Origin of the sequence: Oceanobacillus alkalisoli (assembly GCF_021556485.1) — a bacterium.
GTDB classification, from domain to species: Bacteria; Bacillota; Bacilli; order Bacillales; family Amphibacillaceae; genus Oceanobacillus; species Oceanobacillus alkalisoli.
Genome location: NZ_JAKGBW010000001.1, coordinates 171,559 through 228,480, shown reverse-complemented (window position 1 = coordinate 228,480; position 56,922 = coordinate 171,559). Strand labels below are relative to the sequence as shown.

The window sequence follows — 56,922 nt, the reverse complement described above, 5'->3', positions numbered from 1 at the left end:
AATGAAGTGTTAACAAGAGAACATGAAGTGCAGATCGCTTTGGAAACGATGGCAGGTAAGGGATCGGAAATCGGAAAGACATTTGAGGAGCTGGCACAGATAATCGACGGTGTTACGTTTAACGAAAAGCTTTCGGTTTGTATGGATACATGCCACATCCATGATGCTGGTTACGATATTGTGAATGATTTTGATGGCGTACTAAACGAATTTGATAAAATCGTTGGAGTGGACCGTATCAAGGTTGTTCATGTTAATGACAGTAAAAACCCACATGGTGCGAGAAAAGACCGCCATGAAAATATTGGTTTTGGTCATATCGGATTTGAACCCTTGCATTATATTATCAATCACCCGCAACTGAAGGAACTACCGAAGATTCTGGAAACGCCGTATGTAGGAGAAGATAAAAAGAATAAAAAAGCTCCATACAGACATGAAATTGAAATGATCAAAGATGGAAATTTCAACGCTAATCTAAAAGAAATTATCATGCAATAATAAAAAGCCGCGACCTATAAATGAAGTCGCGGCTTTTTATTATTGAAATAAATGTTCTAGTCCATAGGCTTTAATAAGCTGTTCAAATAAGCCTCTTGCCTTATGTGCGGTCTGGGGATTTGTGATTGCAGCAATCTTATCATGCGCATCATCTATTCCTTTTTTTGAAAAGATATCAATATCATTTGTTTGTATATAATGGATAATTTCGGTTGCTTCATCTTTTGTTAGGGAAAAGCCATACTGATCCGCATGATATAACATTTCCTTGACTGTTAACTGTTTCAGCTTCGTTTTCACCATTTCTTTAATAAAAAATGACATCGGTTTCCTCCTTTATTTAGTATGCCATACATAAACTATGCAAAGATCGTTCCAATCTTGCCAGTTAATAACATCATAAGTGTGCAACAGACTCCATAAACTAACGGTGAACACGATGAAAAGGAGGCAATTAAATGGATGAAAATAAACGCAACACTCAACCAGCACCAGAGCATGGTGAGGGGGAGAGACGCAGGAATCGTCATGATGAAGAATATGCCGCAGAGTTTGCAATGGATGATACCGATACACACCATAACGAAGATGTCATCAGTACGTACGGGTGGATTGGTATCGTACTATCCTTCCTTTCCTTTTTAATTTGGCCAGTATTTATGGGAGCTGCAGGTATCATCCTAGGCTTTGTTTCCCGCAGTAAGGGTGCTGATACACTTGGTAATATCGCAATTGGTATCGGTGCGCTTTCCATCATTCTGCGTATATTTATGTAGATTGGAGAGAGGTTGTTCATTCAACCTCTCTTTTATTGTCTTTATCACACATAACAGGTAAAGGCGAGGGATATACAGTCCGTAAATCCCTTAAGGAAGCCCCACTAAATGAAGTTTCCCTTTATTAAGGTTCATTGTATAATGGAAAGTAATAGAAGGAACTGGGTACAAGTGAATCTGCATCAACACCCGGATTCAACATTGCAAAGTCTTCCATAATTTGTTCGATATCCAAGTAATCGAAGGTATTGATTTCTTCTGTCACCGATAATACAGTGTCTCCTGCCTCGATTTTAATATGAGCAATATCAACATCTTTGTCATTTCTCACTTCGATTCGATTGTCTTCATTCGTTGTTTGCTGCTTGGATAAATCATCAATAACACTGATGATTAATAAGCCAACAAGTAATAATAAGGATAAACGTTTAAATGTTGACATGATTTTCTCCTTTTATCCCAGTGTAACCATCCGTAAATCTCCCACCTCAAAGCTTCAGGTCGTGTCGAGAGGGAAATAATGGATGCTAACACCCCGATTTATTCAAATGACAATCAGTGATGGAGGAAGAAAAAACCCACTGAATGAAGTTTCACTTTTAATGAAACAAAACTTAGGCTTTATCCGTAGATATATATTGAAAGGGGGAATTATAATGGCGATATTTGATTTGGAATGGATTGGTTTAGTTATTACATTTTTAGGTACGCTATTTTTAATTGGCGAAGTACTCGTGAATATGCGCGGACTCTTTGCATTGCTTGGAATAGGCTTTATTACCGTCTATTTTGGTGCTTATGCCGGTACAGAATCGGTTATACTTATGATTATTATTTATTTTGTAGGTTTAGTACTAATTATTATAGATGGTAAATTACTAAATGACGGTACACTTTCAACGATTGGTTTGGTTGCGATGCTTACGTCCGTCGGAGTGGCTGCTCCCAGTCTGGCTGCCGCCTTATTTGCCATCATTGGTGTTGTGCTTGGTGCAGGTTGTTCCTTCTTCTTCTTAAAGGTGTTTAAACGAAGAGAAATGTGGACAAAAATCGCACTTAAAGATCAACTCAGCAAAGAAGCAGGGTATAACTCAATGAACATGGAATATGAAAAATTAGTCGGTGAAGAAGGCATAACATTAAATGATTTACGACCGGTAGGAACGGTAAGGATAAAAGGGAAAGATTACAGTGCCCAGTCAGAAGGAAAATGGATTACGAAAGATACGAAAGTAACCGTTGTAAAAGTGGATGGCACAAAAATACAAGTAGAAGAAGTTATATAAAACCCATTAATAATGCTTGCCTGATAAGGTAAAGCATTATTTTTGTGTTTTTTTGACATAAAGTTGGTCAATAAGGGTAAAAACTACATTATAAGAGGTTGTTTGTAAAAACTATGTAAATTTTATTAAAAATGCTTTACAAATGCTGTTCAAAAATTAATAATAGATAAGTATGCATTCTAGATAAGAACGAAAGGGTGAAATACTTGGAAATTGATGTGCAATCCCTAATATTTGAATTCCTAGGTGGATTAGGGATATTTCTTCTCGGTATAAAATTCATGGGTGATGGACTGCAGCGTTCAGCTGGTGACAGGCTCAGGGATATCCTAGACAGGTTCACAAGTAATCCATTTCTAGGGGTATTAGCAGGTATTGTTGTCACGATTTTAATCCAAAGCAGTTCTGGTACGACTGTTCTTACAGTTGGTCTTGTCAGTGCCGGTTTTATGACATTAAGACAAGCAATTGGAGTAATAATGGGAGCGAATATCGGGACTACGGCAACTGCATTTATTATTGGGATTGATATTGGAGAATATGCATTACCAATTCTTGCTGTCGGAAGTTTCTTGATCTTCTTCTTTAATAATCAAAAAGTTAATGCAGTTGGACAGACATTCTTTGGATTTGGTGCATTATTCTTTGGATTAGATTTAATGAGCAGTGGAATGAGCCCATTACGCTCGTTAGATGCATTCCATGAATTAACGGTAAGTATGAGTGAGACACCTATTCTTGGTGTTGTGGTCGGTACTGTCTTTACGTTAATCGTGCAAAGCTCGACCGCGACAATCGGGATATTACAAGGTCTTTTTGCGCAAGGAGCAATTGATCTTAAAGCTGCTTTACCGGTATTGTTCGGGGATAATATTGGTACAACGATTACTGCGATTTTAGCGTCATTAGGTGCTTCCATTGCTGCAAAGCGGGCTGCATTGACTCATGTTATTTTTAACTTGGTAGGAGCAATTGTATTTCTAATATTCTTAGGGTTGTTCACTAGCTTTATCGCATACTTACAAGGACAACTGTCTTTAAATCCACAAATGACCATTGCGTTTGCCCACGGTTCATTTAATATAATGAATACAGTTATTCAATTCCCATTCATCGGTGGATTAGCGTGGTTAGTAACGAAATTGATTCCGGGTGAAGATACGATTATTGAATATAAACCACAGCATTTAGATCCGATTGTCATTAACAAATCTTCTTCACTTGCTTTAGAACAGGCAAAATTAGAAGTAATACGTATGGGTGAGTTTGCGCATAGAGGCCTAGAGGAGACATTAAAATATGCTCAGACATCCGAAACAAAACACTCAGAAATTGCGATGCAAGTTGAGGGTGCAATCAATAGTCTGGATCGAAAAATAACAGAGTACCTTGTCAATATATCTGCAGAATCATTGACGAAGTGGGAGAGAGATAAGCATACCCTTTTAATGGATAGTGTGCGTGATATTGAACGGATTGGTGACCACTTTGAAAACGTAATTGAGCTGATTGACTATCGAATTACGAATAAAGTTGATTTAACGGAACAGGCAATGGATGATTTAAATAAAATGTTTGATTTAACGTTATTAACGGTGAAACAATCCATGGAGTGCTTAGATAATCGCGATAAGGAACTGGCACTCGAGGTCATCCGTAAAGAAGAGCAGATTGACCAGATGGAAAGAAAATACCGTAAACGACACATTATCCGTGTAAACGAAGGATTATGCAGTGCTTCTGCGGGAATCGTCTTTGTCGATATTTTAAGTAACTTAGAACGTATCGGCGACCACGCGGTTAACATTGTGGAAGAAATTTTAGAACAACAATAATTTTGTGAGGGGAAAGAAATTATTTCTTTCCCCCCATTTAAATAAATGCATTTTTTTGTCAGATGCTGTATAATAGATATTCCGTGACTTAGAAAGCAGGGGTCAAGAAACATAAATTCGCACTAAACATTTTCAATCGAGAAAAAATATTGCAAAAGGGCAATAAAAAGTGTTGACATTTATTCGAGGACATGATAAATTATATCTTGTTGGTCAATCCACAAGAAACTATTCCACAGTAGCTCAGTGGTAGAGCAATCGGCTGTTAACCGATCGGTCGTAGGTTCGAATCCTACCTGTGGAGCCATGGCGGCGTAGCTCAGCTGGCGAGAGCGTACGGTTCATACCCGTGAGGTCGTGGGTTCGATCCCCTCCGCCGCTATATTGAAGTTATAGAGTGCAAATGCGCTCTATAACTACCTTTTAAAAATACGAAATGCCACGTGTTTAACCGATGGCGGTCGTGGCGAAGTGGTTAACGCACCGGATTGTGGCTCCGGCATCCGTGGGTTCGATCCCCACCGATCGCCCCATCAACATATCATATGAACGGACCCTTAGCTCAGTTGGTTAGAGCTATCGGCTCATAACCGATCGGTCGCAGGTTCGAATCCTGCAGGGTCCACCATTTTCTTATACAGTTGGAGGTATACCCAAGTCTGGCTGAAGGGGTCGGTCTTGAAAACCGAAAGGCGGGTCAAACCGCGCGGGGGTTCGAATCCCTCTACCTCCTCCATTACATATTTTTGTAAACAAATAAATAAAATGGCTCGGTAGCTCAGTCGGTAGAGCATAGCGTAAACTTCATCGAATTACTTCATTGGAGCTATGCGAGGAGTGCAACTTCAGTGAGTTTGCTTGCAACACGACGAGCAACTTCTTCGTTGTTTATGCTTCGAAATATAGTAGGAAATAGACACACTTAAAAGAAAATAAACACATCATTTGGCTCGGTAGCTCAGTCGGTAGAGCAACGGACTGAAAATCCGTGTGTCGGCGGTTCGATTCCGTTCCGAGCCACCATTATCCCAACAAGCAAATATGCTTGTTTTTTTGTGCTTCCATCTTTATATTTTAACGAACATTTGCAACGGGATATAACTGAACCCTCTTTGTATAAAAAACTATTGAATTGCTTTCATACAGCGTAAGTGTTTTAAACTCCGAAACTTTCTACTGGAGGTCCGCAGTCCAGACACCTCTCGCACCTGCTGAGCGGCCGGCAAGCCTCCTCGCGCTATCGCGCTGAGGGGTCTCGCCAGGCCTATCCTCCCGCAGGAGTCTCGAGGTGTGTTGACTGCTATCAGGTAAAACTTAATTTGGAACACTATTTATTATTATATAAATACATTCCTCACACTAAGCTGATGATGGAATAATTTCTATTCACCATAATCATCTAACAAGTTCGGTTGTCCGGTGGACGGTGACTCCTGCGGGAACAGCACGAGTCTGGAGACCCCTTAGTGCTTAGCCCGAGGAGCTCTAGCAGTGCCCGAGGATGCGCATCCGTCCACCGGGCAACTGAACGGCGATTAAAGAGCGAACCATGAGAACGCGCAAAACACATACGCTGTATGAAAGCGATTGGCAGTTTAAGGTGGGGAGGTAGTAGAAATAAAAGATTCGCCTTCTATGAGGCATAAAATTTGCAACAAATTTAAAGCTTTGATAACCTACAATTATAGGTAAAAAAACATTAAGGGAGGAAGATTTTTTATGGCAAAATTTGAACTACCAGAATTACCATATGCATATGATGCATTGGAAAAATCAATCGACAAAGAGACGATGAACATCCATCATACGAAACACCACAACACTTACGTTACTAACCTTAATAACGCATTGGAAGGTCACGCTGACTTACAGGAGAAATCCCTGGAAGATCTAATCAGTAATCTTGATGCTGTACCTGAAAGTATCCGTACTGCTGTCCGTAACAATGGTGGAGGACATGCAAACCATAGCTTGTTCTGGGAAATCCTATCACCAAACGGGGGCGGAGAGCCTACTGGCGAATTAGCAGATAAAATCAATGAGAAATTCGGCAGCTTTGACAAATTCAAAGATGAATTCAAAACTGCAGCGACTGGCCGTTTCGGTTCAGGTTGGGCATGGCTCGTAGTTAACAACGGTGAGCTGGAAATCACAAGCACTCCAAACCAAGATTCTCCATTAATGGAAGGTAAGACTCCAGTATTAGGACTAGACGTTTGGGAGCATGCTTACTACTTGAGATATCAAAACAAACGTCCTGATTACATTGCTTCCTTCTGGGATGTAGTAAATTGGGATGAAGTTGCTAAGCGTTATAACGAAGCAAAATAAATAATCCGATAGGGAAAGAACGTGAAGAAACTCATTCTTCACGTTCTTTTTTTGGCAGATGAGAAAGCATTAATCCTTTCTTACTGCATAAGTGCAACTTAGGCATTCACCGTAAAGGTTTGGTGAATGCCAAGTTTTCTAATCTAAATGGAATCTTCTTGTTAATAAATAACGAAATCCATAAAGATTTATGGTAGAATGTAAGACAGATATTTCAGCAATACGCAAAATGAGGGGGAATAGAATGAAGGAAAAAAAGAAAAAAAGAGCACAGCTTCCCTTTCGGACAAATATTATCTTTTTTATCGTGTTCTTACTATTTTCAATGCTGATATTTCAACTAGGTGTCGTGCAAATCCTGAATGGAGAAGCATTCCAAGATAAAATTGACCAGACGATTCAAGATACGACTAAAATCGCGGTGCCGAGGGGCAAAATATATGATACAAATGAAAATTTAGTTGTCGATAATAAGGCACTTTATTCCATTACATATACACCGCCTAAAGGCGTGCAGGCTCAAGATCGCTTAGATCTCGCTGAAAAGTTAGCACAATTCATATCCATGGATAGCGACGAAGAATTGGATAAGGTATCGGATCGGGATAAGCGGGAATATGTTTATCTGAAGGATTTGACGAAAAATGAAGGTAAATCTGATGATGAAGAAAAGGAAAAAACATACGAAGAGCTCTTGCCAGAAGAAGAGCTAAAAGATAAGTCCAATGCAGAAATTTACCAGTTGGTTTTAGATTCCATTCCAGACGACCATGTGGCCGACAGTGTCTTTTCAACACAGGAACTTGAAGTCATTCGAATTAAGAAGGAATTAGATAAGGCATATTCTTTAACACCGCAAATTGTAAAAAATGAAGATGTTACACCAGAGGAATATGCACTCGTTTCTGAGAACCTTGATCAGCTGCGAGGAATTAACGCAACGACAGACTGGAATCGTGATTATTTGTATGATTCCACTATCCGAAGTCTTTTAGGAAGCATTAGTACTCACCAAACCGGTATCCCAGCAGAAAACATGCAATATTTCATGTCGCGAGGGTACAGCAGAAATGACCGGGTTGGCAGAAGCGGATTAGAAGAGCAATATGAAGATGTTCTTAGAGGAAGAAAAGAACAAATCGAATACACGACAACAAAAACTGGAGCTGTCATTGATTCGAAGACGATTGTTCAAGGCAAAAGAGGGAAGGATCTCATTTTAACGATTGATATGGAGTTCCAGGAGAAAGTGGACGAGATTTTAGAAGATGAATTAGGAAAGGCAATCCGCTTGGACCCATATAATAACCGTTTTTTAAATGATGCACTTGCAGTTGTAATGAATCCGCAAACTGGAGAATTAATCTCAGTAGCTGGAAAAACTTATGATCATAAGGAAGGTACATTCAGCAATAGTCCACATCGAACCTTGCATGATGCTCATCTGCCAGGGTCGGTTGTGAAAGGTGCCACCGTATTAGCGGGGTTGCATTCAGGTGTAATCAGTCCAGGCCAAACTTTCCTTGACAGGCCGATTAAAATAGCAGGAACGCCGGAAAAGCGCTCCTTATCAAGTACAATCGGTTATGCAGATGATATTAAAGCATTAAAAGAATCATCGAACGTATACATGTTTTATATTGCTTTACGGATGGGTGGAGATTATCGCTACCGATTTCCTAATGGGGCGAGTTCAACGATGGATCCTGCAGCATGGCAGGAGATGAGTAATTATTTCCTTCAATTCGGCTTAGGCGCTCCTACCGGAATTGATTTTCCATTTGAATCAACGGGTTTTCCTATCGATACGGCACCTAATATGGGTTTATTCATGGACTATGCGATAGGGCAGTACGGTACATACACTACAATGCAACTGGCGCAGTATGTTTCGACGATTGCCAATGATGGTTATCGGGTACAGCCACATTTCGTAAAAGAGATACGAGAACCGATCGCTTCTCAAACAGAATTAGGTCCACTGTATAAATCGATAAATACAGAGTACTTGAATCAAATCCAGGCTAGCGAATCAGAAATCGCTCGTGTACAGGAAGGATTTAGGCAAGCATTTCAAGTACAACGTGGTACGGCGTATAGTTATTTTGCAGGCAAAGATTATCAAGCGGTAGGTAAAACTGGAACAGCGGAGAGCAGGGTTGTTGTTGATGGAGTAGGGTATGATACAATCAACCGGGCAATTATCGGATACGCTCCAATGGATAATCCAGAAGTCGCTTTTGCAGTAATGGTTCCGAACATCGGTCTTAACGCTAGAGAAGACGGAAATATCGCCAACCGAATCGCGGAACGAATTATGGATACGTATTTTGATATGCAAGAAGATCAAGATGAAGAAGCGGACGAAGAAGAATCGCAATAAATCTCAATGTTATTTATATAATACTTTAACACTCTTTTAACAAACTTCAGGTATACTGAAAATATACCCTTGACACGTCAAGCATTGGATCTGAAGATAATTTGGAGGAGATTGGATGAGCACGACACGTGAACAGTTTCAAAGCGAATTAGAGCAGTTAAAAGAAGAAGTAATTAAAATGGCGAACCTATCGGGTGAGGCTTTATCGAAAGCTGTCGATTCATTATTTAACCAAGACATTGAACAAGCGAAAGCGATTCTTGAAGAAGACAAAAAAATTGATGAACTGGAAACAGAAATAAATGAAAAATCGGTTTTGCTGATTGCAAAACAACAACCGGTAGCAACCGATTTACGCCAGATTATTATGTCGCTGCGTGTAGTGACTGATGTTGAAAGAATGGGCGATAATGCTAAAAATATTGCAAAAGCAACAATTCATTTGGATAAAAACCTATCCGCAATCCCGGAAGGTTTGAAACAAATGCATGAGATTGCGATGGATATGTTAAAAACATCGATGCATGCTTTTAAATATGAAGATATTACAATAGCTAGTAAATTAGCAAAGACAGATGACAAAGTAGATAAGATGTATAAACATATTGTCAGTGAATTGCTCGGGGAAACAGCAACGAATCCTGATAAAATTCAATACATTATGCAAGTCGCATTCTGTGCCCGTTACTTGGAACGCTTTGCTGATCACATTACAAATATCGGTGAAAGTATACTGTACTTAGTCAAAGGAAAGAATTATAATCTTAACTAAAAAAAGAACCAGTGCCTTCTACATAAAGGCGCTGGTTCTTTTAGTTTGATGTCAATTGTTCAGCAATTTCGTATTCGGATAAGCCATGTTCTAGTTCATGATCACCCATTTGAACACGTAAAGAATAATCATTATCGATCAAGTATTCGTTAAAAGCTGCTGCATCGTCGATAAGTCCTTCTTCTTCCAGAAGATCGCTGATATATGATGTTGCCATTCCTGGTTCAACTGTAATGACTACAGGTGAAGGAGTTTCTTCTTCCTCTTCAGCTTCATCTTCTTTCTCCTCTTCGCTTTCCGTTTCCTCTTCATCATTTTCTTCTGAGTCTTGATTAGCTGTTTCTATTTCTGCGGAGTCCTCGGTTTCCTCTGTTTCCGTCTCTTCCGCTTCATCCTCATTTTCATTACTTTCGTTATTACCTAAAGTAATGCTGATATATTCTTCCTCTGAAACAACGCGTAATCCTTCTTCTTCAATTTTCTCAATTAATTCCTCTGTACTATATTCTGCAGCACCTTCATTGCCATGCCCAAATAAATAAAACACAGCGAGTAAAATCAAGCCTGCAGCAATCAAACCGACTGAGAATGCACGTACTGTATGTTTCATGCTTAACTCCTTTTCTGGCGTCTAGTAATCAAGACTGTTCCTTAAACTCCGAGCTGGAGGATTCATTCATATTTTCTGGGAGCAATTCTTCTTCTAGTATTTTAATTTTTTTCTTCATTTGGTATGTATCCTGCATTGAGGTAATTGAAAGTTGCTCGACTTGGCTTTCCATTTCTTCCAACCGATCATTCATGAAATAAGACAGGATAAACAAGACCACACCGATAACGAGTGTGGTTACAATCGCAATTATCATTCATTTCCCTCCCTTTAACCACATATTTAGTTATATCACATTATGAGTTCTATGAAAACCATAAAATTACCTAGAGAAATGTTGAATCTTTTTGTAACATCTGTTATTATAATAAAGGTCTAATAAAATTGCCTATGAATTGTTAAAGATAGTTAGAAAAAGTTTGGAGGGAAAACTATGCGCGTTAATATCACGTTAGCTTGTACTGAAACGGGAGACCGTAACTATATTACTACAAAAAACAAACGTACAAATCCTGAACGTATTGAGCTTATGAAATATAGTCCACGTCTTAAAAAACACACTTTACACCGTGAAACTAAATAAAGCAAAAAATGGAGCTCTTATCTTCGGATGAGAGCTTCATTTATTTTTTAAAAACAGCTTTCATTCAGCGTAAGTGTCCCTAACTCCGAAACTTTCTACTGAAGATCCGCAGTCCAGACACCTCTCGCACCTGATGAGCGGCCGGCAAGCTTCCTTGCGCTGAGCACTAAGGGGTCTCGCCAGGCCTATCCTCCCGGAGTCTCGAGGTGTCTGGACTGCTACCAGGAAAGGCCAAATATGGATCACTGTTTAATGTTCCAGGAATATAATTCCTATCGTGACGGAACAATTTCTATTCAGATAATCATCTAACCAGTTCAGTTGCCCGGTGGACGGTGACTCCTACGGGAAAAGCACGTGTCCGAAGACCCCGCAGGAAGCGCACTTCTTCCGAGGAAGCTGAGGCCGTGCCCGTGCCCGTGGAAAGCATCCGTCCACCGGGCAACTGAACGGCGATCAGAACTCCAGACTAGAGAATGCGCAAATACTACGCTGAATGAAAGTAATATGAAACTTTTTTAGATCATAAAGATATACTCAGCTTTTTCAAATTGTGAAAGGTAAGCAAGGGTTATAATAATATATTTAGAAGAATAAATCTGCTATGATGAGGGGAAGGAAGGTGAATTCATGTCTTTAAATGAACAATATCTGTTATATACGTTTGCCAATGACCTGGTGAAAAATCATCAATTTAATTTATTATATTTAAATGAAAAAACGAATGAAGTTTGGTTAGAGAAATATGAAAACCATTCATCAATCGTAGTGCGTCTCATACATAAAGGATTCGACTGGAAAAACCATCTAAAACAAGATATCTCATTTTTGTTTCAAAGAGTCCGAAACGTAAAGCAAGTATTAAAGAAAAATATCGAAGTCTATAATCTTTATTTCACCATGCATCAACCAGTTGATACATGGGATATACTTAAACAACCATTGACTGCTGAAGGTAAACCAAAAGTGAGCATGAGAGTTTATTATTTAGACCAGGAAGAATACGAGCATGAAGCAGAACGATTTGAAAAAGATTTGCTGCCAAGCCCTATTTCCTATGATCTTGAATTACCCGATGAAACAAAAGAAAATAATATAGAGAAGATAAAATATCATTTTGTTTCGTTATTAAGTAATAAACGGAAAGAAGTTGAAAATATTTTCAGCTTTGGAAAACCACTTTTTTCTTATGCTTTCATTATTATTAATTTGCTTTACTTTTTCTATATGGAATGGCAAGGCGATACGACATCAATTGAAATGCTTATCCAATTTGGTGCAAAGTATAATCCTTCCATGATGATAGATGGTGAATGGTGGCGGCTATTCAGCTCCATGTTCATCCATATTGGTTTTATTCACCTTGCACTAAATATGCTTGCTGTGTTTTATTTAGGAACTGCTGTTGAGAAGATATTTGGAAGCAGCCGTTTTATATTCATTTATTTGCTCGCTGGTTTAGGTGGCTCGATTGCGAGTTTTGCCTATACGACAAGTGTAAGTGCTGGAGCTTCTGGTGCGATATTCGGTTTATTCGGTGCGTTTCTTTATTTTGGTATTGTGCATAAACGATTATTCTTCCAAACAATCGGTTCGAGCATCCTACTTGTGTTAGCTATCAATTTAGTGATCGGGCTATCTATTGAGGGGATTGACATGGCGGCTCATGTTGGCGGATTAATTGCAGGGTTCCTCGCTGCGGCAATTGTCGGCATGCCGAAGAACAAGCGACCAGTGTTCCAGTTTGCGGCAGCCATCAGCACCGCTATATTCTTCTTCGCTGTTACGTATTACGGAGTTCATGCGAATGAGAGCAGTGAAACATTCCGATTAATGCAAATCCAGGAACATCTAAATCAACATGAATATGACGAAGTTGTGACTGTTGCAACGGAAGCCTTGGCGTTAGAAGGGGATATGGAAAGCTCGCTTTTATTTCAACGTTCATATGCTAATATTGAACTTGGAAATTATGAAGAAGCATTGCGAGATTTAGAAAAGAGTGTCACACTTCAGGAACCATTACCAGAAGCTTATTATAACCTGGCTATCCTGTATGATATGGACGGAGAGGTTGAAAAGTCCATCCAAGCAATCGAACAAGCATACCAAATGGATCCAACCAATGAAGATTTCATCAATTTATACGAACTTATAACGGGTGATTCCCCGAGAGAAGCTGATAATTAAAATATATCTTGGAAAGAGTCCCGATACGGAACAGAGAAAGCGAGAAGTATCGGGACTGCGGATCTAAAGGAGACAATTAAAAATATACAACACCACGCCTATTTCCTTCTTTGATAGTAAGAAATTATAAAGCCTTTCTTATTGCATAAGTTCAACTAAGGCATTCGCCGTAAAGGCTTGGCGGATGCCAAGTTTCCTAATAAAACTTCGCTATAATTTTCTTTACATTGATTTTTTTGGTATAATAAGGAGTGGTGAAATCAATTGAACTCTGTATATGACATCCGAATGCTTTTAAAGCGATTCGGCACATTTGTTTATTCACGAGATCGTATCGGCGATCTTATATTAATGGAAAGTGAACTTGAAGAACTTTATAAAATGAATTTTTTTTCACAGCAGGAATACATCGCTGGAAAACTTGTTCTCCAAAAAGAAAGAAACATTTTAGAAGAAGCAGAAAGAGGAAAGAGGGCGGGGTCATGAGTGAATATATGATAGGCATTGATATCGGCGGTACTTCCATTAAATTTGGATTATTTACAACTGATGGTGAACTTCTGCATAAATGGAATATACCGACGAGAACGGAAGAAAACGGTTCTTTTATTTTGCAAGATACATGGATGTCAATAAAAGAAATACTCCAACTGAAAAATATAGCAACAGAGCGAATTCTTGGTATCGGGGCGGGCATTCCAGGCTTTGTCAGCAGTGATGAGGGTATCGTTTATTATGGAACGAATATTGGCTGGAGAAATAAACAATTCACAAAAGAGTTAAGTGATTTATCTGGCTTACCGGTATTTATCGAGAACGATGCCAACATGGCTGTCCTAGGTGAAAATTGGCAAGGTGCAGGGGATGAAGGGAAACATGTTATTGCCGTTACGCTCGGAACTGGGGTTGGCGCAGGTATTATAGCTAATGGTGCCATTCTAAATGGAATAAATGGCATGGCAGGAGAACTTGGTCATATATTGATTGAAGAGAATGGAGCCCCTTGTAACTGCGGAAAGCGCGGTTGTTTAGAAACAATTGCATCAGCAACCGGCATCGTGAGACTTGCAAGTGAGAGCAGTGCGGAGCAACCCGGTTCAGCACTTGCTAAGATGTATGAAGAAACAAATACTATTACTGCGAAAGATGTTTTTCAAATGGCTGAAAAAGGCGATGCAGCCGCTATGAAAATAGTAACTAAAGTTGCGGCAGTATTAGGTCGGACTTTCGCAGATTTGGGTGTGATTCTCAATCCGGAGAAGATTCTTATTGGTGGAGGAGTTTCCCAGGCGGGAGAGCCTTTCATCAATCAAATCCGTACTTCTTTTGAGGATTATGCATTACCAAGGGTAAAAGCAAACTGTGAAATCAAGCAGGCGGTTCTCGGCAATGATGCAGGCATCATTGGTGCTGCTTTCTATGTTAAGCAGAATATGGAAGGAAGTTAACTCTAGATTTTTTTTAGCTTATCTATTAAAATAAGAAGTTAGAAAAAATATGAAGTAAATGTAAATAAAGATGAAACCTTTCTTACTCGGTTTTCGTCTAATAGTATAAGTGAATTGTAAAAGAAAAGTTTACAAATTGCTCAAACTGGGAATGGATGGCCACTTTACACTTCTGTTCTCTTTACATTTGGGAGGATTTAGAATGAGGAAAAAACAAGCAAGATTACCGCTATATATTATTGCTTCCTTGCTTTTCGGTTTAAAAACATACATTGTTTACCGTTTTATGTTTAATATTGAACTAGAAAATAGAATGCAAGAGTTCATTTTATTTGTTAATCCGTTTGTCTCGGCATTTCTGATTTTTGCACTGTCTGTATGGTTCAACAAAGCGTCCAGGCAAATGAAATACTTGCGTTACACGGCACTGCTTTTTAGTTTTGTTGTATTTGCAAACCTAGTATTCTATCGTCAATTCACGGACTTTATTACACTCCCGCAATTATTTATGGGGAGTAATATGACGGATTTAGGTTCAAGTATTCTTACATTAATCAAGCCATATGACATTCTTTTATTTGCTGATGCGGCAATTGTTTGGTATTTAAGTAAGAAGAAAGAATCAATTGTATCTGTGCAATATTTGAAACGCGGAAAAGCTTTTGCACTTTCCATGTCCTTATTATTGCTTGCGGGGAACTTTTTCCTTGCTGAGATGGAGAGGCCGCAATTATTTACACGTGCATTTGACAGAGAGTATTTAGTGAAGAATATCGGGCTATTTAATTACCATGTTTATGACCTTGTAGTTCATTCGAAAGCGGAGTCCCAACGTGTATTCGCAGATGGAAATGAAATACCTGAGATTCAAGATTACATTAAAGAAAATGTGATGATCACAGAGAAATCGGATATGTTCGGTGTTGCAGAAGGTAAAAATGTTATTTTCATTAATGCCGAATCGATTCAAGGCTTTGTTGTTGGAAATGAAGTGAATGGTGAAGAAGTTACACCATTTCTAAATAAGCTTGTAGAAGATGAGGATACGTACTATTTCGATAACTTCTTTGAACAAACTGGTCAAGGAAATACATCGGATTCAGAATTCCTGGTTGAAAATTCCTTATATCCACTTTCAAGAGGTGCTGTGTTCTTTACACATGGAAGTAACGAATATCATGCCCTTCCGGAAATACTGGAAGAGGAAGACTATTTCTCAGCAGTGCTGCATGCGAATAATAAGAGCTTCTGGAACCGGGATGGGATGTACAGAAGTTTGAATCTTGACTATTTCTATAGTGAAGATGCCTATGAAATAACAGATGAAAACTCAGTCGGCTGGGGACTGAAAGATAAACCGTACTTTGAACAATCAATCAAGTATTTACAAGCGATGGAGCAGCCATTTTATACAAAATTCATTACGCTGACAAACCATTTCCCATTTGAAATGGATGAAGAAGATAAATCAATTGAACCATATGATTCAAACTCAAACACGCTTAATAACTATTTCCCTGCAGTACGTTATGCAGACGAAGCGATGGAAGAATTCTTTGATCACTTAAAACAGGCAGGTCTTTATGAAGATTCCATCATAATCATTATGGGAGACCATATTGGGATTAGTGCCAACCATAACCGTGCAATGAGCATGTACTTGGATAAAGAAGAAATCACTCCATATGATCAGGTACAGTTACTCAAAGTACCATTATTTGTACACATTCCCGGTCATGGGGAAGGAGAAACCATCTCCACGGTTTCGGGACAAATCGATTTGAAGCCAACGATTCTAAGCCTGCTTGGGATTGAGCATACAAATGATATTTACTTTGGTAATGATTTGTTTGCAGAGAACAGGAAAGGCTATATTGCTTTAAGAAACGGTGACTTTATAACAGATGATTATCTATCAACGGTAGGTATGTGCTATGACGTCGATACCGGTGAATTAATTGATGCAGAGGAAGAAGAAGCGACTGAAGGAGAACCAGCTACAGGCGCAAGTACTCCTTGTGATGAAATTAAAGAGAAAGTGGAATTGGAATTAGGCTATTCCGATGACATTATATACGGAGATCTGTTCCGTTTCGTAGATTTCACAGAAGAAAAACAGGTAGAGAAGTAATATTCTCCACCTGTTTTTTACTATTACTTTAGTTTTAGTTACTTAGAGACTGGACAGCTCTGAAATGATTGTAGCAATAGAGAAGAATCCAAAAGCTACTGCTGTTAATACGGAGAAAATCAATGCAAAATAGTTTTTAATTTTCAATTGACGAATTACGGAAATAACCGCAAGTAATGCGACTAACAAGAATATGATTGCTAATATAATGTGGCTCATGAAAAATTCACCCTCCTTATGTCTATTCTTCCTTAGAATGAAATACTAGCCCTAAGGATCCCTTTATATTATTATGTAGATACACTATAATCATTTTAATGCATATCAATATTTTTGTCGAGGCATAACCTAAAGGAAATGCTTTTCAGAAGTAGAGGAGATGAGAAGAATGGAAATAAAGACAATGCCGGTCGGGATGATCGGGACAAATTGTTATATTTTATCAAAGGATAATCATGCTTTGATTGTTGACCCTGGTGGTGACGCGGATCAAATTATTCAATACATAGAAGAAAATGAGCTGACACCTTTAGGTATCCTATTAACACATGCTCATTTTGATCATATTGGAGGCCTGGAGGCAGTTAGAAATAAGTTCCAGTTGAATGTATACATTAACGAAGCGGAACAAAACTGGCTAACAGATCCGATGCTTAATGGTTCTCATAAATTAATGGGCAACGAAATTATAGCAACGGAAGCTGAAATCACGATTGAGGAAGGCCCGTTTTCCATTGGGGAGTTCCAATTCACTGTCGCACATACACCGGGGCATTCGCCAGGCAGCATGAGTTTCATTTTTACAGATACGAAACAAGTCTTCAGTGGTGACGCGCTCTTCAACCAAGGAATAGGAAGGACAGATCTGCCGGGAGGAGACTTGCCGACGCTTGAACATTCCATTAAAGAAAAATTATATAAGTTAGAGGATGCATATGAAGTATATCCTGGACATGGACCAAGTACAACAATCGGTTTTGAAAAAGTGAACAATCCGTTTTTCCGTGGATAATTGGCACATTAAGATGATAAAAGAAAAAAACCATGCAATTACCCCCTGCATGGTTTTTCGCGTTATAGAAACAATAAATTAAAAATACTGTGGGCAATTACTATTACCGGAACTAGCCACATCCGGCTCCAGCGCCCAGCAACTAGCAAACTTGACACTCCACAGGTTTGTACGTTGCTAAACGGGCGCTTCCGCCTTTTTTACGTTTAACCGCCGAACCCTGGTACAAGTATAAATTCAGAATACCATGTATAACCTATCATGAATACTGTTAAATAAGCTCCGAATAAATACATATACATCCGTTCTGATAATTTTAAGTAGCCTACTGTAAGGAAAAATACTGTTTGAATCAAGGATAGTACGGATGGTACCATCATGTCCCCAACATAGAACATAACGGCAAAAATCCCTGTCCAAAAGCCCAGCATACGAAACACACGATCCATGTCTCTTTCCCCCTCCTTCTAGTTAACCTTTCATAGTTATTATAAACGAGGAAGCAACTATTGTAAACGATTGACCTTAAACGATTGAAAGTTTTGCGATATAAGCACAATTACTGCAATTATCGGCAAACATATTTTTCTCTTCTATTAATTCAATCGAAGTAAATAATGCTTCAAACATACCCTTTAAAAAGATGCGATGCATCTCACAGACGAGCTGGTGATTATTGCTTGCAATTTCTCTAAATGGACAATTATTCACTGAAAAATGGATACTGTTTGTTTCTTTATCATATTTGAAGGAAGGGTACATGCCAAGCATGCGGCCTGTTCGTTCAAGTACCGTAATTTTCTCCTTCACATCGGCATCCTCATTAAGATGCTTCATATCCTGATGCATTACTTCTGTTCCGTATTTTTTCCCTGTTTCGTACAGAGCTTGTTTCCCTGGTTCGCCGAGATCCATTAAAGCTTCAAGGGCAATAGATGAAAGGATCTTATAATCCCGTGCAGGGAAGTTCAATTCGACAACTTCATTTGATAACTGATAGCGTCTACCCGGACGGACACCTTTCCCTGTTTTTTTCAAATAAGAGGTAACAAGATTAATTTCTTCGAGTTTGGATAAATGGAGTCTGGCCACATTCGGATGAATATCAAAAGCCTCGGAAATATCGGTGACACTCACATCTTGATGGTGCTCCACTAAATGTTGATAAATATTGAATCTTGTAGGGTCGCTCATCACATTGGTAACCTTTAATGTGTTCTTCATTATTTTTCACCCCATCATTATGCTACAGATCATTTACACCTTAATTATATTAGAAAAACGGGAAAAAGAGCTGAGTATTCAAGCTTTGTTGAAAAGTATACATAATTATTCACGAAACATCTCGTTTTTTATTACATGATTAACCGTAAAGAGAGATTCTTGATTAGACGGATTAATGTGGAACTGCAATTTTCGGTAAGCTTCCGATAAGTGGGTTATCCTAATATCGACATCACCATTCGGAAAATCATAGGAGGCCGTCTGCAATATTTCTTCATTTTGCATTTGTTCTTTTACATATTTCAATCGGCTCATTTGAAATAAACTTTCGACATGTATCTGTTCCACTTGTGTTTCCGTTATATGGACTTCATTCCGGTAAGAGAAAATACTGCCGGTGACAAGCAAGAAGAGGATGGCAATGATAAATAATATATGAAGCAGAATAAAACCGTTAGACTCCGTTATAAAACGGAAATAACCTTTCATATGTTACACCTTCTTCTGTCGTGATAATCAACTTTATACCGAATGGCTCCTCCTGAAACCTGAGAAACTGCACGCCGCGCAAATAAATTTCATGCCCCCTGCCATCAATCTGTCTTCTGACTAAGGAATCATATTTACTAATCGAAGCGGTTTGTTCGTTTGCTTGAAGTAAATAAAGAGTATGATCCTGGATATAATAATGATGAGATTCAAGGATATCATCTCGAACAAAGCGAAAAAATTCATATACTGCAAGTTCTTCATAATTATTTGTCGGCTTGACAGCTTGCAAAGCATAAACTAAAAACGGCAATGTGAGAAAGATGACAGTTAGCATCGTCAGCAAAGAAATAAAATTAAAACCACGCTCATTCTTTAGGTATTGCGAGTAAACAGATTTCTTCTTCGGTTTCTTCTGCATTCTCCCAAGATACACATCCCTTCGTGTATATGTCTTCTTTATAAAAATGAAAGTGAAAGGCCTTTCCGTCTTTTGTCGTTTCTTTACTAACAGGAAGCGGGGGAGGGTTCCCCAAAATAAATTGCTGCAATTCAGCTTGTAATTGATGAGCTGCCCATCTTCTATCCCCCAATGTATCTTTTGCCGTCTGAATATCTGTGTATATCGGTATAAATATAATGAGCGCTTGAAAAAATATGGTGGAGGCGATTAAAACTTCAATCATCGAGTATCCGTTTTTCTTTTTCAATATAAAACCTCCCTTTGCCGAGTGGGAATACGATATATAACTTATGATTGGGTGTATACATAACAAGGGTTCGGGGTTGGAGGATGGTTCCAGTTTGTACGAATCGGATCAGTCGTGACTGGTTCGTAGTAACCAACGTCCAATCTGCAGGATATTCCCGGTATGCAAAAGGTTTATTCACCCCGGACAGGATGCTGTAATAATCATCAAAAAATCGGATATACATTTCGTCTCTCCTATGCTTACTTGATTGGTTTTGGATAAGCAGTACATCTTGTTGTAATACCTCAATGAATTGTTCTTCCTGTTGTTTAGTAAGCAAATCAGATTGAAGGGGAATGGTGAGCAAGAAAAGAATGGATAGGATACTGAGCGTAAGAAGCATTTCAATCAGAGTAAAACCGTTTCTTTGCATCATTACGAGTCATCGTTTACTTTACCATTATTGATTGTGATTGGAGTGTCTCCGCAGCTTGTTTGGTTATCTTTTAGATAACCTGCTGATACGAGTGTCTGTATATCATTGACTTTCTCTTTGTTATCCAAATAATATGCTTCTACCTGCGTTTGAACAATCTCTTTCAAGGCTTCACAACCTTTATCATTCACATTTTCCGACTGATTTGCCAAGTTAGGGATAATCAGTAATAGCAATACGGAGATAACAAGCATTACGATTAACATCTCAATCAGCGTAAACGCACGTTCATTGTTAAACATTATAATCGCTCCTTTTAAAATGAATTCATTAGTTGAAACATAGGCAACATCATACTTAAGTAAATAAAAACAATAAATACCCCGAGTACTGTATAAAATACAGGCTGAATAGATGTAATGACTCGAATCATCATTCGTTCCATCTCGTCAAGCAACATATCACTATATAATGTAAGGTCTTTTTCTAATACGGGAATAGTCGTATTTTTCTGGAATATTGCAGCTAGTTGTTTTTCTATTAACGGTAATTCTTCGAGTAAGTTGCTAATATGGTAACCCCGTTCTAAATTATTGGTCAGTAATGTCGCATAATAAGAAATAATCGGGAGTCTATTCTGGCGAGCAAGTTCTGCAAGAATTTCCTTTAGGCTAAGTCCTGCTTTTAGCAACGAACTAAAATGGGTGGAAAGCTGCAAGCTTGTTTGCAACCGTAAATAATAGCGATAGAAAGGAATACGCTCAATCACTTTCAATTGCTCTTCCATAGATATTCTTGGGCGCACATAACGCCAGATAATTGTGAAAAGGATGCTTAACACGATAATAAAGATAGCGGAAAATTGAATCAAATCCATTAACCATTTTAAGAGATTGATCGTTGTTTGCGTCTCAGGAGAAGAAGTAAATAATGATTGGAACGCGGGAAGTACGCGGTGGTTAATAAAAAATAAAACAACAGAGAAAATAAGCAGAAGAAATAAGGGATAACGAATGATCTGCTTGAACTTTCGGACGTTCTGGAAATGATGCTCGACTAATTCCAGGCATTTTCCAACTGCTTCTTTCAAGTCTGAATTTGCATTGATAAAATACAGAAAGGAACTAATCGAAGGATGAAAACCAGCCTGTTCGAAAATAGTATCGAGACGTATACCTTCTTTTAATTTCTCCAAAAAGTAAAGGGAAATAGAGGCCAAATCTTTGTCCCAAGCAGTCGCTTCAAGGGCGTCCTGTAACGAATACCCATTTATCAAAAAGCGTTCGAGACGTTTTAAAAACCGAATTTGAATCGTTTCAGGTATTTTCCGCTGCTTATTTAGGAAAACCTTCAGCGGTGAAGCCGTATGCATATGCTTTCCTCCTTAAATGTTTAAAGGAATTCCTGTCTTGTTGATGGAAATCAAATCGAGAATAGATTGCCTTATTCAAATCTTCTCCACTTAGAAATTCTAAAATTGCTGCCCGTCGAATAATGCCCTTTTGCCGAATAGGGATTAATTTTATGGATATAACAGCAACAAGTGATTGAAACAGATCTTGTTGTTTAATCCCCATATCGAGCAACCGGTAAATCGTTCCGACTGCATCGCGTGCATGGAACGTGCTAAACACGAGGTGTCCCGTCAGTGATGACTGTAAAGCAAAGTGAGCGGTTGCTTCATCCCTTAATTCTCCTATCATTAATATATCCGGGTCATGTCTTAATGCTGCTTTCAATCCAGCTTGATAGGTAATGCTTGCTTGTTCATTAATTTGTACTTGAATGACATCATCAATTTGCCTTTCAACAGGGTCTTCTAGCGTTATCGCTTGATAGGAGTGTTCTTTCATCAAGAAACGAATTAAGGCATAAAGGGTTGTTGACTTTCCACTTCCAGCAGGTCCGGTAATTAAAACTAAGCCAGATTGAGCAATTGCCGATTTTTTGAGCTCATTTAATTGATAAGGGAAGAGAAATAATTCATCAAGTGGGAGGAAGTCTTCTTGTGGTAAAATTCTAATCGCCAAACTTTCCGATGCGAGCATCGGTAGCGTGGATAACCTTAATGTATATTTACCGAGTGCTGGGAAAAGGTTGGCAATACTGCCATCTTGGGGTTTTCTTGATTCTCCAATATCCATTCCTGCCTTGAATTTAAAAAAGGTTAGCAAAAGCTCATATTGACTCTTAGAGATAACAGAATGGAATTTACGGGTGCCCTGAATACGAAAGTGGATTTTCGTTTCGTTTGGAGAAGGTATGAAGTGAAGGTCTGTAGCATGTTCGTTGATTGCCTGTTCCATTATTTGTTTAACCAAGGGTAAGGCCGGGTTCAAGTTAGTTTCACCTCCTTATAAATTATATGATTCGACATGTATTGAGATATTCCTGCTTTATTTTTAATTAATTTGTATAAATATTTTTAAGTCGTATAAGCTATTAAAAAACAAGAGGAGGCAACAGGATGTCAACGAATAATTATTTGAAATTTATTACAGAAGAAATTGTTAAATACATGAACAGCCCGCGTGAGGAACGGAAGGAGCGGAGGGAAGCGGAGAAGCAGGATGGATCTGTTGTGCTGAATCGCTGGTTTGGAATCCTTCCATTCTCATTTAAATTGTTTCTTAAAGGAAGACGAGCGTAAACCCACATAACCGTAGGAACAACGGTAGGTGCGTTCAGATAATTTCATCGGTTTTTCTGCACCACAGGAAGAACACTTCTTAGTGGAAGGAAACCATTTACCAACTTTCACAAGTTGTTTCCCTTGTTCTTTTAGGTTATACGCTAAAAAGAACGTGAACATCCACCAACCGTTGTCGTGAACACTTATTCCAAAGTGAAGAGCTCTTGAGATTCCTTTCATGTCCAAGTCATCAATACCGTATGGAATGAATTTTGGCTAAAGCCAACCGAAATTCATCTCCCGCCTACTCATTGGTGCTATTCGCACTTTCACATTCCTTGAGGATGGTAGACTTCTTTATGAAAACCGTTCAATATCAGGAAAGTCTTGGAGTAAGTAAATCAACCCTCCACTTGTTACGTCAATTGTAATTTCTGGTGTATATCGATTGTTAATTTCCTCCATTTCCTTCTTGACGATATTATTCTCCAAATCGTCCTTGTAAAATTGCTTTAAGAGGGCGATTTCTTCATTTCGTGTTTCCAATGCTTCATTAGCCCATTCTTTCGGTTGATTTTCAACATAATGCTGGATGATTTTTTCAATGCGCTTAAATCCGCTTGTCAATGTAATAATTGGAGAGATTGTATAGCAAAAATTGGATATTTGTTGTTTCAAAGCAAGTTTATTCAACTCATCCATCATATTCACAATTACTTTTCCAGTAACAAGTTGGATACCGAGGGAAATAATTTCTTCTTTCTTTTGTCTCCCTCTATAACTCACTTTAAAATTCGCGAGCAACCATGGGTAAAGCGGGGTGTTTTTATCCGTATTTACTTCTTGGAAAAGTAATGTATATTTCTCATGCTGCGTAACATGATTGAAGATCTGTTGCAGTCTTGGACTGCCGATATCGATCCATTCTCCTGCTTGCTCTCTTTTATCCGGGTTTGTTATGAGTGTCAATGTCATTGGTACACCTTCTTGGCCAAGACTTTGAATATAATGCCAATAAAAGGGACGATTCATTAATATCTTGTCTAATTCCTCTGTTAACTCCACTTGCATAACGCCATCTTCCATCTTCAAAGGATTACATTGATACGCGCTGAAATAATCGATTATAAATTGTTCGATATCAACAATTGCCATCTTATTCACCTACACTTTTTTCACTTGTTTCATCTGCTATCTTTTGGACGATGGATGCTAAATTTTCAAGTTTAATTTCCGCTTCTCCCAAGGAATCCGATTCCCTGTATATAGTTTCGATTTCTTCCTCGACATCCGCGATATTTAAATTGGAAAGAATTGCATCAAGTTCACCAATAACATTTTCAAATAACTTGATCTTCTCGTAAAGCACATGTAGTATATGTTCTTCAATAGTCTGCTTAACAGCAAGATTATACACTTTCACATCATTATCCTGACCAAAACGATGGATTCTACCAATTCGTTGTTCTATTTTCATCGGATTCCACGGTAAGTCATAATTAATCAAGTGATGACAAAACTGCAGGTTGATTCCTTCAGCACCAGCTTCTGTTGCAATCAATACTTGCGCTTGAACTTTAAACAATTGAAGCATCCAGTCCTTCTTACTGCGGTTAAATCCACCTCTAAATGGTACGGAGCTAATTCCGTGCTGTTGTAAAATCCATTGTAAATACAATTGAGTTGCCCGGTATTCCGTAAATATAATTACCTTCTCATCTCCAATCTGTTCAATTAATTCGACTGCTTTCATTGCCTTGGAGTGAGCAGGTAATGCATTGATTTTTTGAATGATAGAATATATTTCCGCATCTTGCGGATTTGTTTCTTGTAATTTCGCAAGAGAAAGATAACAAGCTTCCCTTGAAGAACAAATCTCTCGTAATAAGGTAATCTTTGTAAATATATCTTGTCCCCGCTGCATATTATTTAGTTGTTCATAAACCTCTGATTCTTCATTTGAAAAATCAACGAGAACAGTCTCGATAATTCGGTTCGAAGGTTTTAAATTTGTATTTTCCCTTGTATTCCGAATCATGACTCGCTCAATCAGTTGTTTCAGATAAACATCCGCTTCCTGCTTTTCGGTTTTACTGGAATATTTTTCTTTAAAGGAAGTGACATCTCCAAGATGTCCCGGTTTTAAAATGGAAATCAAATTAAATATTTCCATTAAATCATTTTGAATTGGTGTAGCGGTTAATAATAAGCAGTATTTCTTTTTAATCTGCCGCACAAATTGATAATTTTTCGTCTGGTCGTTTTTTAGTTTATGTGCCTCATCAATTAAAACTAAGTCATATTCATTTGCTAGAATCACTTCCTGATGAGGTGTGCGTTTTGCAGTATCAAGGGATGAGACTAGAATTGTGTTGCCTTCCCAGTTATGATGTTTCCGGTGATGGACAGCAGGAATATAGAATTTCGTATTCAATTCATTCACCCATTGGTTCACAAGAGAAGCTGGAACAAGGATTAACGCGTTTTTAACAAGTCCACGCAGCATGTATTCCTTTAAAATCAATCCGGCTTCAATTGTTTTTCCTAAACCAACTTCATCAGCAAGAATCGCCCTGCCATTCATTTTTTCTATCGTTTCTAATGCTGTTTCCACTTGATGATCAAGGAAAGACATATGCGGCAAAAAGTCTAAACTCCTCAACCCTGAAAAAGAGGGGATAATTCTTGCTTGTTCGGCTTGAAAGCCAAGTGAAAACAATTGATGGGAGCTAAATGGCCCGTCATTGTTAAGTCGTTCCTCTAATTCTTTTATAAACGTTTGATTAATTGTCAATTGAACCAAATCCATATGTTACACCCCGAGTATCTAGATAAAATTTGGATTCCACTATACCTTTTGTAAATAGTATGGTATTATTCAATGCAAAGGCAGAGTATTTCTTATAATAAAGTGAAACTTCATTCAGTGGGGGCTTCCTTACTACTCCCGCTGAAAGTTAGTTGAACAGAATCAGGGATTTACGGACTGTTTTTCCCGCACCTTCACATTTCGGATTTCCCACATCTGTAGAGGTGGGGGTACTACAGGCTGTTAATGCGTGATAAACTTAGTTTTACCATTATAAAAAAATATATGCTGTGGATGAAGATAAGGGGAGAGCTTACACGATTTTGGTGTAACGCCGAAGGAGCAAGCTAAAAGACGAATCTCTCAGGCAAAAAGACTTTTATCGGACACAACTCTGGAGAGCGTTTACATTTTTTCGTAAACCACCCAAGAAGCAAGTGGGAACGGAAGGAATTAGGAATTCCTGGACGTTCGCATGCAACTTTCTGGTAGAAGGACAGAGATTTCTTAATTATTAGGAAATCTCTGTTTTTTTATATTTAAGAAATCAGAATATAAAAACATCTATTATTTTCTGAGGGAGTGGTAAAGTTGAAACCATTAAAGCGCACACCAATTTTTCCGGAATATGAAAAATACGGGGCGAAGACGATTGATTTTGGGGGTTGGGATTTACCTGTTCAATTCTCTGGAATCAAGGACGAGCACCATGCAACAAGAACAAATGCAGGGTTATTTGATGTGTCTCATATGGGAGAAATTAGTGTAGTAGGAAGGAAGGCGTTCGAATTCCTTCAAAAGATGACAACGAATGATTTGAGTAAACTGAAACCGAAGAAAGCCCAATACACCTTTCTTTGTAACGAGGATGGAGGTGTAATAGACGATTTACTCACCTACATGCTCGGAGAAAACCATTATATGCTTGTTGTCAATGCAGCAAATACAGAAAAAGATCTAGCCTGGTTAGAGAAACATAATACCTACGCCGATGAAGCAGTTGCTATTATTGACGAATCGAATAAATATAGTCTCCTAGCTATTCAGGGGCCTCAAGCAGAAGCTATTTTACAACAATTAACCGATACAAATCTAGCAGCTATTAAGCCGTTTTGCTTTGAAAGTGATGTCGTTTTGCGTGGTATCGGACAGGAGGCAATTGTTTCTCGGTCCGGTTATACGGGTGAAGATGGATTTGAAATATATGTTGCGCCGGAAGAGGGACCTAAGCTTTGGAATCAACTCTTAGAAACTGGAGAAGGTGCTGGAATTGTTCCAGCTGGACTAGGGGCTCGTGATACACTCCGTTTTGAAGCTAACTTGCCATTATATGGTCAAGAACTATCCGAAACGATTACACCGCTTGAAGCAGGCTTGAAATTCGCCGTGAAAGTTGATAAAGAAGCTGAATTTATCGGAAAGAAAACGCTGAAAAAACAGGCTGAAAATGGACCGAAAAGAAAAATTGTCGGTCTGGAGATGATTGATAAAGGGATTCCAAGGACGGGTTATGAAGTTTTATCCGGAGCCGGGGATAAAACTATTGGTCATGTCACGACAGGTACACAATCGCCGACACTAAAGAAAAATATTGGTCGCGCACTGCTTGAGGTGGATTATACCGAACTTGGAACGGAAGTCTTGATTCAAGTACGGAAACGGAAACTGAAAGCGAAAGTAGTACCGACACCATTTTATAAAAAAGATAATTAGGAGGGGTTGAAGATGGAATTTCGTTACTTACCAATGACGGAATCGGATAAGGTCGAAATGCTTCGTACAATCGGAGTCGATTCAACAGATGAATTGTTCTCAGATATTCCAGAAGCGATTCGATTCAAAGGGCAACTGAACTTAAAGCCTGGTAAAAATGAATATGCGCTAATGAAAGAACTAACAGCAATGTCCAATAAAAACGTGAACTTAAAAGAGTACACTTCATACTTGGGTGCGGGTGTGTATGATCATTACATTCCTTCCGTTGTCGATCACGTCATCAGTCGTTCTGAGTTTTATACTGCATATACACCGTATCAGCCCGAGATTTCTCAAGGGGAGCTGCAAGCGATTTTTGAATTTCAGACAATGATTGCTGAACTAACCGGCCAACCAATCGCAAATTCCTCAATGTATGACGGGGCGACAGCACTTGGTGAAGCGGTGAACTTAAGCGCCGCCCATACAAAACGAAAAAAAGTACTCGTCTCAAAAGCAATTCATCCGGAATCACTAGAAGTAGTAAAAACGTATGCTACTGGCCAACATGTTGAAATCGTTGAAATAGATCATAAAAACGGTGTAACAGATTTGAACTCGCTTGAAAAAGAACTCGATGAAGATGTAGCTGGTGTAGTCATTCAATATCCGAACTTTTTTGGTCAAATAGAACCGCTGGCTAAGATACGTGAATTAATTAACACCCAAAAGAAAACGATGATGGTAGTTTCAAGTAATCCGCTGGCTCTTGGGTATTTGACACCGCCTGGTGAATTTGGAGCTGATATTGTAGTAGGAGATACGCAAGTGTTTGGCATACCAGCTCAGTTCGGTGGTCCGCATTGTGGTTATTTCGCAACAACACAAAAATTAATGCGTAAAATTCCAGGTCGTCTTGTCGGGCAGACTACAGACGAAAATGGGGTGCGTGGATTTGTGCTTACGCTCCAGGCAAGAGAACAGCATATCCGCAGGGACAAAGCAACATCGAATATTTGCTCCAATCAGGCGCTTAATGCACTAGCCAGTTCGGTTGCGATGAGTTCAATTGGAAAGCATGGTTTAAGAAAAATGGCGCAATTAAATATGAAGAAAGCACGCTACGCCAAGAAGCAGTTTGAGGAAGCTCAAATACCTGTCCTATTTGACAAGCCATTCTTTAATGAATTTGTCATACAGCTGGATAAACCGGTGAGTGAAGTGAATGAAGCGCTTCTTTCCAAAGGAATTGTCGGTGGCTATGATTTAAGTCGTGATTATCCAGAATTAACAAATTGTATGTTAGTCGCTGTAACGGAAATCCGTTTAAAGGATGAAATTGATCAATTTATTAAGGAAGTGGGGGATATCAATGCCTAAACAGGAATTTCCATTAATTTTTGAACGTAGTAAAAAGGGGCGAACAAGCTATAGCTTACCAGATCTCGATGTACCGGACATCGATCTTGATGCAGATTTTGAAGATTCGTACGTTCGGAAGTCCGCTCCAGATTTACCTGAAGTAAGCGAGCTAGAAATCATGCGGCACTATACAGGTTTATCCAATAGGAATTATGGAGTGGATTCCGGATTTTATCCGCTTGGTTCTTGTACAATGAAATATAATCCAAAAATAAATGAAGATGTAGCACGTCTTCCGGGATTTACCCATATTCATCCATATCAAGATCCAAAAACCGTCCAAGGTGCACTGGAAATGATGTATGATTTACAAACTTCACTTAAGGAAATTACTGGTATGCATGAAGTATCTTTACAGTCGGCAGCAGGAGCGCAAGGCGAATGGGCCGCATTAATGATGATCCGTGCTTTCCATGAGGCAAACGGGGATCACCACCGGACAAAAGTAATCGTTCCCGACTCTGCCCATGGGACAAATCCGGCATCTGCTGCAGTAGCAGGTTTTGACGCTGTAACAGTGAAATCAAATGAGGCTGGCTTAGTTGATATTGAAGACCTAAAGCGCGTTGCAGATGAAAATACAGCTGCACTAATGCTGACAAATCCGAATACACTCGGCCTTTTTGAAAAAGAAATTATGGAAATGGCTGAGATTATCCACGGTGTTGGAGGAAAACTTTATTATGATGGAGCGAACCTGAATGCAATTATGGGCTACACAAGACCAGGCGATATGGGCTTTGATGCTGTTCATTTAAACCTTCATAAAACATTCACCGGTCCGCATGGCGGCGGTGGTCCAGGTTCAGGACCTATTGGAGTGACAGAAGAACTGGCACCATTTTTACCAAAACCATTGATTGTGAAAGAGAATGATGAATATAAATTAGAACATGATCGTCCACAGTCTATTGGTCGTATTAAAGCATTTTATGGAAACTTTGGAATTAATCTGCGTGCCTATACGTATATCCGTACGATGGGTGCAGAGGGACTGAAAAAGGTAAGCGAATATGCAGTATTAAATGCGAACTACATGATGCGTAAGTTGGAGAATGTATATGATTTACCATACAAGCAACATTGTATGCACGAGTTCGTCCTGTCCGGCAAGAAACAGAAAAAGCTCGGCGTGCGTACCCTCGACATGGCGAAACGTCTTCTCGACTTCGGTTATCATCCACCGACGGTCTATTTCCCGTTAATCGTTGAAGAAGGAATGATGATTGAGCCGACAGAAACAGAGTCAAAAGAGACACTCGATGGTTTTATTGATGCTATGGTGAACATTGCAAAAGAGGTAGAAGACAACCCTGAAACCGTCCAAGAAGCTCCACATCATACGATTGTAAAACGAATGGACGAAACGACAGCGGCAAGGAAGCCAATTCTTCGGTACACGCGTACAGACCATGCATAATAGTTGATCACGAACGGTATGTGACCCTCCCGACTCTAGACTTTTGAAGCATTTCGTGGGAAGGTGGGGGATAAACAGTCCCCGATTCTGTTCAACTAATATGCAGTGGGGGAGATAAAGGAACCACCGCTGAATGAAGTTTCACTTTATGAAATAAAATGCCGGCAGACATGGATAAAGTGTCTGTCGGTATTTGTTTTCCTACTTTTTTGCTTTAATTTTTCCGGTCCAGTTTTTGAAACCGCCCTTTAGTTGGTAGAGTTCTTTATAGCCTTTTTTGTTCAGAATTTGCGCAGCGCGACCTGAACGGCTGCTTTTTTGACAATATAAGTAAACCGGCTTGTCCTTTCTAATTTCCACTAGACGCTGTTTCAGTTGAGTCACTGGGATATTTCGCGCCCCGAGGATATGGCCGGCGTCGTATTCTTGCGGCTCACGCACATCAATTAACTGGGCTTTTCGGTAGCCCTCAACCCATTGATCTTGAGTTAGTACATTCAAAATCATTTTTTGTCTGTAATAACGGAATATCGAATAACCAAGCAATACAACTAAAACAATTATTAATACTGACATTTTTTTTCCCCCGTCTTTCTCATATCTCATTTCATATTATAAAATACTTTTTTCTGCTTTAAAAGTATTTCGTTTATCCAATTCTTTTTTACAAAAAATTATTTGAAGCAAAAGTCGATTCCTGCAAGCTTACCAGCACTTTTTCGCAGGGAAATGTAAATATATTCTCTTGACAAAATCTCATTAATCATGTTTAATACACAATATATAGTGTGTTCACTCGTTATCCGATACCATATATTGTTTTAGAATTTATAAAACGTGGTACTACATATTATAACACATTACACAAAAAAAGATGAAAAAAGGAGTGGTTTCGTGTCGATGTTATTAGAAAAAGTTAATGGAATTGATGTGGCTGCCCTGAATAAGGATATTGAATTATTTGATGCGGTACATCCAATTACAAGTGATATGAAGCTCACACATCATGGAGTTTCACGCTTGGTCATGCTCGACAGATACGCTTTTAAAGATACTGGAAAAGCTACATTAAAAACTGGAGATTTTGTTGTGTTAACGGTAAAATCTGATCCTAAATTCCCTGCAAGAGGCTTAGGATTTGTCCAAGCAATCAATTGGGAAAAAAATGAAGCAGACATTAAAGTGCTGGATGAATTTGTATCGGCACTTGATAACGAAGCAGAAATGGAAACTGGCATTATCACACGTTCCATTGATGTGATTGATAAACCGCTCGAAATCTTCTATGAACAAATCGCTAAACGAAATGCGACCGGCTTAGCAGTTGTGGAGGAAACGGAAGAAAAACGTAAAGAATCCTTTGAGATGTTTTATAAGGAGCTATCCGATCTTAATTTTGTACCAGCAGGACGTGTATTGTATGGTGCAGGAGCAAATACAGATGTAACTTATTTTAATTGCTATGTAATGCCATATGTAAAAGATTCGCGGGAGGGTATTTCTGACCACCGGAAACAAGTAATGGAAATCATGTCCCGCGGTGGAGGGGTAGGAACGAACGGTTCAACACTTCGTCCAAGAAATACATTGGCCCGCGGAGTAAACGGAAAGTCATCCGGATCCGTATCCTGGCTTGACGATATCGCCAAACTGACTCATTTAGTGGAACAAGGCGGATCGAGACGTGGTAAATCAGCTTAAGTGCCTCGTCTATAAATAAACCTCGTGAATTGCTGGAAACTCTTTTTATTAATCATGTTTTTCATTGAAAATACTATATTGAGGTGGAAATCATGATTCCATATGATGCGAAATTAACTCAGAAATGTAAGATTTGTGGATTTGAATTTAACCATAATAAGCAAGGTCGATTTACATCGCATTTAATAAAAAAATCATAATCTTAATCTTGAAGAATACCTAATAAATTACCATTATAAACCACAAGATTTAAAGTGTGTATATGAACTTTGCAATCAGACAGTTAAGTTATACAGAGGAATACCTAATAGATACTGTAGTAAATCATGCGGAAGTAAAGGAAAGCCTCTGATTTGTATAATATGTAATTCAAAATTTGACACAAGTACCCGTCCACATAGAAAAACTAAAACATGCAGTCATTCTTGTGAAAAAGTACTTCGGTCAAATAAGACAATGAATTGGCATCAATTAATGTCTGAAAAAGAAAAGATATCTCACTTTAAAAACATAATAACTAAAACAGCGAGAACAAGAAGAAAGAATGGTACTCCTTCTTGGAATAGTGGTAAAAAAGGTATTTATTCTCAGGAAACAATCGAAAAAATTCGAGCAGCAACACTCCTGCAAATGGAAAATCAAGTTTTTAAAAAAAACTGGGATAGAGAGGAAAATGGAGAAATTTTTAAGTGAACTTGAAATTGACTACCAATATTCTTTTATCTTAGAAAAAAGACAGTTTGATTTTCTATTAACAAATTATGGAATTATTATTGAGTGTGACGGAGATTATTGGCATGCAAACCCAAAATATTATCCGGTTCCGGAAGAATGGCAAATTGAACGGATAAAAATCGACCAACAAAAAAATGAACTTGCAAAAAGAAATGGGTATATTCTTATACGATTCTGGGAAGATGACATTTTAAACAATTTCAATAATGTAAAACGTATCATATATGACTTGCTGGCTACAACGTAACTGGAAACGGTAAGCGTGAATGCTTTAAAACAGCAGGTGGTTAAAGACAATCAGCAGCCAAGCACCTGTCAAATGGTGAAGGTTCAACGACCATCGAAAGCACACAGAAATGTGGAAGCGAGTAGAGTAGGAGTCAAGTGACTCCGAAGTGCGAGGACATTCGAAAAGGAATGTAAGATATGGTCTGAACTCTAGGGCGACCTGGAGAGTTGATGTAACGAATCAACGCAACATAATTGGCACAAATGATTATGCTGGTGGATTCTCATCCGGACATTATTGAGTTCATTATCTCAAAAATGCAGAATCCGCGTATTTTGAGGTATTTAATTGAAAATACAGAAGATGAACAAATCAAAATTCTGGCAAGAGAAAAACTGAACTTCACTCCACTAACGGAGACGGAAATTGATTTATATACGAGCGTACAAAACTATAAAGGCTTCCCAGGTCTAGGAGGATTCACAGAAGCCTCGATGCATGAGGCTGGACAGAAGTTAAGGGATGGCGGTTCTTACAATGTTCATAATCCAGATTTTTTAACAGGAGCTAATATTTCCGTATGTATAACAAAAGAGTTCATGGAAGCTGTGGAAAATGACGAAATGTACGAACTACGCTTCCCGGATGTGGAAAATTATACACCGGAAGAAATGAAAGCTTATAACGAAACGTGGCATGAAGTCGGTGACGTTCGTAAATGGGAAGAAATGGGTTACGGTGTCCGCGTATACCGCCGTATTCGTGCTAAAGAACTATGGAACTTAATCAACGTTTGTGCGACATACTCTGCAGAACCTGGTATTTTCTTTATCGATAATGCGAATGATATGACAAACGCATCAAGCTACGGACAGCAAGTTGTCGCAACGAACCCATGTGGAGAACAGCCTCTCGCACCATACAGTGTATGTAACTTGGCAGCTGTAAACTTAGCGGAAATGACGGATAAAATAAATAAGACGGTAGATTTTGAAAAACTACAAGACACAGTCCGCACCGGAGTTAGAATGCAGGATAATGTGATCGATGCAACTCCATATTTCCTGGAAGAAAACAGAAAGCAAGCTCTCGGTGAGCGCCGGGTAGGTCTTGGCGTAATGGGGCTGCATGACCTGCTCATCTACACGGAAACGAGATATGGTTCAGAAGAAGGGAACGCACTCGTTGATAAAGTATTTGAAACAATTGCAACGAGCGCTTACAGAGCTTCCATTGAACTTGCAAAAGAAAAAGGCAGCTTCCCGTTCCTGATTGGTGAAACGGATGAAGAAACGAAAGAGCTGCGCCAAGCATTTATCAATACCGGTTATATGAAAACAATGCCGGAAGATATTCGTGAAGGCATATTGGAACACGGTATCCGTAACTCTCACTTGCTAACCGTTGCCCCGACAGGCAGTACGGGAACTATGGTAGGAGTATCTACTGGACTTGAGCCATACTTCTCCTTCTCATACTTCAGAAGTGGTCGCTTAGGTAAATTTATTGAAGTGAATGCAGCAATTGTTGAGGAGTATTTGGAGAACAATCCAAATGCGGATAAAGAAAATCTACCGGAGTGGTTCGTATCCGCGATGGATCTCTCAGCTGAAGAACATGCGGACACACAATGTGTCATCCAGCGCTGGGTAGACAGCTCTATTTCGAAAACAGTTAACGCACCAAAAGGATACACGGTTGAACAAGTAGAAAGTGTCTATCAGAGATTGTACAAAGGAGGAGCGAAAGGTGGAACCGTTTATGTTGACGGAAGCCGTGACTCTCAAGTACTGACACTGAAAGCTGAAGAAAATACAGTTGGCGAGCAGACAGAACTGTTCGAAGATGAAACAGACAAACCAAAAGTTGTTTTAATGGACACGATTCAACAACTGGATTCAACAAATGTAAACATCGGCTCTGAAATTGGGGATACATGCCCGGTATGTCGTCAAGGAAGCATTGAAGACATTGGTGGATGCAACACATGTACAAACTGTGCTGCCCAATTGAAATGTGGAATATAAGAGTTAAGTAACTTAATACGAAACTTGATTAAACAACCTCTTAGGTATGATGACCATAAGAGGTTGTTTTTTGCATATGAAAATGATTTATCCCGATGTAACCGTCTATTATCTCCGCCCCTGTGTTTAATTGTGGATATTTTCAAAAAACAATAACAGTGGTATATTATGTAGAACCAACTAAAAAAAGAGGATGAGGGATGATTGTTATCAGCAACGATGGAAAGCTAGGGTAAAATGGATGAAAAGGGGTCTGAAAGGTCTGAAACAAATTGAGCAATCACAAAATAGCTACTTTTAAGTTTTTTATTTGTTTTTTGCTTTTCTGGACCTTTATTGGATATAGCCCTCAATCAACGTTTTCCGAAAATGAAAATATAGATTTAGAAAACAGTTTAGAGGCTTATATAGAAGAACAGGAGCATCATATTGCCGGATTAGCAACGATTGTGATAGACCAAAATGAAATAATTCATAAAATGAAGGGCTATTCAAATATAGAAGAACAAATTATGGTTGATGAAAACACTGTTTTTTAGGTATCCCATCTCCACCGCCTGGAGATAAATTGAAAATCCAATTATAAAATTGATTAATAAAGGTATCGAAATGAGTGCAAAAATTTAAGTTTACAACTGAATGAATTTCATAATTACCAAAGTCGGCTTCATCAACACCATATTTAGTTGGGAACGAACCAACTCAACTACATATGGTGATGATGAAACATTAAATACGTATTATGAAATTCATTAAACTAGATAATAATCAGGCTTAATTTTAAAATTAAAGATTAATCAGCAGGCAAAAATGTTACACGCACTCGTTTATCGTAAGCGTGTAACGGGTATCCTATTGACTAATCTTTTTTCTTTTTAGTATAATTACTTGTCTCCTTCGTATTTATAAGGTATTCTAAAAATGGAAGAAAAAATTTTGCGTTAGATAAACTTTGATGCACGATGAAATGAGGTGACGATATGCCAACACCGAGTATGGAAGACTATATTGAGCAAATATATATTCTCATCGAAACGAAAGGATATGCCCGTGTATCGGACATAGCTGAAGAGTTAGAAGTTCACCCGTCATCTGTAACGAAAATGATTCAAAAGCTCGATAAGAGCGAATTCGTTAATTACGAGAGATACCGTGGTTTTATGTTGACGGATAAGGGAAAAAAAGTTGGAAAACGACTACTATATCGCCACGATCTCCTAGAAGATTTCCTTGAGATCATTGGGGTAAAAGAGGAAAATATCTACGAAGATGTCGAAGGTATTGAACATCACTTAAGTTGGAACTCCATCGACCGAATCGATGATTTAGTGAGATATTTTAAAGAAGATGAACAGCGGATTAAAGATTTAAAAACACTTCAGCAATCGAATCAAAGTAACTAACACGCGTTTTTTCTAATTCAATGGCGCGTGTTTTTTAATCACTAATACAACTGTGACCATAAATCTTGCAGTATGATGATAACAATTTGAAATAATCAGTTCTAAATTTATCCCCAATCTTCGTAAGTATAATACTACGAAATAAATCAGGGGGAAAATTATGCGAATTGATGCGGTGTTTTCGGGTGGTGGAGTAAAAGCGTTTGCTTATGTAGGCGTACTGGAAAGTATTGAGAAACACCAGCTCAAGTTGGAACGCGTTGCAGGAACATCGGCAGGAGCAATCATTTCAGCCTTAATAGCGGCCCGCTACACGAACGCAGAAATTGAACAAATCATCCGTGAACTTGACGTGAAATTATTTATGGATCCGCCCATTCTTACAAGATACTTTCCTTTTATGAAATGGGGCTTTCTTTATTTTCAGATGGGTATTTATAAAGGCGACAAATTAGAGGAATGGTTAACGGAAATATTAGCAGCAAAAAACATTCGGACATTTAAAGATTTGAAAGAGGGTTATTTGAAGATTGTTGCAAGTGATTTATCACTAGGCAGGCTTGTTGTTTTTCCAGATGACCTGATGCCCCATTATGGTCTTGATCCAAACCTATTTCCAGTAGCGAAAGCAGTAAGGATGAGTGCTGGATTTCCTTATTTTTTTATGCCTAAAAAACTCCCTGGAAAAACGAAAAACAAAAGCATTATCGTTGATGGAGGGTTATTAAGTAATTTTCCGCTCTGGATTTTCGGACGCAAACAACAATTACGGCCCGTTCTAGGTGTAAAGTTAACAGAGGAAGGCGAAATGCTGAACGAGCCACAAACAATTACGAATGCACTCAATATGTTCCATGCTCTATTTCTTACAATGAAGAAAGCTCATGATATGCGGTATATTTCAAAAGCAGAGGAAAATAAGATATTGTTTGTTCCTGTACAGGATCTTGCGGCTACTGACTTTAATTTGTCAGAAGAGAAGAAATTAGAACTTGCTGCTGCTGGAAAAAAGGCAGCAGATCGTTTTCTTAGAAGCTGGTCCGGCTAGATGGTAAAGGGGAACAAAAGAGACCGGACCGAGTTACTTAAAAAGTGGCTCGGTCTTTTCCTTTTGCCTTCGATTTATTTCCTTCAATTACTCGTAAATGGGTAGGGCGTTTTTTTCCATTGCGCGTTCGTGGATACTTTCGATTAAATGACTCGGGTTGTTTTGGTTTCTTTGGTGTAGTTTGCTGGTATTTTGATTTCGATTGTTTGACAGCTTGTTTATATTTTTTCATTTCATCGGACGAACCTCTTGAACGGTTAACTACAAAATAGAGCAACGCAAAAATAGCAACGGCAAACCCAAGCATCATAAACATTCCCATTAAAAAGTTACGGGTATTCCCAAACAGTTGTGTAATCACTCCGAATACAGCAAGGGCGATGATGATGTAAAAAATATAAGCTATTTTTTTACGTTTCATGAAGAAGTCCTCCTTTCCTTCATAAAAATACACTCTACTAGCTATATACCACAATTCAGCATCGGGAAACTTAGGAAATCAGTGAAAGGACTGTACCTTTTAAACTATTAACAGTCTTGACGATTAACAAAAATCTATACGTGAAAATCAGGTTCCTTTGTAGGTGGCCTTCGTGCAAGTTTCCCTACTTTAATTGTACTAAAAATAATAAGATAAGACTATTGGTTAACCTTATTTTTATTAAAAATGATTCATCCAACGTTTATAATCTATAACAACTAGATATATCTACTTGAAATTAAAAAACAACCAATCCCTGACAACTAAAATCGAACATCACGTTCATACAGCGTAAGTGTTTTGCACGTTCTCATGGTTCGCTCTCTAACCGCCGTTCAGTTGCCTGGTGGACGGATGCGCATCCTTAGGTACTGCTAGAGCTCCTCGGGCTCGCGCCCTGCGGGGTTTCCAGGCTCGTGCTGTTCCCGCAGGAGTCACCGTCCACCGGGCAACTGAGTAGAGATGATTATTTTAAATAGAAATTATTCCATCACGATAAAGATTAAACTCCTGAAATATTAAAACAGTGATCTAATATTCAGTTTTTCCTGGTAGCAGTCCAGAAACCTCGAGACTCCTGCGGGAGGCCGGCTAAGAAGGGTCACGTCCTGTGACCAACGCCGGCATTAGAACTTCCTGTTCGGAGGTAAGCCTGGCGAGACCCCTTAGTGCTCAGCGCGAGGAGGCTTGCCGGCCGCTCAGCAGGTGCGAGAGGTGTCTGGACTGCGGACCTCCAGTAGATAGTTTCGGGGTTAGACACATTCACGCTGTATGAAAGTGATCAGGAGCTTCGTTAATTTAGTGTAGGGAAGTTGAGAGTATTAAATGTTGTTCCTCCAAATGAAAGAAAACTTTATGATTGGTCATACTACAATTGAGGTGATCAATGATGACGAATAATCAGGAGAATAAACAAGATTCACCTGCCGATAATTCACTTGGCCGGGCGCTCGTAATCGGATTGGTGGGTGGACTTATATGGAGCTTATTTCTGGCAGTTTCTTATTATTTTAATTTCACAGAAACTGCTCCGAAAACATATTTACTGAAGCCATGGATCCAAGATGGATGGACCGATCGTTTGACAGGTCACATCGTTGCAATTGTGATGGCAAGTATTGTTTCCCTTCTCCCTACCGTTATTTACTATAGCTTATTCCGTAAAATAAATTCAGTCTGGATGGGAGTCGGATATGGTGTTTTACTATGGGGAATTATTTTCTTCCTCTTACAGCCGTTATTGCCCGGTACGAGACCAATGATTGACCTTCCCGCGGAAACATGGGTCACAACCGTGTGTACATTTATATTATATGGTCTTTTCACAGGTTATTCCATTTCCTATGACGATCATGAAATGAAGATACGGAAAATCAGACAAGAGCCAGAAAGTTAGTATATAAAAATTACCAATCACGGTAACATTATGATACACTAAAAAAACGATGATCGATAGTGAGAAATTTGATGAGGGAAGGGATGAACGATGGTTAAATTACAAAAACTGCGGGAAAAACTGCAAGAAAACAAATTAGATGCAATTATTATTGCTAGTGGAATCAACAGGCGATATATTAGTGGTTTTACCGGTACAGCGGGTGTTGCTGTAATATCGGATAAAGATGCCCAGTTTATCACAGACTTCCGTTATACAGAGCAAGCAGAAGCACAAACTGAAGGCTTTCAAGTGATTGAACATAAACAAGGACTTGAAGCCGAAGTGAAAAAACAACTAAATGAAATGAATGTAAGTCGAGTAGGTTTTGAGAAAAATTACACTACATATGGACAATTCGAAACCTATAAAAAGACATTTGACGTGGAATTGATTCCAGTAAGCGGGCTCGTCGAAGCTTTACGGATGATTAAGTCACCGGAAGAACTTGAAATAATGAAACAGGCTGCGAAAATTGCAGATGATGCGTTTGTACATATCCAATCTTACATTAAACCAGGGGTAAAAGAAATTGAAGTTGCGAATGAACTGGAATTTTACATGCGTGGTAAAGGGGCAACCTCATCAAGCTTTGATACAATTGTTGCTTCTGGCCACCGCTCTGCCATGCCGCATGGTGTAGCATCTGATAAGGTAATTCAGGCAGGAGAACTTGTCACATTAGATTATGGTGCTTTGTACAATGGATATTGTTCAGATATTACGAGAACTGTCGCAGTCGGTGAAGTAAGTGATGAACTTCGGAAGATTTATGATATTGTGTTAGAAGCCAATATGCGCGGGGTAAAGGAAATTAAGCCAGGCATGACTGGTATTGAAGCGGACGCCATCACAAGAGACTATATTACAGAAATGGGTTACGGTGAAAACTTTGGGCATTCGACAGGACATGGTCTTGGTATGGAAGTTCACGAAGCACCGGGACTTTCTGCGCGTTCTGAACAAAAATTAGAGCCAGGGATGGTCGTAACGGTAGAGCCGGGAATATACGTAGCAGGACTTGGCGGCTGTCGGATTGAAGATGATATTGTAATTACAAAAGAAGGCAATGAACGATTAACTACATCGTCGAAAGAATTCATTCAATTAGGATGACACAACATTAGGAGGCTAAACAATGATTTCAGTAAACGAATTTAAAACAGGTCTAACAATTAAAGTAGACGGAGATATTTTGCAAGTAATCGAATTCCAGCATGTTAAGCCAGGAAAAGGAGCTGCATTTGTTCGTTCGAAATTACGTAACTTAAGAAACGGCAACATTCAGGAAAAAACATTCCGCGGCGGCGAAAAAGTAGAGCGTGCCCACATTGAAACGAATAAAATGCAATACTTATATGCTTCAGGTGATGCTCATGCATTCATGGATACGAATACGTATGAGCAGATTGAAATCCCTGGAAACAGTCTTGAGCATGAGTTGAAATTCATCGTAGAAAATATGGAAGTGACAGTTGTTTCCTATGAAGGAGAAATCCTTGGTATTGACCTACCTAAAAACGTAGAGCTCGAAGTGACGGAAACCGAGCCGGGAATTAAAGGTGATACGCAAAGTGGTGGTTCAAAATCAGCTACATTAGAAACAGGAATAACAGTGCAAGTTCCATTGTTTGTAAACCAAGGTGATAAATTAGTCATCAGCACAGATGAAGGAAAATATGTATCACGCGCTAACTAAAATTAAAAAAATTAACGAAAACAGGGTGGTAGTCCTTAGGATGCCATCCTGTTTTTTTGTCTGTAATCATATTTTGAATTAAATTTCATACATTTTCTATATAGTCTCGGGAACAGACCAGAAGAGGAGTAGGAGATGATGGAAGAGATTTTACGTATATTCCCACCTGAAATGAAAGGCTATATCGCTTTAAAAATCGGCAAGCGCTGGGACAAGCTAGAAGAAATTCGTTGTCGTCTCCATCAACCGGTGGAGTTGATTTTTGAAGATCAAGTGGAATGGATAACAACGCTTATCCCAGATAAAAAAACAGGTGTATTTTTATTAAACCAATTAAGTGAATTTTCGTTGTATCGCATGGAAAATGAATTGCGCGAAGGCTTTATTACAATCGAAGGCGGCCATCGTGTCGGAATCGCAGGCAAGGTGAATACGCTGGATGGATCAGTGAAAGCAGTACAAAATATATCTTTTTTTAATATTCGTATCGCCCGGCAGAAATTAGGGGTGGCCGAAGCTCTTATACAGAATCTATACACGCAAGCATATGAAAACACACTAATCATCGGACCACCTCAATCTGGAAAAACAACTTTAATCCGTGATATTACTCGATTAGTTTCCACTGGGTGGAAAGATAAACCTGGCAGGAAAGTTGCCGTTATTGATGAACGTTCTGAAATTGGAGCAGCAATTCAAGGAATTCCTCAGCATGATTTAGGGAGAAGAACAGATGTGATGGATGGTTGCCCAAAAGCAGAGGGTATGATGATGATGATTCGTTCAATGTCACCAGAAGTGCTAGTCGTTGATGAGGTAGGTGGGAACAAAGATATCCATGCCATACATGAAGCCGTTCATTCTGGCGTGACGGTTGTTTGCTCTATTCATGGACAATCGCTGGAAGATTTAAAAAAACGCACGGCTCTCCGCGAACTCATGCAGGCACGCACGTTTAAACGTTTTATTATTTTAGGCAAACGTACGGCTGGAAGGCAAAAAATTCAAATCTTTAACGAAGAAGGAAAGCAAATTCAATCACGCGGAGTTGGTTGGAAATGAAATGGTTAGGCGCTATATTACTCGTTGCCGCAACTACTTGTATTGGTTTATATTTCAGCGTTCGTTATGAGAAAAGACCGAAACATATTCGGCAATTGGAAAGTGCGCTGCAACTACTGGAAGCAGAAATTACGTATAGCCAGACTCCTTTACAGCTTGCATTTCAAACAATTGCTCGTCAACTGCCACATCCGATCAGCCGTTTTTTTCAATCACTCAGCGAAGCAATGTTGCAACAGGAAGTTGATTTTAATACGGTTTGGGATGAAAAAACGGATGAATTAAAAAAGATGACAAGTTTAAAGAAAAATGAAATTGAAGTTTTAAAGCAATTTGGCAATTCATTGGGCCAGCATGATTTCATTCAGCAGCAAAAACAGATCCGACTTGCTTTAACCCATTTGGATCGAGAACTGGAAGAAGCGCGGGATGAATCTTATAAATATAGTAATTTAGCAAGAAGTTTAGGTGTTTTAGCAGGAATATTTATCGCGTTGTTGCTCTTCTAGCGAGAAAGGGGTATGACCATGCTCACCGATATATCTGTTCTCTTTCAAATCGCAGGCATAGGCATTATTGTAGCGCTTATCCATACGATATTAAAGCAGATGGGAAAGGAAGAAATTGCCCAATTCGCTACGTTAATCGGATTTATTATCGTTCTTTATATCGTCATCAACGGACTGCGTGATTTATTTAATCAGATTAAATCGGTATTCCTGTTTTAGAAAAGGACAAGTAATAAATCCTTGGGAGATAAAATATGGATATATTACAAATTGTTATGGTTTCCATTGTTGCAAGTATACTTTTCATTATATTGAAAGATGTAAATCCAACCTTTGCTTTTTTCATTATTATTGTTGTCGGCATTATGATATTTGCAAGTGTCATTGGGCAGATTCGCTTAATTTTTCAAGTTATCCAATCATTGGGTGATCAAGCAAATGTCCCGGGGCTATATTTGGAAACGATCTTGAAAATTATCGGGATTGCCTATATTGCTGAATTAGGGGCGAGTATGACACAAGATGCTGGCTTGCAATCAGTTGCGAGAAACATCGAACTTGCCGGGAAAATTTTTATATTATTGCTTGCTATACCAATAATTACATCCGTTATTGAAGCAATCGTCAGTTTCCTGCCGACAGTTTAAGGAGCAGTTTATATGATTAGGAGAACGGGTTTCATCTTCATCATTTTATTATCTGGCTTATGGACAGGGATCCCGGTACAAGCAGAAGAGGAAGAATATGACATGAATGATCGACTCCTAGAGGAAATTTCATTAGATGCGGTCGAGGATTACTGGGAAACGCTTGCGAAAGAATATGGCGGCTATATTCCGAATATAGAGCGGACATCGTTCAGCGATTTTGTAAAAAATTTGGACAATCTCTCATTTAAGGAAATTGCACTAGGGCTCCTTGATTTTTTATTTCATGAATTAATCCATAATGGAAAATTATTAGGCAGCTTGTTGTTACTAACGATCTTCTCGATTATTCTGCAGACGGTGCATGCTGCATTTGAAAAAAGCGCAGTTAGCAAAATAGCTTACTTCGTTGTCTTTCTCGTACTTATTTTCATTGCTTTATCCAGCTTTTATACCGTGATCACCTATGCGAAAGAAGCAATTGATACAATGAGCGGGTTTATGATTGGTTTATTGCCACTCATACTTGGACTAATGGCGACTTTTGGAAACGTATTTGCTGTATCTTTCTTTCATCCGATTATTATATTTCTCATTCATTTTACTGGCGTATTCATCTCGTTTTTCGCTCTACCGTTATTATCCTTTGCAGCGCTGTTAGTCATTATCAGCAGCATTTCAGAGAATTATAAAGTGACGAATCTAGCTAATTTACTACGGTCCGTTACAGTGAGTAGCCTTGGAGTGTTACTGACGATTTTTCTGGGAGTTATGTCTGTGCAAGGAGCGGCAAGTGCTGTTCAAGACGGGGTCGCCATGCGGACAGCAAAATTTATTACGGGTAATTTTATCCCGGTAATTGGAAGAACATTCACAGATGCAGCAGATACAATTTTATCCGCTACATTACTACTTAAAAATTCTCTAGGAATTGTAGGGTTACTGATTATTTTAATAATATGTCTGTTTCCTGCTATAAAAATATTAGTTATTGCATTTATTTATCGGATAGCAGCAGCAGTTCTCGAGCCGCTTGGAAAAGGACCAATCATTACGACCTTGCAGGCGCTAAGTACGTATATCCTGTATGTTTTGGCCTGTTTGTTAGCTGTATCGTTTATGTTTCTTTTAGCCATTGTGTTGATTGTTGCAGCGAGTAATCTGACCCTTCTGCTAAGGTAGCGTGATTGTAATGGAAATGTTAACGAATTGGATTACACAAATTATCATTTTTATATTAGTCGCGACAATTATTGATTTACTTATACCTAATTTATCAATGGGGAAATACATCAAGCTTGTTTTAGGGCTTATCTTAATTCTCATTTTATTGTCACCAATTTTTTCTTTATTCAATTTGGACTTCGAGCAAGCTGTTGGTAATACGTATCAAAGCCTTTTTGAAACAGGGGGTGAAATGGAGCAAGTACAAGATTCCATCGAATTGCAAAAAAGTGAAATAGAATCGACTCATGATGCATATATTTTAGAAGAAATGGCTGTCCAACTCATATCCCTCACAGATGAAGCATTACAGACAGAATATGATGCGATAATCACAGACATCGATTTTATTTTTACTGATGAAGCAGAGAAAACATATGAAGGGCTGGATGAAGTAATTGTCTTTTTGGAGAAATCGACGACTAGGGAGGGAGAAATCAAACCAGTCGAGGATATTGTAATTACTGGAAAAGAAGAACAAGAGCTGGAAGAAGCAGATGAACCTATTATCGATTTACTGAGGGATCGCTGGGAGCTGCAAGATAAAAAAATTACTGTTTATTGGGAAGGGGGGGCATCTTGAAACGATTTATTGATAAGTTATTTTCCACAGAACCAGGACAGGAGAAAAAGCCGTTGCGGCCGAAATACTTTATTATTCTTGGCTTAGTCGGCGTGTTGCTGCTGCTCTTCAGCAATTTATTTCAAAAAGAGGAACCAGAGGAAACAGAAATTCATTATGAACCTAATATGACCGAACAGCAGGTAGAGACAGGAGATACAACATCTGAGCCAGTAGCAGATATGGAGCAACTTGCAAATGGCTATCAACAAGATTTAGTAGCGATGTTAAATAAAATCCAAGGAGTCCGAGAAGCGGAAGTGATGGTTAATCTTGATTCGTCTGATGTAAAAGTGTACGAGCGTAATCTGATATCAGGAACTCAAACGACTAGCGAGGAAGACCAAAGCGGGGGCACAAGACAAGTTGAGGACCGAACAGAAGATACGCAAGTCGTTTTAGTCCGCCAAGGAGATACGGAAAAACCGCTCCTTGTTCAAACGAAACGACCGGAAGTAAGAGGTGTATTTGTTGTAGCAAAGGGTGCCGAACAGCCAAGTGTAAAAAGCTGGATCATTGAAGCAATCTCCAGTGTCCTGGATGTTCCTTCCCACCGAATTTCTGTTATGCCTAAAGATTAAGGAGGAGAATGATGTTAAAAAAACAAACGGTTTGGTTGCTGACAATGTTGAGTTTATTAATTGTGCTGAGTGTGTATTACATCATGTCGCCAAATGACGGTGACTTAGCTTTTATTAATCAAGATGATGAATTAAGTGAAGGGGCGACAGAGACAGACTCTGTTACCGAAGAAACGACGGATGCAGAAGTTACCGATATAACCAATGTGGCAGGTGATGAATTATTTACAACCATCCGCATGAAGGTAGAAGATGACAGAAGCAGGGAAAAATCTCGGCTTGAGGCGATTGTAGCTTCCGGGTCAGCAAGTATTGAAGAAAAAAATAGTGCACTGGAAGAAATTGATGAGATTGACTCAATTGGGACGAAAGAAGAGATTCTGGAGGAATCCATTCTTGATGAAGCAGGGTATGAAGATGTGTTAGTAAGGAATTCTGGTGGTGAAAAGGTGCACGTCCATGTCCGAGCGGAGGAATTATCCGATGAAGAAGCATTGCGCATTATGCAAATGGTAAGAGATGAATTCGACCGCGACATCCCTGTTGAAGTCAATTACTAATCATTCCCAAAAGTTATAAATGACCCACCCGATCCAGACGCTCCAACGTCTGGATTTCTTGTTGTCTTGTGATTTATCCTGAGTGTCAAAACTATCCCCGGCAACCGAAAGAAACTACTATCGCCTTCATACAGCGTGAGTGTGTGCCTAACCCCGAAATTTCCTTCTGGAGGTCCGCAGTCCAGACACCTCTCGCACCTGCTGAGCGGCCGGCAAGCCTCCTTGCGCTAACGCGCTGCGGGATCTCGCCAGACCTACCTCCGAACAGGAAGTTCTAATGCCGGCGTTGGCGTTGGTCACAGGACGTGACCGTTCTTAGCCGGCCTCCCGCAGGAGTCTCGAGGTGTCTGGACTACTACCAGGAAAGGCCAAATATGGATCACTGTTTAATGTTCCAAAGATATAATTCCTATCGTGACGGAACAATTTCTATTCAGAGAATCATCTAACCAGTTCAGTTGCCCGGTGGACAGTGACTCCTGCGGGAATAGCACGAGTCTGGAGACCCCGCAGGGCGGTAGCCCGAGGAGCTCTAGCAGTGCCTAAGGATGCGCATCCGTCCACAGGGCAACTGAACGGCGATTAGAGAGCGAACGTGCAAATCACTCACGCTGTATGAAAGTGATCGTTCATTCATATGGTTGGGGGTTCGTTACATTTTTGATAGCTATCATTATGCACTACTGATATAATGATAAAATAAAAGAAGCATACTACATATTTACAACTTGGACATGGTAGCGAAATTTAAGTAAAATGTATAGTATCGTATACAAAATAAATAAGGGGTGCGTTTTTAGATGCTTAAAGTACAAGAAATACGTGAAATTATTAAATTAATTGATCAATCATCTATTACAGAATTTAATTATGAATCTAACGGAACTTCTGTTTCACTAAAAAAAGGAAGTAATGGGGCGGCTGTAGGAAGCGAAACACCACAAGTAACAGAAACTGCAGCTGTACAAATACAGCGCCAAAGTGAACCGGTTCAAGAACAAGTAGTTGAGAAACAAGCAGAAGTGATAGAGGAGCAACAGGAAGTAAAAGTAGAAAACAATGAATATGACTTTGAAATTGTATCTCCAATGGTCGGAACATTTTACGGGGCACCATCTCCGGAAGACGATGCATATGTTGCAGTCGGCAGCATCGTCCAATCAAATTCCATTGTTTGTATTGTCGAAGCAATGAAATTATTTAATGAAATTGAAGCGGAAGTAAGTGGAGAAATCGTTGAAATACTTGTGGAAAATGGCGAGCTTGTAGAGTATGGTCAACCACTATTCCGGGTAAAGAAAAAGTAAGGGGATGGAGTAATTGATTAATAAAGTGTTAATTGCGAACAGAGGAGAGATTGCTGTTCGAATTATTAGAGCCTGCCATGAAATGGGGATTGAAACCGTCGCAGTCTATTCAGAAGCAGATAAAGAATCTTTACACGTGCAACTTGCAGATGAAGCATATTGTATCGGCCCGAAATTAAGTAAAGACAGCTATCTCAACTTTACGAATATATTAAGTGTAGCAACGTCAACAGATGTGGATGCGATTCACCCAGGTTATGGATTCCTCGCTGAGAATGCTGATTTTGCTGAGTTGTGTGAAGCATGTAATATAAGCTTTATCGGTCCGACAGCAGAAGCGATTCAAAAAATGGGAATTAAAGACGTTGCCCGGGAAACGATGAAACAGGCTAATGTTCCGATTGTTCCTGGCTCTGATGGGATTATCGAAAGTGAAGAAGAGGGTATTGAAATCGCGGAAAAAATCGGCTATCCGGTCATTATCAAAGCTACAGCAGGTGGTGGCGGTAAAGGTATCCGTGTCGCAAGAAATGAAGAGGAACTTGTTAAGGGGATTCGTGTAACACAAAAAGAAGCAGAGACAGCATTCGGGAATCCTGGAGTTTATCTCGAGAAATTTATTGAAGACTTCCGCCACGTGGAAATTCAAGTTCTTGCAGATAAACATGGAAATATTATCCACTTAGGAGAACGGGATTGTACGGTTCAAAGACGCCTGCAAAAACTAATCGAAGAAACCCCTTCCCCAGCGGTTACGCCGGAGATTAGAGAGAAGATGGGACAAGCGGCAGTTAATGCAGCTGCAGCAGTGGACTATGTCGGTGCTGGTACGATAGAATTCATATTCGACCGTCAGACTAAGGAATTTTACTTTATGGAAATGAATACAAGAATTCAAGTAGAACATCCAGTCACAGAAATGGTGACTGGAGTAGACTTGATTAAAGAACAAATTAAAGTGGCGGACAATGAAAAGCTCAGTCTAAAACAAGCGGATATCACATTTGACGGTTGGGCGATTGAATGCCGGATAAATGCGGAAAATCCATATAAGAACTTCATGCCTTCAGCAGGTAAGATCGATATGTATCTTGCGCCCGGAGGATTTGGAATTCGAGTGGATTCTCAAGCATATACCGGCTATACTATCCCGCCGTATTATGATTCCATGATTGCTAAACTAATATCCTACGGGTCAACAAGAGAAGAAGCAATAAAGAAAATGAAACGGGCACTTGATGAATTCGTGATTGAAGGAATTTACACGACAATTCCTTTCCACCGGCAAATAATGGATCATGATGTGTTCCAGCGCGGGGATTTCAATACGAACTTTTTAGAAGAGAACCCGATTGTAGAGGAATAGAACGACAACTTTCTATAAAAGGTGTGATTTCATGAGTGAACAACCATTATTAAATGTCAGTGATGATATATCTTTAGGTAGAGTGGAGATTGCCCCAGAGGTAATTGAAGTAATTGCTGGTATTGCTGCAACAGAAGTTAAAGGCTTATACGCAATGCGCGGAACTTTTGCCTCAGGCGTTGCAGAGCGTCTAGGGAAGCAGACACACAGTAAAGGTGTAAAAGTCGAGCTCACAGATAACGGGATCACAATCGATGTGTATTGTATCTTAAATTTCGGATCATCCATCCCGAAAGTCGCTCAGGCGTTACAAACGACGATCCGACAAAGTTTAAAGACAATGACGCAACTTGATATTGCTGAAATAAATATTCACGTAGTCGGAATCAATATGGATGAAAAAGAAGAGCAAGCTAAGCATAAGGAGTAGACAAGCAGGCCAGAGCGAAACACTTTGGCCTTCTTATCATTTGAGAAGAACAATAGAAGGAGTAAAAGCATGAAACGAAGCGAAGCAAGAGAAAAAGCATTCCAGTTTCTGTTTCAAATCGATATCAATCTTGATGTACCTAAAGAAAACATTCAAGAATATGTTGAAGAACAGGGAAATGATCCGTTTCTTAACCGATTAATACAAGGAGTGTTGGAGCAAAAATCCTCATTAGATGAAATAATTGCTAGTCATCTGGAGAATTGGAGCCTTGATCGTTTAGCTGCGGTAGAACGGACGATTTTGCGGCTTTCGACATTTGAAATAAAGTATCTGGAAGATATCCCGCTCAATGTCTCGATTAACGAGGCCGTCGAACTGGGCAACCGCTTTGGCGATGAGAAATCAGGGAAATTTGTTAATGGCGTATTATCCAAAATTGTAGAAGAGAAAGGAAATGAATTATGACTGCTGAAATCATTAGTGGAAAAGAATTAGCTGCAGAAATCAAGCAAGACTTGGCAAAAGAAATTGAGAAACTAAAAGTCAAAAACCTAACACCAAAATTGGTAGTAGTTCTTGTCGGCGATAACCCCGCATCGCTTTCTTATGTTAAAGGGAAAGAGAAGGCGGCAGCTGAAATTGGAATGGATTCCGAGCTTATCACGTTACCGATTGAAACAACGGAAGCAGACTTATTAGCATTACTGGATGATCTGAATGATAATGATGCGGTTCATGGTATCTTAGTCCAATTACCGTTACCTGAACAAATTGATGAACAGAAAGTAATTGATCGGATAGATCCGTTGAAGGATGTGGACGGATTCCATCCGATTAATATCGGGAAGATGATGGCGGGGGAAGATAGTTTCCTGCCGTGTACTCCTTATGGAATCATTACGATGATCAAATCAAAAGGAATTAAGATTGAAGGGAAGCATGCGGTGATTATCGGGCGCAGTAATATTGTTGGAAAGCCAGTCGGACAACTTTTATTGAATGAAAATGCGACGGTCACTTACTGTCATTCCAGAACAGAGAACATGCAACAATACACACAAGCAGCTGATATTCTTATCGTAGCAATCGGAAAGGAAAATTTTATCAAGCAAGAGGATGTCAAAGAAGGCGCGGTTATTATCGACGTTGGGATTAACCGGACCCAAGCAGGTAAATTGACCGGTGATGTCGATTTTGCCGGGGTAGTGGAAAAAGCCGGGTATATTACACCTGTTCCGGGAGGGGTCGGTCCAATGACAATTACAATGCTTCTTTCCAATACAATTAAAGCGGCCAAAGGACTGACTGGTATTGAAGGATAAATACTTAACGGTAACAGCATTAACAAGGTATCTTAAGCGGAAGCTCGATATTGATCAGCATTTACAGCAAATATGGCTCCGAGGCGAAATATCGAATTTTAAACATCATAGTCGCGGTCATATGTATATGACGATAAAAGACGAACAGACAAGGATTCAAGCCGTTATGTTTGCCGGGAATAACCGTTATTTAAAATTTGTTCCGGAGAGTGGGATGAAAGTGCTCATTCGCGGAAATGTCAGTGTTTATGAAGCTGCCGGGCAATATCAACTGTATATTAATGCTATGGAGCCGGATGGTATCGGTGCTTTATACTTAGCTTACGAACAATTAAAGACCAAGCTGGAGCAGCAAGGTTATTTTTCATCTGTACATAAAAAGCAAATACCACCATTTCCGAAGCGAATAGGTGTCATAACATCTCCGACTGGTGCAGCAGTAAGAGATATTATTACAACGATCCAAAGACGCTATCCCTTGGTTGAAGTTGTAGTCATTCCAGTGCTTGTCCAAGGTCCAGAAGCAGCAGCCTCAATAAAGCAGGGAATTGAAATAGCGAATCGGATGGACTTTGATTCGTTAATTGTCGGAAGAGGCGGGGGTTCGATTGAAGAATTATGGAGTTTCAATGAAGAAATCGTTGCCCATGCAATTTATGAATCACAGATCCCAGTTATTTCTGCAGTTGGACATGAAACAGATACAACGATTAGTGACTTTGTAGCGGATTTAAGGGCACCCACGCCAACCGGTGCAGCAGAGCTTGCGGTTCCATCTCAAGCAGAATTAAAAAATAACATTGTTCTTTTTACCAAAAGAATAACCCGGGAAGTGAATCAATTATTGGACCGGGAAACACGACAGCTTCATAACTTGAGGAATTCATATGCCTTCCGTTATCCAAAAGAACTTATCCGCCAGAAAGAACAAGAATTAGATCAGCAAATGGAATCACTCGAGCGGACACTAAAGTTGCAAGTAAATGACGCTGCAGTAGCTCATCAAACCGTTATAAATCGACTTGCCCTGCAGCATCCGAAAGAAAGGATTGAAGAGGCGGAAAAGAAGTTGGTTGAACTTACAGCAACTAACAACCGCTATATGAATCAAACTCTTGATTACCACCTGCGAGAGCTTGGTAATTTATTAGATAAGTTAAGTTTGGTCAATCCATTAGAAATTATGAAGCGTGGATTTGCGTTACCTTATACTGCAGATGGCCAATTATTGAAGTCAGTGAAGCATATTAAGGAACATGAACAGCTATCAGTAAAATTAACAGACGGCACCATCGACGCCAGGGTGCTATCGGTAAAGGAGACTTCAAATGACTGAGAAAAATACGGAACTTTCCTTCGAGGAAGCAATGGAGAAGTTAGAGAAAATTGTAGGGAAGCTGGAAACAGGAGATGTCCCTTTGGAAAAAGCAATTGATTATTATCAGGAAGGCATGATTTTATCAAAACTATGCAGTGATAAAATTAATTCTGTCCAAGATAAAATGGCAAAAATCTTAAATGAACACGGAGAAATCACAAACTTTGATGTGGAGGGGGAAGTCTAGCATGCACGAGGCCAATCTGGAAGATTATTTAAAGCGGCAGAAAGACTTAATTGAAAGTGAAATGGAAGCTCAATTAGCTAAGCTTTCGATTCCAGATCGATTAAAAGCTTCCATGCTCTATTCCCTTCAAGCTGGCGGGAAAAGAATCCGACCCATTCTTTTGATTGCTAGCTATGAAGCTTATGGGACTTCTATTGAAAAAACCATTTCTACCGCGATTGCATTAGAAATGATGCATACATATTCTTTAATTCATGATGATTTACCTGCGATGGATGATGATGATTACCGCCGTGGACAATTGACGAATCATAAGAAGTTTGATGAAGCAACGGCAATTTTAGCAGGTGATGGCTTACTTACACATAGCTTTACGTTGATTGCGAATGAGCCACTCCTTACCGACCGTGAAAAAGTTGAATTAACAAGAAAAATTGGCGAAGCGAGTGGTCCGCTTGGTATGGTTGCCGGACAGATCCTCGATATGGAAGCGGAAAATAAAGGAATATCAGTCCCGCTTGAACAACTTGAGAAGATTCACGAGTTGAAAACTGGAGAATTATTGAAGTTCGCTGTTTACGCTGGTGCCTTTTTAGGCGGGGCAACAGAAGCACAACTAACTCACCTTACACGTTTTGCCCATTACTTAGGATTAATCTTCCAAGTTCAGGATGATATCTTAGATATTACTGGAACAGAGGAAGCACTTGGTAAACCTGTAGGAAGTGATGTGGATAATAATAAAAGCACCTATCCGAAGCTGCTTGGGCTAGACGGAGCTATAAAACAAAAAGAAATATATGTGGAAAAAGCAATGGAATCATTGCAGCAAGCAGGAGCAATTCAATCACAGTTAAAAGCATTAATTGATTATATTAGTAACCGAGATCATTAAGTAAATCGTAAGGTCCAGCCGTTCAATATGCAAGACGAGCGGCTGTTTTTTTTGTTTGGAAGATGTATACTATTTTAGAATATGAGTCATTTGATGTATAATAAATCAGAAAAGCTTATGAATATGAATGACAGTCACAGTAAAGGAAATGAAAATGACAAAAAAACGTTTAGATGAATTACTTGTAGAACGAGATTTAGTTGATAGTACTGATATGGCCAAGCGTCTGATTATGGCTGGTTTAGTTTATTCAGAGCATGAACGACTAGATAAACCAGGTGTTAAAGTCGAGAAAGACATGCCAATTCGTATAAAACAAAAAAATAAATCCTATGTCAGCCGCGGCGGATTGAAATTAGAGAAAGCAATCCAACAGTTTAACTTGGATCTCCAAGATAAAACCATACTTGACATTGGTTCATCAACGGGGGGCTTTACCGATTGCGCCCTTCAGCATGGGGCGAGATTAAGTTATGCAATTGATGTCGGATACAATCAACTCGATTGGAAATTACGCAATGATAAACGGGTCGTCGTTATGGAACGGACTAATTTCCGCTATGTAACAAAAGATATGCTAGAAGCAATCCCGGAATTTGCTTCGATTGATGTCTCTTTTATCTCTTTGCGTTTGATTTTACCTGTGCTTAAACATTTATTAAGTGAATCGAATGATGTCGTAGCTTTAATCAAACCCCAATTTGAAGCGCAGAAAGAGCAAGTCGGTGAGGGTGGAATCATTCGTGATAAAGAAGTTCATGTGGAAGTTCTTGAACAGGTCACACGCTTTGCTGAAGAAGAAAATTTCATTTTGCATGGTATTACGTATTCGCCGATTACAGGAACTCAAGGTAATGTAGAATTTTTAGCCCATTTTAAACACCTTCCAGAACTAAAAGAAAAACCCTATACGTTATCTCTTGAAGAAGTTGTAGACAAAGCACATAAGCATTTAAAAGCAACATAGCAAAAAACGGAGGTCAGCCGAATGAGTAAGATTCAACGACATATTAAAATTCGTGAATTAATTCATGAACACGAAATCGAAACGCAAGATGAGCTAGTTGATGAACTGAAAGCTCTTGGTTATAATGTTACCCAAGCAACAGTCTCGCGTGATATTAAAGAATTACATTTAGTGAAAGTACCTACACTATCCGGAAAGTATAAATACAGTTTGCCAGCAGATTTACGATTTAATCCCGAGGAAAAATTAAAACGTCTTATTGTTGATGCTTTTGTCAGTATTGACCATGCGAATCATTTTGTTGTACTAAAAACATTGCCTGGGAACGCAAATGCAATCGGTGTGTTAATTGATAACCTCGAATGGGAAGAGATAATGGGAACAATTTGCGGGGATGATACATGTTTAATCATCTGCCGAAAAGAAAAGAATGCAGAAAAAATTAAAAACCGCTTCATACGCATGCTTTAATATTGTATACAAGAAGAGGTGAACAATCATGCTTACGGAACTTTCTATTCAAAACTTTGCAATTATCGATCAAATATCGATTACATTTAATGAGGGATTAACCGTGCTTTCTGGTGAAACGGGAGCTGGGAAGTCAATCATTATCGATGCTATCCAACTTCTTGCAGGGGGTCGCGGGTCTGTTGAATATGTACGTCATAAAACAAATAAAGCAGAAATTGAAGGATTATTTTCCGTTGAATCATTGGAGCACCCAATTTATGCGGTCGGGAGACAATACGGCATTGAAATAACGGATGAGCAGGTCGTTTTAGAACGAACGATTACGAAAAGCGGGAAAAGCATTTGCCGGGTGAACGGTAAATTGGTGACGCTCGCAATTCTTAGGGAATTTGGTAAAACACTGATTGATATACATAGCCAGCACGAAACCCAGTCTCTAATGGATGCAGACAATCACATTCACCTGCTTGACCTTTATGACTACGAGAACATCAAACAGGCTAAAGAAGAATACACGGGGCTTTACAACAGGCTAAAAAAGTTACAGCAACGCTACAAACAATTAAATGAAAATGAGCAAGAAACTGCCCATCGCCAAGATTTATTATCCTTTCAATTACAAGAATTGGAACAGGCCAATCTTGTCCCGGACGAGGATGAAATAATGGAAAAAGAACGAAACTCCCTTGCCAACTTTGAGAATATCCATACCGCGCTTCAGAACGCCTATAATGCCTTATACGGGGAAGGAAGAGGTTTGGAATGGGTAAATCATGCGATGCTCTCTTTAAGCGAACATGAAAAGATTGATCCTTTTATTGATGAAAAAGCAGAAGAAATCGCTAACCATTATTATTCGATTGAGACGATGGCATTTGATTTACGGAATTATATCGATCAATTGCAATATAATCCAGAACGATTGAATGAAATTGAAGCAAGAATAAATGAACTCAATCGGTTAAAAAAGAAATATGGTTCAACTGTGAATGAAATGCAAACGTACATGGCGAAAATAGAAGAAGAATTGGAAGAAATCACGAATAAAGATTTTCATTTAACGGCACTGGTAGAAGAGATTGAAGAAGTGGAAAAGGATGCCATGCTTGAGGCAAAAGAACTTCATGATTTAAGAGAAAAAGCTGCAAGAGCACTTGTTAAAGAAATCCATAGCGAATTGAAAAGCTTATATTTAGAAAAAGCGGAGTTCCAAATAAGTTTTGATATTGAAGCAGATCATCCAAAACTTCATAAAGACGGGTATGATACAATCCGCTTTATGATTTCGACAAATCCGGGTGAGCCACTTAAAGAGCTGACAAAAGTAGCTTCAGGTGGAGAATTATCTAGAATTATGCTCGTTCTAAAGAAAATCTTCGCTAAGCATCAAGGGGTAACAAGTGTGATATTTGATGAAGTTGATACGGGTGTAAGCGGGCGCGTTGCACAAGCGATTGCTGAGAAGATATATGAAATATCTAACGCTTCACAAGTACTTTGTATTACTCATTTACCTCAAGTTGCAGCAATGGCAGACACGCATAAACTGATTAAAAAACATGAAAAAGATGACAGAACTTCAACACATGTTACCGAATTAAGCACGGACGAACAAATGGAAGAATTAAGCCGAATGATTACTGGAACGAAATTGACAGAAACAGCGAAAGAACATGCAAAAGAAATGCTTGACCTTGCCGACATGTTCAAGAAGAAAAATCATCAGGAATAATATTGAGTAATAGCCGGAAACTAACAGTACCGGCTTTTTTTAATGTTTTTTTACATATCATCATAAATTAGCCTCTACTGCACGTCATTTATTATGCAAGGAAAACTTAAGCATATCACTTATGAATCACCAGTTTAAAATCAGCCTGCTTCGCTCAAATTAGGAGTACAGAAAAAAATTTGGTATGGGTGAGATGCGAGGGGTGTTAAATATACATGAAG

At 39.1% G+C, this 56,922-nt stretch carries 63 protein-coding genes, 6 tRNA genes, 3 pseudogenes and 1 riboswitch (2 of these 73 cut by a window edge); of the genes and pseudogenes, 53 read left to right on the top strand and 19 right to left on the bottom strand.

Features of this window, described 5'->3' with window-relative positions; all coding sequences use genetic code 11:
• Positions 1–501, top strand: partial view of a deoxyribonuclease IV gene (locus tag LZD48_RS01315; protein ID WP_235760921.1) — the 3' portion only. Its footprint begins 390 nt before the window's first position; only the last 501 of its 891 coding nucleotides appear in the window; its start codon lies beyond the left edge, outside the window; its stop codon occupies positions 499–501.
• 39 nt (positions 502–540) lie between these two features.
• Here LZD48_RS01315 and LZD48_RS01310 read toward each other — a convergent pair whose 3' ends face one another.
• A complete protein-coding gene (locus tag LZD48_RS01310; protein ID WP_235760920.1) occupies positions 541–825 on the bottom strand; it encodes a DUF2624 family protein in 285 nt (94 codons plus the stop codon).
• A 134-nt stretch (positions 826–959) separates the two neighbouring features.
• Between LZD48_RS01310 and LZD48_RS01305 the strand changes: the two genes are divergently transcribed.
• Positions 960–1,277, top strand: coding sequence for a hypothetical protein (locus LZD48_RS01305; RefSeq protein ID WP_235760919.1), 318 nt, complete (start codon positions 960–962; stop codon positions 1,275–1,277).
• 124 nt (positions 1,278–1,401) lie between these two features.
• Here LZD48_RS01305 and yqfZ read toward each other — a convergent pair whose 3' ends face one another.
• Entirely contained in the window at positions 1,402–1,719 is a 318-nt protein-coding gene (yqfZ, locus tag LZD48_RS01300) for a protein YqfZ (RefSeq protein WP_235760918.1), read from the bottom strand.
• Positions 1,720–1,933: 214 nt separating this feature from the next.
• Between yqfZ and LZD48_RS01295 the strand changes: the two genes are divergently transcribed.
• The 11 genes from LZD48_RS01295 to phoU all read left to right on the top strand — a co-directional run bounded on the left by LZD48_RS01295 (position 1,934) and on the right by phoU (position 9,884).
• Positions 1,934–2,563: an NfeD family protein gene (locus tag LZD48_RS01295; protein WP_235760917.1), complete on the top strand. Its 630-nt coding sequence runs from the start codon at positions 1,934–1,936 to the stop codon at positions 2,561–2,563.
• A 206-nt stretch (positions 2,564–2,769) separates the two neighbouring features.
• Complete coding sequence (locus LZD48_RS01290; protein ID WP_235760916.1) at positions 2,770–4,398, top strand: Na/Pi cotransporter family protein; 1,629 nt, start codon at positions 2,770–2,772, stop codon at positions 4,396–4,398.
• A 232-nt stretch (positions 4,399–4,630) separates the two neighbouring features.
• Positions 4,631–4,705 (top strand) — tRNA-Asn (locus LZD48_RS01285).
• Between the two features lies 1 nt (position 4,706).
• Positions 4,707–4,780, top strand: a tRNA-Met gene (locus tag LZD48_RS01280).
• A 75-nt stretch (positions 4,781–4,855) separates the two neighbouring features.
• Positions 4,856–4,931, top strand: a tRNA-His gene (locus LZD48_RS01275).
• 18 nt (positions 4,932–4,949) lie between these two features.
• A tRNA-Ile gene (locus LZD48_RS01270) sits at positions 4,950–5,026 on the top strand.
• 15 nt (positions 5,027–5,041) lie between these two features.
• Positions 5,042–5,134: transfer RNA gene (locus LZD48_RS01265), tRNA-Ser, on the top strand.
• A 211-nt stretch (positions 5,135–5,345) separates the two neighbouring features.
• A tRNA-Phe gene (locus tag LZD48_RS01260) sits at positions 5,346–5,421 on the top strand.
• Between the two features lie 696 nt (positions 5,422–6,117).
• Positions 6,118–6,729, top strand: coding sequence for a superoxide dismutase (locus tag LZD48_RS01255; protein ID WP_235760915.1), 612 nt, complete (start codon positions 6,118–6,120; stop codon positions 6,727–6,729).
• 244 nt (positions 6,730–6,973) lie between these two features.
• Entirely contained in the window at positions 6,974–9,112 is a 2,139-nt protein-coding gene (locus LZD48_RS01250) for a peptidoglycan D,D-transpeptidase FtsI family protein (RefSeq protein ID WP_235760914.1), read from the top strand.
• A 115-nt stretch (positions 9,113–9,227) separates the two neighbouring features.
• On the top strand, positions 9,228–9,884 hold the full coding sequence (gene phoU, locus LZD48_RS01245) for a phosphate signaling complex protein PhoU (protein ID WP_235760913.1): 657 nt from the start codon (positions 9,228–9,230) through the stop codon (positions 9,882–9,884).
• 40 nt (positions 9,885–9,924) lie between these two features.
• On the opposite strand, the gene LZD48_RS01240 is transcribed toward phoU, so the two are convergent.
• Both LZD48_RS01240 and LZD48_RS01235 read right to left on the bottom strand, forming a co-directional pair.
• On the bottom strand, positions 9,925–10,494 hold the full coding sequence (locus tag LZD48_RS01240) for an endolytic transglycosylase MltG (protein WP_235760912.1): 570 nt from the start codon (positions 10,492–10,494) through the stop codon (positions 9,925–9,927).
• 28 nt (positions 10,495–10,522) lie between these two features.
• The gene (locus LZD48_RS01235) at positions 10,523–10,750 is read right to left on the bottom strand and encodes a hypothetical protein (RefSeq protein ID WP_235760911.1); all 228 of its coding nucleotides are present in this window, start codon (positions 10,748–10,750) and stop codon (positions 10,523–10,525) included.
• 177 nt (positions 10,751–10,927) lie between these two features.
• On the opposite strand from LZD48_RS01235, the gene rpmG reads away from it, so the two are divergent.
• From rpmG to LZD48_RS01210, 5 genes are all read left to right on the top strand, one after another.
• The gene (gene rpmG / locus LZD48_RS01230; protein WP_021291115.1) at positions 10,928–11,077 is read left to right on the top strand and encodes a 50S ribosomal protein L33; all 150 of its coding nucleotides are present in this window, start codon (positions 10,928–10,930) and stop codon (positions 11,075–11,077) included.
• Between the two features lie 630 nt (positions 11,078–11,707).
• Positions 11,708–13,267 (top strand): rhomboid family intramembrane serine protease, encoded by a 1,560-nt coding sequence (locus LZD48_RS01225; RefSeq protein ID WP_235760910.1) that lies wholly within the window; start codon positions 11,708–11,710, stop codon positions 13,265–13,267.
• 264 nt (positions 13,268–13,531) lie between these two features.
• Positions 13,532–13,753, top strand: coding sequence for a YqgQ family protein (locus tag LZD48_RS01220; RefSeq protein WP_235760909.1), 222 nt, complete (start codon positions 13,532–13,534; stop codon positions 13,751–13,753).
• A complete protein-coding gene (locus LZD48_RS01215; protein WP_235760908.1) occupies positions 13,750–14,715 on the top strand; it encodes an ROK family glucokinase in 966 nt (321 codons plus the stop codon). Before LZD48_RS01220 ends, LZD48_RS01215 begins: the two co-directional genes overlap by 4 nt.
• A 202-nt stretch (positions 14,716–14,917) precedes the next feature.
• Positions 14,918–16,846 carry an LTA synthase family protein gene (locus LZD48_RS01210; protein WP_235760907.1) on the top strand — a complete coding sequence of 643 codons (1,929 nt, stop codon included), beginning with the start codon at positions 14,918–14,920 and terminating at the stop codon, positions 16,844–16,846.
• Positions 16,847–16,888: 42 nt separating this feature from the next.
• Here the strand turns inward: LZD48_RS01210 and LZD48_RS01205 are convergent, their stop codons facing one another.
• Positions 16,889–17,065, bottom strand: coding sequence for a DUF2759 family protein (locus LZD48_RS01205; protein WP_235760906.1), 177 nt, complete (start codon positions 17,063–17,065; stop codon positions 16,889–16,891).
• Between the two features lie 169 nt (positions 17,066–17,234).
• Between LZD48_RS01205 and LZD48_RS01200 the strand changes: the two genes are divergently transcribed.
• The gene (locus LZD48_RS01200) at positions 17,235–17,858 is read left to right on the top strand and encodes an MBL fold metallo-hydrolase (protein WP_235760905.1); all 624 of its coding nucleotides are present in this window, start codon (positions 17,235–17,237) and stop codon (positions 17,856–17,858) included.
• 206 nt (positions 17,859–18,064) lie between these two features.
• Here LZD48_RS01200 and LZD48_RS01195 read toward each other — a convergent pair whose 3' ends face one another.
• The 9 genes from LZD48_RS01195 to comGA all read right to left on the bottom strand — a co-directional run bounded on the left by LZD48_RS01195 (position 18,065) and on the right by comGA (position 23,038).
• Positions 18,065–18,307 carry a DUF2626 domain-containing protein gene (locus LZD48_RS01195; RefSeq protein WP_235760904.1) on the bottom strand — a complete coding sequence of 81 codons (243 nt, stop codon included), beginning with the start codon at positions 18,305–18,307 and terminating at the stop codon, positions 18,065–18,067.
• Positions 18,308–18,383: 76 nt separating this feature from the next.
• On the bottom strand, positions 18,384–19,082 hold the full coding sequence (locus LZD48_RS01190; protein WP_235760903.1) for a helix-turn-helix transcriptional regulator: 699 nt from the start codon (positions 19,080–19,082) through the stop codon (positions 18,384–18,386).
• A 105-nt stretch (positions 19,083–19,187) separates the two neighbouring features.
• Positions 19,188–19,571 carry a hypothetical protein gene (locus LZD48_RS01185; RefSeq protein ID WP_235760902.1) on the bottom strand — a complete coding sequence of 128 codons (384 nt, stop codon included), beginning with the start codon at positions 19,569–19,571 and terminating at the stop codon, positions 19,188–19,190.
• Positions 19,537–19,992: a competence type IV pilus minor pilin ComGF gene (locus tag LZD48_RS01180; RefSeq protein ID WP_235760901.1), complete on the bottom strand. Its 456-nt coding sequence runs from the start codon at positions 19,990–19,992 to the stop codon at positions 19,537–19,539. Before LZD48_RS01180 ends, LZD48_RS01185 begins: the two co-directional genes overlap by 35 nt.
• Entirely contained in the window at positions 19,940–20,281 is a 342-nt protein-coding gene (locus LZD48_RS01175) for a type II secretion system protein (RefSeq protein ID WP_235760900.1), read from the bottom strand. The genes LZD48_RS01180 and LZD48_RS01175 overlap by 53 nt, the downstream gene beginning before the upstream one ends.
• Positions 20,250–20,699, bottom strand: coding sequence for a competence type IV pilus minor pilin ComGD (gene comGD / locus LZD48_RS01170; RefSeq protein WP_235760899.1), 450 nt, complete (start codon positions 20,697–20,699; stop codon positions 20,250–20,252). The genes LZD48_RS01175 and comGD overlap by 32 nt, the downstream gene beginning before the upstream one ends.
• Positions 20,699–21,001, bottom strand: a complete 303-nt coding sequence (gene comGC, locus LZD48_RS01165; protein WP_235760898.1) for a competence type IV pilus major pilin ComGC — start codon at positions 20,999–21,001, stop codon at positions 20,699–20,701. Before comGC ends, comGD begins: the two co-directional genes overlap by 1 nt.
• 14 nt (positions 21,002–21,015) lie before the next feature.
• Positions 21,016–22,071, bottom strand: a complete 1,056-nt coding sequence (locus LZD48_RS01160) for a type II secretion system F family protein (protein ID WP_235760897.1) — start codon at positions 22,069–22,071, stop codon at positions 21,016–21,018.
• A complete protein-coding gene (comGA, locus tag LZD48_RS01155) occupies positions 22,034–23,038 on the bottom strand; it encodes a competence type IV pilus ATPase ComGA (protein ID WP_235760896.1) in 1,005 nt (334 codons plus the stop codon). The genes LZD48_RS01160 and comGA overlap by 38 nt, the downstream gene beginning before the upstream one ends.
• Positions 23,039–23,166: 128 nt before the next feature.
• On the opposite strand from comGA, the gene LZD48_RS01150 reads away from it, so the two are divergent.
• Entirely contained in the window at positions 23,167–23,349 is a 183-nt protein-coding gene (locus tag LZD48_RS01150; RefSeq protein WP_235760895.1) for a YqzE family protein, read from the top strand.
• Here the strand turns inward: LZD48_RS01150 and LZD48_RS01145 are convergent.
• The 3 genes and pseudogenes from LZD48_RS01145 to LZD48_RS01135 form a co-directional block, all read right to left on the bottom strand.
• A pseudogene (locus LZD48_RS01145) lies at positions 23,314–23,586 on the bottom strand (zinc ribbon domain-containing protein); the annotation flags it as partial. The gene LZD48_RS01150 and the pseudogene LZD48_RS01145 sit on opposite strands and share 36 nt — an antisense overlap.
• A gap of 102 nt (positions 23,587–23,688) precedes the next feature.
• A complete protein-coding gene (locus LZD48_RS01140; RefSeq protein ID WP_235760894.1) occupies positions 23,689–24,486 on the bottom strand; it encodes a YqhG family protein in 798 nt (265 codons plus the stop codon).
• A gap of 1 nt (position 24,487) precedes the next feature.
• The gene (locus LZD48_RS01135) at positions 24,488–26,140 is read right to left on the bottom strand and encodes a DEAD/DEAH box helicase (RefSeq protein WP_235760893.1); all 1,653 of its coding nucleotides are present in this window, start codon (positions 26,138–26,140) and stop codon (positions 24,488–24,490) included.
• Between the two features lie 294 nt (positions 26,141–26,434).
• Positions 26,435–26,529, top strand: a riboswitch (glycine riboswitch).
• 202 nt (positions 26,530–26,731) lie between these two features.
• Here LZD48_RS01135 and gcvT point away from each other — a divergent pair.
• Genes gcvT through gcvPB form a run of 3 tightly spaced genes read left to right on the top strand, consistent with a single transcriptional unit; the run spans position 26,732 to position 30,677 of the window.
• The gene (gene gcvT / locus LZD48_RS01130) at positions 26,732–27,853 is read left to right on the top strand and encodes a glycine cleavage system aminomethyltransferase GcvT (RefSeq protein WP_235760892.1); all 1,122 of its coding nucleotides are present in this window, start codon (positions 26,732–26,734) and stop codon (positions 27,851–27,853) included.
• Positions 27,854–27,865: 12 nt separating this feature from the next.
• The gene (gcvPA, locus tag LZD48_RS01125) at positions 27,866–29,215 is read left to right on the top strand and encodes an aminomethyl-transferring glycine dehydrogenase subunit GcvPA (RefSeq protein WP_235760891.1); all 1,350 of its coding nucleotides are present in this window, start codon (positions 27,866–27,868) and stop codon (positions 29,213–29,215) included.
• A complete protein-coding gene (gene gcvPB / locus LZD48_RS01120; protein WP_235760890.1) occupies positions 29,208–30,677 on the top strand; it encodes an aminomethyl-transferring glycine dehydrogenase subunit GcvPB in 1,470 nt (489 codons plus the stop codon). Before gcvPA ends, gcvPB begins: the two co-directional genes overlap by 8 nt.
• A gap of 201 nt (positions 30,678–30,878) precedes the next feature.
• Here the strand turns inward: gcvPB and LZD48_RS01115 are convergent, their stop codons facing one another.
• Positions 30,879–31,253: a rhodanese-like domain-containing protein gene (locus LZD48_RS01115; RefSeq protein ID WP_235760889.1), complete on the bottom strand. Its 375-nt coding sequence runs from the start codon at positions 31,251–31,253 to the stop codon at positions 30,879–30,881.
• 318 nt (positions 31,254–31,571) lie between these two features.
• Between LZD48_RS01115 and LZD48_RS01110 the strand changes: the two are divergent.
• The 7 genes and pseudogenes from LZD48_RS01110 to LZD48_RS01080 form a co-directional block, all read left to right on the top strand.
• A pseudogene (locus tag LZD48_RS01110) lies at positions 31,572–32,366 on the top strand (ribonucleotide reductase barrel domain-containing protein); the annotation flags it as partial.
• A 486-nt stretch (positions 32,367–32,852) separates the two neighbouring features.
• The gene (locus LZD48_RS01105) at positions 32,853–33,071 is read left to right on the top strand and encodes a hypothetical protein (RefSeq protein ID WP_235760888.1); all 219 of its coding nucleotides are present in this window, start codon (positions 32,853–32,855) and stop codon (positions 33,069–33,071) included.
• Complete coding sequence (locus LZD48_RS01100; protein ID WP_235760887.1) at positions 33,052–33,360, top strand: DUF559 domain-containing protein; 309 nt, start codon at positions 33,052–33,054, stop codon at positions 33,358–33,360. Before LZD48_RS01105 ends, LZD48_RS01100 begins: the two co-directional genes overlap by 20 nt.
• A gap of 239 nt (positions 33,361–33,599) precedes the next feature.
• Positions 33,600–35,369: pseudogene (locus tag LZD48_RS01095) on the top strand (vitamin B12-dependent ribonucleotide reductase); the annotation flags it as partial.
• A 272-nt stretch (positions 35,370–35,641) separates the two neighbouring features.
• Positions 35,642–35,908: a hypothetical protein gene (locus LZD48_RS01090; RefSeq protein ID WP_235760886.1), complete on the top strand. Its 267-nt coding sequence runs from the start codon at positions 35,642–35,644 to the stop codon at positions 35,906–35,908.
• Between the two features lie 441 nt (positions 35,909–36,349).
• Positions 36,350–36,772, top strand: coding sequence for a transcriptional regulator MntR (gene mntR, locus LZD48_RS01085; RefSeq protein ID WP_235760885.1), 423 nt, complete (start codon positions 36,350–36,352; stop codon positions 36,770–36,772).
• Between the two features lie 160 nt (positions 36,773–36,932).
• Complete coding sequence (locus LZD48_RS01080) at positions 36,933–37,820, top strand: patatin-like phospholipase family protein (protein ID WP_235760884.1); 888 nt, start codon at positions 36,933–36,935, stop codon at positions 37,818–37,820.
• A 37-nt stretch (positions 37,821–37,857) separates the two neighbouring features.
• On the opposite strand, the gene LZD48_RS01075 is transcribed toward LZD48_RS01080, so the two are convergent.
• Positions 37,858–38,241, bottom strand: a complete 384-nt coding sequence (locus LZD48_RS01075) for an SA1362 family protein (RefSeq protein ID WP_235760883.1) — start codon at positions 38,239–38,241, stop codon at positions 37,858–37,860.
• A gap of 949 nt (positions 38,242–39,190) precedes the next feature.
• On the opposite strand from LZD48_RS01075, the gene LZD48_RS01070 reads away from it, so the two are divergent.
• The 23 genes from LZD48_RS01070 to spoIVB form a co-directional block, all read left to right on the top strand.
• Positions 39,191–39,697, top strand: a complete 507-nt coding sequence (locus tag LZD48_RS01070; protein ID WP_235760882.1) for a YqhR family membrane protein — start codon at positions 39,191–39,193, stop codon at positions 39,695–39,697.
• Between the two features lie 90 nt (positions 39,698–39,787).
• Positions 39,788–40,852 (top strand): M24 family metallopeptidase, encoded by a 1,065-nt coding sequence (locus LZD48_RS01065; RefSeq protein ID WP_235760881.1) that lies wholly within the window; start codon positions 39,788–39,790, stop codon positions 40,850–40,852.
• Between the two features lie 22 nt (positions 40,853–40,874).
• Positions 40,875–41,435: an elongation factor P gene (efp, locus tag LZD48_RS01060; protein WP_235760880.1), complete on the top strand. Its 561-nt coding sequence runs from the start codon at positions 40,875–40,877 to the stop codon at positions 41,433–41,435.
• 138 nt (positions 41,436–41,573) lie between these two features.
• Complete coding sequence (spoIIIAA, locus tag LZD48_RS01055) at positions 41,574–42,497, top strand: stage III sporulation protein AA (RefSeq protein WP_235760879.1); 924 nt, start codon at positions 41,574–41,576, stop codon at positions 42,495–42,497.
• A complete protein-coding gene (spoIIIAB, locus tag LZD48_RS01050) occupies positions 42,494–43,006 on the top strand; it encodes a stage III sporulation protein SpoIIIAB (RefSeq protein WP_235760878.1) in 513 nt (170 codons plus the stop codon). Before spoIIIAA ends, spoIIIAB begins: the two co-directional genes overlap by 4 nt.
• Positions 43,007–43,024: 18 nt before the next feature.
• Positions 43,025–43,225 (top strand): stage III sporulation protein AC, encoded by a 201-nt coding sequence (gene spoIIIAC, locus LZD48_RS01045; RefSeq protein WP_188858732.1) that lies wholly within the window; start codon positions 43,025–43,027, stop codon positions 43,223–43,225.
• 35 nt (positions 43,226–43,260) lie between these two features.
• A complete protein-coding gene (gene spoIIIAD / locus LZD48_RS01040; protein ID WP_235760877.1) occupies positions 43,261–43,653 on the top strand; it encodes a stage III sporulation protein AD in 393 nt (130 codons plus the stop codon).
• A gap of 12 nt (positions 43,654–43,665) precedes the next feature.
• Positions 43,666–44,835, top strand: coding sequence for a stage III sporulation protein AE (spoIIIAE, locus tag LZD48_RS01035; protein ID WP_235760876.1), 1,170 nt, complete (start codon positions 43,666–43,668; stop codon positions 44,833–44,835).
• 10 nt (positions 44,836–44,845) lie between these two features.
• Positions 44,846–45,460, top strand: a complete 615-nt coding sequence (gene spoIIIAF, locus LZD48_RS01030) for a stage III sporulation protein AF (protein ID WP_235760875.1) — start codon at positions 44,846–44,848, stop codon at positions 45,458–45,460.
• Complete coding sequence (gene spoIIIAG / locus LZD48_RS01025) at positions 45,457–46,080, top strand: stage III sporulation protein AG (protein ID WP_235760874.1); 624 nt, start codon at positions 45,457–45,459, stop codon at positions 46,078–46,080. Before spoIIIAF ends, spoIIIAG begins: the two co-directional genes overlap by 4 nt.
• 11 nt (positions 46,081–46,091) lie before the next feature.
• Positions 46,092–46,640, top strand: a complete 549-nt coding sequence (locus LZD48_RS01020) for a SpoIIIAH-like family protein (protein ID WP_235760873.1) — start codon at positions 46,092–46,094, stop codon at positions 46,638–46,640.
• A gap of 800 nt (positions 46,641–47,440) precedes the next feature.
• Positions 47,441–47,947, top strand: a complete 507-nt coding sequence (gene accB, locus LZD48_RS01015; RefSeq protein WP_235760872.1) for an acetyl-CoA carboxylase biotin carboxyl carrier protein — start codon at positions 47,441–47,443, stop codon at positions 47,945–47,947.
• Between the two features lie 13 nt (positions 47,948–47,960).
• A complete protein-coding gene (gene accC, locus LZD48_RS01010) occupies positions 47,961–49,313 on the top strand; it encodes an acetyl-CoA carboxylase biotin carboxylase subunit (protein WP_235760871.1) in 1,353 nt (450 codons plus the stop codon).
• Positions 49,314–49,344: 31 nt separating this feature from the next.
• The gene (locus tag LZD48_RS01005; RefSeq protein ID WP_235760870.1) at positions 49,345–49,743 is read left to right on the top strand and encodes an Asp23/Gls24 family envelope stress response protein; all 399 of its coding nucleotides are present in this window, start codon (positions 49,345–49,347) and stop codon (positions 49,741–49,743) included.
• 69 nt (positions 49,744–49,812) lie between these two features.
• Positions 49,813–50,211, top strand: a complete 399-nt coding sequence (nusB, locus tag LZD48_RS01000) for a transcription antitermination factor NusB (RefSeq protein ID WP_235760869.1) — start codon at positions 49,813–49,815, stop codon at positions 50,209–50,211.
• Positions 50,208–51,068, top strand: a complete 861-nt coding sequence (folD, locus tag LZD48_RS00995; protein ID WP_235760868.1) for a bifunctional methylenetetrahydrofolate dehydrogenase/methenyltetrahydrofolate cyclohydrolase FolD — start codon at positions 50,208–50,210, stop codon at positions 51,066–51,068. The genes nusB and folD overlap by 4 nt, the downstream gene beginning before the upstream one ends.
• Positions 51,058–52,404 (top strand): exodeoxyribonuclease VII large subunit, encoded by a 1,347-nt coding sequence (gene xseA / locus LZD48_RS00990; RefSeq protein ID WP_235760867.1) that lies wholly within the window; start codon positions 51,058–51,060, stop codon positions 52,402–52,404. The genes folD and xseA overlap by 11 nt, the downstream gene beginning before the upstream one ends.
• A complete protein-coding gene (gene xseB, locus LZD48_RS00985) occupies positions 52,397–52,633 on the top strand; it encodes an exodeoxyribonuclease VII small subunit (RefSeq protein WP_235760866.1) in 237 nt (78 codons plus the stop codon). Before xseA ends, xseB begins: the two co-directional genes overlap by 8 nt.
• A 1-nt stretch (position 52,634) precedes the next feature.
• Positions 52,635–53,528 carry a polyprenyl synthetase family protein gene (locus LZD48_RS00980; RefSeq protein ID WP_235760865.1) on the top strand — a complete coding sequence of 298 codons (894 nt, stop codon included), beginning with the start codon at positions 52,635–52,637 and terminating at the stop codon, positions 53,526–53,528.
• A gap of 148 nt (positions 53,529–53,676) precedes the next feature.
• Positions 53,677–54,495, top strand: coding sequence for a TlyA family RNA methyltransferase (locus tag LZD48_RS00975; protein ID WP_235761088.1), 819 nt, complete (start codon positions 53,677–53,679; stop codon positions 54,493–54,495).
• A gap of 21 nt (positions 54,496–54,516) precedes the next feature.
• Positions 54,517–54,966: a transcriptional regulator AhrC/ArgR gene (gene ahrC / locus LZD48_RS00970; protein WP_235760864.1), complete on the top strand. Its 450-nt coding sequence runs from the start codon at positions 54,517–54,519 to the stop codon at positions 54,964–54,966.
• A gap of 28 nt (positions 54,967–54,994) precedes the next feature.
• On the top strand, positions 54,995–56,701 hold the full coding sequence (gene recN, locus LZD48_RS00965; RefSeq protein WP_235760863.1) for a DNA repair protein RecN: 1,707 nt from the start codon (positions 54,995–54,997) through the stop codon (positions 56,699–56,701).
• A gap of 215 nt (positions 56,702–56,916) precedes the next feature.
• Positions 56,917–56,922, top strand: the 5' portion of a protein-coding gene (spoIVB, locus tag LZD48_RS00960; protein WP_235760862.1) for a SpoIVB peptidase. The gene runs 1,188 nt beyond the window's last position; 6 of the gene's 1,194 nt are visible here — the first part of the coding sequence; the start codon lies at positions 56,917–56,919; its stop codon lies off the right edge, out of view.

Coding starts and splice junctions, on each gene's coding strand:
- recN (WP_235760863.1), top strand. CDS start 54,995: ATGCTTACGGAACTTTCTATTCAAAACTTTGCAATTATCGATCAAATA.
- LZD48_RS01240 (WP_235760912.1), bottom strand. CDS start 10,494: ATGAAACATACAGTACGTGCATTCTCAGTCGGTTTGATTGCTGCAGGC.
- LZD48_RS01075 (WP_235760883.1), bottom strand. CDS start 38,241: ATGAAACGTAAAAAAATAGCTTATATTTTTTACATCATCATCGCCCTT.
- LZD48_RS01195 (WP_235760904.1), bottom strand. CDS start 18,307: ATGGATCGTGTGTTTCGTATGCTGGGCTTTTGGACAGGGATTTTTGCC.
- spoIIIAC (WP_188858732.1), top strand. CDS start 43,025: ATGCTCACCGATATATCTGTTCTCTTTCAAATCGCAGGCATAGGCATT.
- LZD48_RS01215 (WP_235760908.1), top strand. CDS start 13,750: ATGAGTGAATATATGATAGGCATTGATATCGGCGGTACTTCCATTAAA.
- LZD48_RS01310 (WP_235760920.1), bottom strand. CDS start 825: ATGTCATTTTTTATTAAAGAAATGGTGAAAACGAAGCTGAAACAGTTA.
- LZD48_RS01200 (WP_235760905.1), top strand. CDS start 17,235: ATGGAAATAAAGACAATGCCGGTCGGGATGATCGGGACAAATTGTTAT.
- accB (WP_235760872.1), top strand. CDS start 47,441: ATGCTTAAAGTACAAGAAATACGTGAAATTATTAAATTAATTGATCAA.
- LZD48_RS01255 (WP_235760915.1), top strand. CDS start 6,118: ATGGCAAAATTTGAACTACCAGAATTACCATATGCATATGATGCATTG.
- LZD48_RS01210 (WP_235760907.1), top strand. CDS start 14,918: ATGAGGAAAAAACAAGCAAGATTACCGCTATATATTATTGCTTCCTTG.
- spoIIIAD (WP_235760877.1), top strand. CDS start 43,261: ATGGATATATTACAAATTGTTATGGTTTCCATTGTTGCAAGTATACTT.
- mntR (WP_235760885.1), top strand. CDS start 36,350: ATGCCAACACCGAGTATGGAAGACTATATTGAGCAAATATATATTCTC.
- phoU (WP_235760913.1), top strand. CDS start 9,228: ATGAGCACGACACGTGAACAGTTTCAAAGCGAATTAGAGCAGTTAAAA.
- folD (WP_235760868.1), top strand. CDS start 50,208: ATGACTGCTGAAATCATTAGTGGAAAAGAATTAGCTGCAGAAATCAAG.
- LZD48_RS00980 (WP_235760865.1), top strand. CDS start 52,635: ATGCACGAGGCCAATCTGGAAGATTATTTAAAGCGGCAGAAAGACTTA.
- yqfZ (WP_235760918.1), bottom strand. CDS start 1,719: ATGTCAACATTTAAACGTTTATCCTTATTATTACTTGTTGGCTTATTA.
- LZD48_RS01185 (WP_235760902.1), bottom strand. CDS start 19,571: ATGAAAGGTTATTTCCGTTTTATAACGGAGTCTAACGGTTTTATTCTG.
- comGC (WP_235760898.1), bottom strand. CDS start 21,001: ATGTTTAACAATGAACGTGCGTTTACGCTGATTGAGATGTTAATCGTA.
- gcvPB (WP_235760890.1), top strand. CDS start 29,208: ATGCCTAAACAGGAATTTCCATTAATTTTTGAACGTAGTAAAAAGGGG.
- LZD48_RS01205 (WP_235760906.1), bottom strand. CDS start 17,065: ATGAGCCACATTATATTAGCAATCATATTCTTGTTAGTCGCATTACTT.
- nusB (WP_235760869.1), top strand. CDS start 49,813: ATGAAACGAAGCGAAGCAAGAGAAAAAGCATTCCAGTTTCTGTTTCAA.
- spoIIIAE (WP_235760876.1), top strand. CDS start 43,666: ATGATTAGGAGAACGGGTTTCATCTTCATCATTTTATTATCTGGCTTA.
- LZD48_RS01140 (WP_235760894.1), bottom strand. CDS start 24,486: ATGGCAATTGTTGATATCGAACAATTTATAATCGATTATTTCAGCGCG.
- LZD48_RS01235 (WP_235760911.1), bottom strand. CDS start 10,750: ATGATAATTGCGATTGTAACCACACTCGTTATCGGTGTGGTCTTGTTT.
- rpmG (WP_021291115.1), top strand. CDS start 10,928: ATGCGCGTTAATATCACGTTAGCTTGTACTGAAACGGGAGACCGTAAC.
- xseB (WP_235760866.1), top strand. CDS start 52,397: ATGACTGAGAAAAATACGGAACTTTCCTTCGAGGAAGCAATGGAGAAG.
- LZD48_RS01005 (WP_235760870.1), top strand. CDS start 49,345: ATGAGTGAACAACCATTATTAAATGTCAGTGATGATATATCTTTAGGT.
- LZD48_RS01065 (WP_235760881.1), top strand. CDS start 39,788: ATGGTTAAATTACAAAAACTGCGGGAAAAACTGCAAGAAAACAAATTA.
- LZD48_RS01250 (WP_235760914.1), top strand. CDS start 6,974: ATGAAGGAAAAAAAGAAAAAAAGAGCACAGCTTCCCTTTCGGACAAAT.
- LZD48_RS01150 (WP_235760895.1), top strand. CDS start 23,167: ATGTCAACGAATAATTATTTGAAATTTATTACAGAAGAAATTGTTAAA.
- comGD (WP_235760899.1), bottom strand. CDS start 20,699: ATGATGCAAAGAAACGGTTTTACTCTGATTGAAATGCTTCTTACGCTC.
- LZD48_RS01305 (WP_235760919.1), top strand. CDS start 960: ATGGATGAAAATAAACGCAACACTCAACCAGCACCAGAGCATGGTGAG.
- LZD48_RS01020 (WP_235760873.1), top strand. CDS start 46,092: ATGTTAAAAAAACAAACGGTTTGGTTGCTGACAATGTTGAGTTTATTA.
- efp (WP_235760880.1), top strand. CDS start 40,875: ATGATTTCAGTAAACGAATTTAAAACAGGTCTAACAATTAAAGTAGAC.
- LZD48_RS01190 (WP_235760903.1), bottom strand. CDS start 19,082: ATGAAGAACACATTAAAGGTTACCAATGTGATGAGCGACCCTACAAGA.
- LZD48_RS01070 (WP_235760882.1), top strand. CDS start 39,191: ATGACGAATAATCAGGAGAATAAACAAGATTCACCTGCCGATAATTCA.
- spoIIIAA (WP_235760879.1), top strand. CDS start 41,574: ATGGAAGAGATTTTACGTATATTCCCACCTGAAATGAAAGGCTATATC.
- LZD48_RS01295 (WP_235760917.1), top strand. CDS start 1,934: ATGGCGATATTTGATTTGGAATGGATTGGTTTAGTTATTACATTTTTA.
- gcvPA (WP_235760891.1), top strand. CDS start 27,866: ATGGAATTTCGTTACTTACCAATGACGGAATCGGATAAGGTCGAAATG.
- LZD48_RS01115 (WP_235760889.1), bottom strand. CDS start 31,253: ATGTCAGTATTAATAATTGTTTTAGTTGTATTGCTTGGTTATTCGATA.
- LZD48_RS01105 (WP_235760888.1), top strand. CDS start 32,853: ATGTCTGAAAAAGAAAAGATATCTCACTTTAAAAACATAATAACTAAA.
- LZD48_RS01135 (WP_235760893.1), bottom strand. CDS start 26,140: ATGGATTTGGTTCAATTGACAATTAATCAAACGTTTATAAAAGAATTA.
- spoIIIAF (WP_235760875.1), top strand. CDS start 44,846: ATGGAAATGTTAACGAATTGGATTACACAAATTATCATTTTTATATTA.
- LZD48_RS01160 (WP_235760897.1), bottom strand. CDS start 22,071: ATGCATACGGCTTCACCGCTGAAGGTTTTCCTAAATAAGCAGCGGAAA.
- spoIIIAB (WP_235760878.1), top strand. CDS start 42,494: ATGAAATGGTTAGGCGCTATATTACTCGTTGCCGCAACTACTTGTATT.
- LZD48_RS00975 (WP_235761088.1), top strand. CDS start 53,677: ATGAAAATGACAAAAAAACGTTTAGATGAATTACTTGTAGAACGAGAT.
- ahrC (WP_235760864.1), top strand. CDS start 54,517: ATGAGTAAGATTCAACGACATATTAAAATTCGTGAATTAATTCATGAA.
- LZD48_RS01100 (WP_235760887.1), top strand. CDS start 33,052: ATGGAGAAATTTTTAAGTGAACTTGAAATTGACTACCAATATTCTTTT.
- LZD48_RS01080 (WP_235760884.1), top strand. CDS start 36,933: ATGCGAATTGATGCGGTGTTTTCGGGTGGTGGAGTAAAAGCGTTTGCT.
- LZD48_RS01225 (WP_235760910.1), top strand. CDS start 11,708: ATGTCTTTAAATGAACAATATCTGTTATATACGTTTGCCAATGACCTG.
- LZD48_RS01180 (WP_235760901.1), bottom strand. CDS start 19,992: ATGCAGAAGAAACCGAAGAAGAAATCTGTTTACTCGCAATACCTAAAG.